Source organism: Nitrospirota bacterium (genome assembly GCA_040755395.1).
Classification (GTDB): Bacteria; Nitrospirota; Nitrospiria; order Nitrospirales; family Nitrospiraceae; genus DATLZU01.
Map to the genome: position 1 here is coordinate 458,173 of JBFMAX010000001.1, position 57,671 is coordinate 515,843.

Genomic DNA, 57,671 nt, shown 5'->3' on the forward strand with positions numbered 1-57,671 from the left:
TCCTCGATGTTCTCGATCTTCTGCCCTTCGATGCGAACGTCTTCCAGGACGACATCGGGTGGGCTCGATTCCTGTTCTTGCGCCCCAACGGCCGGAACCTCCGCCGCAACCATACTCACGATTCCCGCACTCCATGCCCCGATAATAATAATGAGATACGCCCGGCAGACATCCCGCCGGAGACTCGGCAGACGCATGGCCTCCTCCTCCTCGAATCCGCTTTGGTGAAGTGATGGGCAGATGAGCTAGCAGCTGAGTCGAGGCAGGGGCGGGGAACGGGATCGGCCGGCACGTAGATCGGCGGCCGGCGGCAACCAAGAGGTCAGCGAGAGAAACCCGACGAGCAGCAGGAAAATCGGGCCGCCGACGCCCGACGGTGCGAGAGACACCGACGGGTTGGCCTGACAGGCCCAGGCGCAGAGCGGAGAGTGTGCAAGGCCGTTCTGGTTGTGGTGGCTGTGCTGATGATGGTGCGCCTGTCCGATCGGCGGACCGGCATCGGGCAGGCAAGCGACCGCCGCAACGCTCAGAACGGCGTAGAGCATGATCAGCGCGGGAGCGAGAACGACGTCGACGCCGGGTGTCGGCGCAGGACGGCGAGCGCTCTTCGCAGGCACGTTGCCACCCATGTACGCGCTGACCCTACCTCAAGGCATAGTTGATCGGAATCTGCAGCACGACTTCCGGGCGTCCGAGCGGATGCTTCAGGTGAAGGGGACAGGCCTTGCGCACTAATTCCATTGCATCCTGGTCCAAGATGTCGTAGCCGGAGCTTTTTTGGATTTGCAGGTCACCCAGGTGACCGTCTTCACGGATCACCGCTTTCAGGACCACTTTCCCTTCCCATCGGTTCAGCCTGGCCTCGTGAGGATACCGTTTGAGCTCCACGACGCGGCGCCACAGCGATTCCGCCAGCCAACTGTAATCCGCTTTCGTCGCGGGAGCGGAGCGAGGAACTGCGGCGATCTGCGAAGCGGTCTCCTGCGCCGTCGGAGCGGGGGCCTCGGGCTCGCCGTGGTCGGCCACCGCGGACCGGGCCGGCGGTTCAATATTCGCTTGTACGGGCGCTGCATCCGGAATCGGCGCGGGGTTGCGGGTGATAGGCGTCACGGCCGGCTGCTCCACAATCGGCTGCCGCTCGACCACCACCGCCGATTGCGTCGGCACTGCCGCGAGAGACGTTGGCTCCGGCTGTTGAACGACGGACGGCGCTTTTGCTACAAGAGCCAGTTCCGCCGCGACAGGTTTTGTCTCGGTCATCACCGGGGCCGGCTCGCCGACCGGTTCGGTGCCCGCAACTCGTTGAAGAGGAGCACGCTCTCTCGGCACCGTCTCCGGCTGTTGGATCGGCTGGGGCAGAACCGCCCGGGTTTGGACCTCCATGACCGGCTTGACCGGTTGAACGGCCGTGACCACCTGGCGGATTTCCCGCTCGACCGTCTCTTCGATCGGTCTGGTCTCAACCCGGCGCACGACCGGTTGTTGGGTCGGCCGGACCGGCTCGCGTGACGCCGGCTGCACGCGAGGCTGTGACGGCGTGGGCACATCCGCGGCTGGCGCCGATTCGGCGGCGACATCGTGCCGGGGCGCCTCGACCAGCGATACCTCCCATCGAAAGGGTTCTTGTTCCGGCGCCGGGTGCAGGTTCGCCATCACGCCGAGTGACGCCGCGACGACGAGAGCATGGAGCAGCACGGACCATGTCCACCCGGCGGCCCATCGCCGCCGCTCGAATGAAGTGAACGCCACACGTTCCGGTCCGTTCATCGCGGAGACTCGGTCAAGTTTTCAAACAGGGCCACCATGGCCGGACTGTCCCATTCCCGAGGACCGACCGCGCGGCCCACCCAGCGGCCGGTCCGATCAATCACGACCGTCGTCGGCAACCCCCGCACGCCGAAGGCCGCGCTCACCTCTTTGGTCTCATCCACCAGAATGGGGAACTCCAGGTTGAAGGTCTTGGCGAAATTCCGAATGGCCTCCGGCTGCTGGTCGGCCGTCACAGCCAGCACTTCGAACTGCCGATCGCTCAAACTGCGCCGGAGCCGCTGCAGGGCCGGCATCTCATCTTTACAGGGACCGCACCACGTCGCCCAGAAATTGACGAGCACGACTTTGCCGCGCAGGCTCCCGGAATCGACTGCATGCCCATCGATGGTGTGCATGGAAAAGTGCGGCGCCTCCGGGACTCCGCTGATCCGTTGCACCCCCGCAGCCCGATAGGGATCGACGCCGCCCGCCGCATCTGCCGAGGCCGCACCCAGCGAGCCGAGCGCCGCGATCATGACCGCGGCGCCGATTGCCGATGAGGTTTTCATGACGGCTGCTTCGCCTTCTTCACCGGCAGCCGGCCCTGCCGCACGACGATCCGATTGTCGGGGAACGCATGTTCCGTCCAACTCACGGCCAGCCGGCCGTCGTCATGAACGGCCACCGCCGGATGCTCCGCCTTGGCACCTTCACTCAGCGTTACGACCGGTCCGAACGTGCGCCCCCGATCTTCCGAGACGCGCATCACAACGCGCTTCCGCACGCCGGTCACTTCTTCCCACACCGCGATCACCGCGCCATCCGGATGCACCGCCATCCGTAACTGATCGGGCAATGCCGTGGCCGAAGTGTGAAGGGACACTGGCTCGGAAAAAGTCTGGCCACGGTCGTCCGACGTCGCCAAGTAGATTCGCGGTTGCTCATCCATACCCTCGGTGTACCAGCCGACATACATGCGCCCCTGCCGGTCGAACGCAATGGACGGGCCACGATGGGGACAGGCGTCGAAGACCCATCCGTCCTTCCGTACCAGTATCGGCTGTGAAAACGTCGCGCCTTTGTCCGTCGAGCTCGCCACCACGATGTCCCGGACATTCCCGGGAAAGGTTTTGCGCCACGCGACCCACAGGGTGCCGTCCGGCGCCAATGACGCCGTGGGCCGGCAACAGGGACAGGCCATCCCGTCGATGACGATGTTGTTTCCAACCGTCGCGCCCCTATCGTGGGAACAGGCGAAGACGGCGCTTGCCCCGCTTTTGCTTTTCACCCGGCCGTCCAGCCACGCGACATAGACGCGGCCGTCTCCATCCGCCAGCACATCCTCGAAAGTGTGGCTGATTGGTTGGCCGTCGTCATTCACGAGGACCGGTCGTTCGAAGGTGCGGCCCCCGTCCGTCGAGCGCGCCAGGAGTAAGTCCGAGGCGAACAAGGCACCGGGGGTTCTATTGGGCACCGACCAGGTGACGTACAGTTCGGCATCCGGCCCCGTCGCCAGCCCCGGAGCCTGATGCAGCGCCTCAGGGCCTCCGCCCTCGGGATTCACACGAACGACCAGAGAAACTTCGCCTCCATCCGGAGCAACGCGCACCGTTTTCACGTCTCCGGCCGCTCCCTTCTTTTCGAACCAGGCGACATGCAATGTGCCGGTTCGGTCGAAGCGGATCGCAGGCGGGGACAGCGGTCCAGGGCCTTCGCGAACGGTGATCTTTCGCCCCAACACCGGCTCTGTCTGATCCTGGGCCGCATGAACCAAGGCGGCGCACAGGACCACGTTCAGCCCGAACATGAGCGAAGCAACGAGCGAGCGGACGGCCGACGGCCGAGTTCTGACGCATTGCTTCTGGCTGACCATACGCCTACCTCAATGACGCCGCCTTCGGCACTCCAGCCGCCCGAATACGGCTGAGGACTTCGATGATTTTCTGCTCAGTCAACAGGCCCCCCTTGATGTACTCCTGCACCACGCCGGACCCGTCGATGAACACGCTGACCGGCAGGCCGAACACCCCGAACTGGTTCGCTACGCGATTGTCGCGATCCAGCAGCACCGGGAACGTGTGGCCGTAGGTTCGAATATGGTCCCGGACCTTTGCCTCATCTTCCAGTTCGTTGACGGCCAATACGACGAATCCCTTGTCGCGGAGCCGATCGTAGGTCGCCTGCATAGCCGGCATTTCGGTCGTGCAGGGCTTGCACCAGGTCGCCCAAAAATTCACCAGCACGATCTGGCCTCGATACTGGCTCAGGCTGTGGGTGCGGCCGTCCAAGTCGGTCAGACTGAAGTCCGCGGCCGGTGTTCCGACGACCGGCGGCCGTTCGGACATCCCCCAGACCACGTCGGCCGCCTGGTTCGACACAAAGGCCAGTCCTGTCACGACCATGACAACGCTCAGGAGCGCTTTCATAACCCATCCCCCTTTTGAGCGACTTCGCCCTCGCTCCGAACTACGGGTTGACGACCTGAAACGACTTGGTGATCCCGAAGACGAAGCTGGTCCCCTGCGCCAGATTGTTGTTGGCATCCCGCGCGATGGGAATCTGCGAGTAGAAATACAACGACGACATGCTGGCCCAGTCGGCCTCGACCAACGAACCGAGATTGATCTGAAAGCCCGGCGTGTAGGCCAAATAGGTCGAGCCCGTATTGGGGACTCGGCGGTTCTTGATGGTCGGATCAATCGGCACCGGCTCGTCGGGCGCCAGCGTACCCACTGGCAAGGATTGCAGCAGCGACGCGCTGATATTGTCATGCACCAGATACCGATAGTTGAGCTGGTTGGTCAGCACCAGCCACGGCACGGTCACCAGATTGAGCCCTACATTCAGGAGGTATTCGTCGCCGAACTGGTACCCGTCGTTGTTCCGGAACGTGTGCCGGTAACTGACGAAGGCGAACTGATTCAGGCGGTGGGGAATCAACTCATAAGTTTGATAAATGGTGCCGATCAACCCCACATTGCCTCGCCCGAGCTGCGTCGGCGACTCCATAATCCCCCCGCTGCTGTCCCTCGCCCGCGTATCGCCCGTGGGCAGATCCACTCCGAATCCCAGCACCACCATGCTTCTCAGGGTCGGGAGCACGTTGTATTTGGCGGTGACCCTGATGTCTCCGATCCCGTTATCCGCAAAGTGCACGGCCTCGCCTTCGCCGTTCAGCCCCTCTTCGCCGAGACCGTCGAGGTGCCCGTGCGTCCGTTTGAGATATGGAATCGTCAGCTCCAGCCCGAACCGGTCCGTCACACCGTAGTTGAGATCCAGGGTATAGGTCTGCGTGATCGTCCGCGTTTCCCGATGATGGTCCAGAATCAGCCGCCGCCGCTCCTGATCGATAGCGGGAATGACGCCGGAGGTCCCGCCCAGCAACCGCATCGGCGTGTAGTTGTAAATGCCGTTGATCGTGAGCAGTCCGTGCTGAGGCACCTGCTGCTGGGAGCCGATCACAACAAAACAGGTGACCGCTCCGCAAGACGCTTCGAGACGGGATGACCCCGCAAGGCTGTACAACATGATCGTGAGAAAGCCACATACGATGACTGCGCATTTCCTGATCGTCTTGTTCATCTTTCCTCCACCATCTCAACGCACGGGTCTCAGTCGCGACAGCGACACATTGGCGCTGAAGGCCCATGAATGCTGATTGACGACGGGCTGAACGCATTCTTAACGCCGCCATAACACCAGCATGCAGAGCACGTGACCGGAGAGCCTCGGTCGAGGCCCGTCAAACGGCGAGCCACACCGCTCTGTGCTTCGGAGGGTCAGCCCACCCTTGGACCGGTTGTCTCTGTGATGAACTAGGAGATGGAGAGTGCCGGAGGACCGCGGGAACCCGGCGCCCGACAGGCTATCTCTAACGGTTCTTGAAAGGTCGGAAGGCTTCTGAATCTCAGCGGAACGCGATCGATTTGAAAGACGGCCGGAATCTCTCCGAGCGCCTGACCCGCCGCGCACATCCAGGCACAGATCCCGGTGCTGTGCAAGCCGGCCCCGTGGTGTGCGGCGTGCTGGAGGTCATGCGCGACGGCGCTGCCGGTCGTGGCGGCGAGCACGATCACGATCGCGACGACCAACGCCCAGGCTGCGGTTCTCAAAAGGGAACGACTCATGGCCTCGCTGCTCTGAACGGCGATCGGCCTGCATGTTAACAAAACGCCTGCGGTCGCGTCAAAGCGCGCCGGCGTCGAGGCTCTGTCGCTTACCGTCCCCCCTGCCCCACGATCCGTTCGACCCGGTCGTCTTTTCCCCCGAGCTCCCGGTACTTCCGGTATTGGGCGAGGGCCTTGGCCGCATCCTTGCGATGCAACTCGTAGAACACGCCCAGATTGTAATGGGCCTCGACGAAGTCGGGTTTCAACGCGACCGCGGTTTCATAGGCGCGCTCGGCTTCATCCAACTTGTTCAGGCTGGTATAGACGACGCCGAGATTCATGTGGGCCTCGGCGTACCCGGGACGCAGCCGCACGACCTCCTGAAACTCCTTCGCGGCGTCCGCGAGTCGTCCTTGGCTGCGGTAGATGAATCCCAGGTTATAGTGGGCGTCGACCAGATCCGGTTTCACCGCGATCGCCTGCCGGTACGCGTAGGAGGCTTCAGCCAGATCGTTCGTCTTCTCGGCGATCCGTCCCATGAGATACCACCCGTCCGCATACCGAGGATGAGCTTTCACAAGCTTCCGCAGAAGCCCCAGTGCGCGGCGGCTGTCGCCCTGATAGTCGTAGAGGCTCGCCAAACTGAAGAGGGCATCGAGATGGTCCGGATGGAAGCCGAGCAGTGTTTCATAGGCGCGAATCGCCGCCGCGTGGTCGTGGCGTGTCTCATAGAGTTTCGCCAGATCAAAATAGGCCTCTTCGTCGCGCGGTGCAACCGAAATGGCCCGCGTCAGCGCACGCTCGGCCTCGGCCGACTTGCCCTGCGACAGGTACACATCGGCCAGGTCGTTCAGGACCTCTGCGGAATCGGGCTTGAGCGTGAGCGACCGCTGAAGCGCCTCGGCCGCCTCGACCGGCTTTTTTTTTCCTTGGAAATACACAAGCCCGAGCAAATGGTAGGATTCGGCAGAGCGGGGATCGATCTCGATGGACTTTTTCAGCGCTTCGATGGCGCCGTCAAAGTCCCCTTGGCGGAAGAGCCCGAACGCTCGGTCGTAGTGCCGCTGAGCGGCGTCGGGCGTAGCGCTGTGAGCGGCGCCGAGCACCACAAGACTCGCGACCAACGTCCAGATGAGCGGCCGCACGAGTTTCGGCCCCCGTTGTCTCTGATCCGGCATGACGCCCGATGCCTTCTCCGTCGTCCGCTCGCTCCGCACAGCCGCACGCCGCGAGTCCGTCCCGTTCGGACTATAGCCGGAGCCGGAGACGAAAGCAACGGATCGATTTGCCGTAGGATTCACACGGGAATTGCTGTATACTTTTCTTCGCTCGATACGACATACACCTCTAGCGCGGCCGACTGACGCCTATGTTCACCAGAATTCTAAACCTCATTTTCGGCAGCAAGAACGACCGGGAGATCAAGGCGCTGCGGCCCATCGTGGACCGCATCAACCAGCTTGAGCCCTCGCTCACACCGCTCTCCGACCTTGCACTGGCCGACAAGACGCAGGTATTTCGCAAGCGGCTGGAAGCCGGCGAGGCGCTGGATGATCTGCTGCCGGAAGCCTTCGCCGTCTGCCGGGAAGCCTCGCGGCGCCGGCTCAACATGCGGCATTTCGACGTGCAGTTGCTCGGCGGCATGATCCTGCACAAAGGCCGCATCGCCGAAATGAAGACCGGCGAGGGCAAAACGCTCGTCGCGACGCTGCCCCTATACCTCAATGCGCTGGAGGGCAAGGGCTGCCACCTGGTGACCGTCAACGACTACCTGGCGAAACGCGACGCGCAGTGGATGGGTCCGATCTACCATTCGCTCGCCTTATCGGTCGGGGTGATCCAGCACGACGCGTCGTTCCTGTTCGATCCGACCTACGACGCCGCGGACAAACGTCTGCAGCACCTGCGGCCCTGCACCAGGCAGGAAGCCTATCGGGCGGACATCACGTACGGCACCAACAACGAGTTCGGCTTCGATTACCTGCGCGACAACCTGATCGTCAGCGATCTGAGCCAGTGCGTCCAGCGGGAGCTGAACTACGCGATCGTGGACGAGGTGGACAGCATCCTCATCGACGAGGCGAGGACGCCGCTGATCATTTCCGGCCCGACGGAACAGTCCACGGACCTCTACTACCGCATCAACGCCATCATTCCGCAGCTCAAGCTGGACCGCGACTACACCATCGAAGAGAAGACCAAGACCGCCGCGCTCACCGAAGAAGGCAACGCGCGGGTCGAAAAGCTGCTCGGCGTGGACAACCTGTACGACCTCGCTCACATGGATCTCGTCCACCACGTCATCAAGGCGCTGCAAGCCCACGCCCTCTACAAGCGAGACGTGGATTACGTCGTCAAGGACGGCGAAGTCATCATCGTGGACGAGTTTACCGGCCGGCTCATGCCGGGCCGGCGGTGGAGCGACGGGCTGCACCAGGCGGTGGAGGCGAAGGAAGGCGTCAAGATCGCCAACGAGAACCAGACCCTGGCGTCCGTGACCTTCCAGAATTACTTCCGCATGTACAAGAAGCTGGCCGGCATGACCGGCACGGCCGACACGGAAGCGGGCGAGTTCGCCAAGATCTACAACCTCGACGTGAACGTGATTCCGACCAACCGACCGATGATCCGGAAGGATTACCCCGATGTGGTCTACCGGACCGAACGGGAGAAGTTCAACGCGATCGTCGAGGAGATCAAGGACTGCTACGAGCGGGGGCAGCCGGTGCTGGTCGGCACGATCTCCATCGAGAAGTCGGAGCGGCTGTCGTCCTACCTGAGCAAGCACGGCATCAAGCACAGCGTCCTGAACGCCAAGTACCACGAGAAGGAAGCCGAAATCATCGCGCAGGCCGGCCGCAAGGGCGCCGTCACGATCGCCACCAACATGGCCGGCCGCGGGACGGACATTCTGCTGGGCGGCAATCCCGATTTCCTGTTCAAGCGCATCCTCTATCAGGATGAGCACCTGCCCGACGACAAGAAGCTCGAGATCTACGAACAGATCAAAGCCGACTGCGAGAAGAACAAGCAGGAGGTGGTCGCGTTGGGCGGCCTCCACATCCTCGGCACCGAGCGGCACGAGAGCCGCCGCATCGACAATCAGCTCCGCGGCCGGGCCGGCCGCCAGGGGGATCCCGGCTCTTCGCGATTCTACCTCTCGCTCGAAGACGACCTCCTCCGCATCTTCGCGTCGGAGCGTATCTCCAACCTGATGCTCAAGCTCGGCATGGAAGAAGGCGTCCCGATCGAACATCGGATGGTGACCCGCTCCATCGAGAACGCGCAGAAGAAGGTCGAGGCGCATAACTTCGAGATCCGCAAGCAACTGCTCGAATACGACGACGTGATGAACAAGCAGCGCGAGGTCATCTACCAGCACCGCCGCGCCGTGCTCGCCGGCGAGAATCTCAAAGAAGACGTTCTGGAGATGATGGACGAGGTGATCCAGTCGCTGGTCGATGTGTATTGCGCGGAAGACCAGTACCCGGAAGAATGGGATTTCAAGGGCCTGGCCGACGCCATGCAGGCCCAGTTCGCGCTCGACATCGCGCGCGGCTCAGGCGATCCCGCCGCGCACTTCAAAGACCTCGGCCGCGACGCGATCATCGAGGATCTGCGGGATCAGGTCCGGGCCGCGTACGAGCAGAAGGAGCGGGAACTCGGCTCCGACCTCATGCGCTATCTGGAAAAGATGCTGCTCCTGCAGGTGATCGACCACCATTGGAAGGATCACCTGCTCGCGATGGACCAACTGCGGGACGGCATCGGCCTGCGCGGCTACGGGCAGAAGGACCCGCTGATCGAGTACAAGCGCGAAGGCTTCGACATGTTCGCCGCCATGATGTCCCGCATCAAGTCGGACGCGCTGGAACGGCTGTTCCGCGTGCAGGCCGTCCGCGGAGAAGAACCGCCGCCCGTCGCCCGTCCGGCCGGGCCTCCTCGCCTCACCCTCAACCGCGGCGACGCACCGGCCGCGCCCCGCCCCGTCCAGCGCCAGCACGAAAAAGTCGGCCGCAACGATCCATGCCCCTGCGGCAGCGGAAAGAAATACAAAAAATGCCACGGCCAATAAGAAATAAGAACGGCGAGAGGCCTGGGGCCAGAGGCTGGCACGTGCAAATCGTTATCCTTCGAGATCATCTTCGTCCTGACCAATCTCACCCATAGCCTATAGTCCGGGACAGGTCGCTGGACCTACCTCGCGAATCGCGGAGGCTCGGGTTACCGTACTTGCCGAACAGATGCGGTCCGTCGCAGACGGACGACGAGCACTGCTCGAAGTTCCGTTCGAGCGAAGCTCGGGACGGAACACGTTGCGCAGTCGAGCAGATGTGAGGCTTAGTACGGTCGAGCCGCAGCGTTTGAGCAGAGGAGGTCTGGCGATCTGTCCCGGACACCACTTCTTACCTTGACTTGGCTTCGAGCCGGAAGCTAATGTAGACCACTTTGGAGCCTGAAAAACGAGGGGCGAAGCTTGCCCTGAAGGTGGTCGTCGTCGATGAGCGTAAAATCATCGCTCAGCAGCGGACATCCGGGACTGATCGCCGAGATCGCGGCGGAAATTTCACGCTCGGGTCCTATCCCTTTTGCCCGGTTTATGGAGCTTGCGCTCTACCACCCGCGGTTCGGGTACTACGTTCGCCCAGCGGATGGTCCGGCGACCGAGCGTATCGGCTGGTCGGGCGACTTCTACACGAGTTCCGACGTGCATCCGTTGCTTGGTCAGGCGTTGGCCAGACAGGCCCGGCAGATCGACGAACTGCTCGACTGCCCTGATCCCTTCACCGTCGTCGAGATGGGCGCGGGGAAAGGGCTCCTCGCCCGACATTTCCTCGCGAGCTGCGGGAAGGAATCCGCTTCTCTTGCGAATCGCCTCCGATATCTCCTGATCGAGCGCAGCCCGGCCATGCGGGAGCAGCAGCGTCGGAACCTCGCGCCCTATCTCGACCCTCCTGCTCGAGTCTCCTGGGTCTCCGGTCTGTCCGACCTTCCGGATGCGAGCCTGGTCGGGTTGTTGCTTTCGAACGAACTGGTCGATGCGTTCCCGGTGCATCGCATCGAGATCGTCGGCGGCGAACCGAGGGAGATCCACGTCGACTATCGGGACGGGCGGTTCCTAGAATGTCTATATCCTCCGTCCACCCCGGAGATCGAAGCGTATGTGCGCCGCGTGGGCGCGGACCTGTCCGACGGGTATCGGACCGAGATCAATCTCGAAGCGCTCCGATGGATCAAAGACGTCGCTCGTGTCATGGGTCGCGGCATCGTCATCACCATCGACTACGGTCACAGCGCGCAGGACCTGTACGCGCCCGAGCGCCGTCGTGGGACGTTCCTCTGCTACTACCATCAGATGGCGTCGGAGGACCCCTACACCCGCGTCGGGGAACAGGACATGACCGCCCACGTCGATTTCACCAGCTTGGCGACGGCCGGCGAAGAAGCGGGGCTGCGTGTGGCCGGATTCACCAATCAGATGAGCTTCCTGATCAGTCTCGGCGCCGAACACATGATCGACTCACTCGATCCCGAGTCGCCGGAATTTCGGGCCGCACTGCATTTGCTCAAGCCGGAAGGCATGGGGCGCACGTTCAAGATCCTTGTGCAGCGCAAGGGCATGCCCGAGCCGGAGTTGGAGGGATTGAAGTACAAGCCGTTCTTCGGGAACGCACTGGTTGCTTCGGCACCCAGGAGTCATTAGTCAATGGTCAGTGGTCAATGGCGAAGAACACCTCCGTGGGACCGGTACGATTAAGCCCCCATTGCCCAATGACTGATGACCTTTGACCAATCTATGGGTGATGAATCCGTTCCGCTGAACTACGTCCCGATCCTGGCCTTCATCGCAATCGCGCTGGCGTTCGGTGTGGTGTCGCTGCTGATCGGGTGGGTCGTCCGTCCGAATCGGCCGTATCGGGCGAAGCTGGTGCCGTACGAGAGCGGGAGTCCGTTGTTTCAGGACGCCCGCGTACAGTTCCCGATGCGGTACTACATCATCGCGATGCTGTTCGTGATTTTCGACATCGAGATCGTATTCCTCTTTCCTTGGGCAGTGGTGTTTCAGAAACTGGGCGTTGTCGGCCTCGTGGAAATGGGGGTCTTCATCGGCATCCTCGTCGTCGGGTTCTGGTACGCGTGGAAAAAAGGGGCGTTGGAGTGGGAGTGACGCGCGAAGCGCGCGAATGAGAAATTTGGAATGTGGAATTATGAATTCTGAATTTTCAGTTTTCGACCATTCCCCATTTCTCATTCCACATTCCACATTGGAGCGAACGAAGTGAGCTTTCTCGAGCGGCAGCTTGAACCGAACATCTTGACCACCAACCTGGATGCCTTCGTGTGCTGGGCGCGGAAGTCGTCGCTGTGGCCCATGACGTTCGGGCTGGCCTGTTGCGCGATCGAGATGATCGCGACCGTGTCGTCCCGATACGACATCGACCGCTTCGGCGCCGGCGTGTTCCGCGCCTCTCCGAGACAGTCGGATCTCATGATCGTGGCCGGCACGGTCACGCGAAAGATGGCGCCGGTGATCCGCCGCATCTACGACCAGATGGCCGAACCGCGCTACGTGATCTCGATGGGCTCCTGCGCCACCTCCGGCAACCATTACAACAGTTACAGCGTCGTCCAGGGCGTGGATCAGATCGTCCCGGTGGACGTGTATGTCCCCGGCTGCCCGCCCAGGCCGGAAGCGTTGCTGGACGGCCTGCTCAAGCTGCAGGAAAAGATCCAACGGGAGAAAGTGTTCGTCAAATGACGGTAACCGTTAAACGAGAATCGTGAACCGCTGGAAAACAGTCCGTCGGTCGAAAGCTTCGATTCACGTTTAACGGTTAACGAATAACGGGTGACATGCATCCACTGCTCGAAACACTGAGGGCAAAATTCCCCGAGGCCGTGCTATCGGTCCAAGAGGATGAGGCCCGCGGAGAGCTGTCCGCCCGCGTCGCCGCCGACCGCATCGTAGACGTGGCGCGGTTCCTTCACGATGATCCGGCGATGGCGTTCGATCACATCACGGATGTGTGCTCGGCCGACTTTCCGGAAGACCGCGAACGGTTCGAAGTGATCTACCATCTGCTGTCGTTGCCGCATCGCCGGCGCGTTCGGCTCAAGGCCCGCGTCACGGAAGACAACCCTTGCATCGATTCGGTCACCGCCGTTTGGAAAGGCGCGGAGTTCATGGAGCGGGAGGTCTACGACTTGATGGGCATCCGCTTCGACGGGCATCCGGACCTGCGCCGCATCCTCATGCCGGAAGACTACGACGAGGGCTACCCGCTCCGGAAAGATTTCCCGACGGAAGGCAAGGGTTGGCGTAGCTCCTTCGAATTCATCCCCCGGCTTGACGAGCCGCCCGTCGAAGTCGAAGGCGAGATCTCCGAAGACCTGAAGAAACCCTTCATGGCCGGCAACGGAGCCGTGTCATCCATCCGTAAGGAGGAGTTGCTGCTGAACATGGGCCCCCAACACCCGAGCACGCACGGCGTGCTGCGGGTGGTGCTCGAACTCGACGGCGAGCGGATCGTCAAGGCGACGCCGGACCTCGGCTACCTGCACCGCGGGGTGGAAAAGCTGGCCGAGGGGTTGCACTACCTGCAGATCATCCCGCACACCGACCGGCTCGATTACGTCTGCGCCATGGCGAACAACTACGCGTATGTCCGGGCCGTCGAGAAGCTCGTGGGTGTCAAGGTGCCGGAACGCGCCGAGTATATCCGCACGATCGTCGCGGAGATGCAGCGGGTGGTCGGTCACCTGTTCTGGCTGGGCACGCAGGCGCTGGACATCGGCGCGATGACGGTCTTTTTCTGGACGTTTCGCGAGCGCGAAGCACTGTTGGACATGTTCGAGAAGCTCTGCGGCGCGCGGCTTACGTTGAACTATTACCGTATCGGCGGCGTGGACAGCGACTTCACGCCCGACCTCGTCGCGCGCCTGAAAGCGTTCCTCGACACGTTCTACGACAAGATTCACGAGTACGACACGCTCCTCATGACGAACCGGATCTGGCTGTCCCGCACGAAGAACGTGGCCGTCATTTCCGCCGAAGACGCGATCAACTTCGGCCTCACCGGACCGGTGCTGCGCGGCTCGGGAGTCGCATACGACGTGCGCAAGTTCGAACCCTACGGCATGTACGACCGGGTGGAATGGGAAGTGCCGGTCGGCAAGAGCGGCGACACCTACGACCGGTACTGGGTGCGCATGGAAGAGATGCGGCAGAGTTGCCGGATCATCCGCCAATGCTTGGACCAGATGCCGCCCGGCCCGATCATGGCCGATCTCCCGCAGGTGATCCCGCCGCCCAAGCCCAAGGTCATGCGGGACATGGAGAGCCTGATCCACCATTTCATCATCTTCACGCAGGGCTTCAAGCCGCCGAAAGGCGAGACCTATTGCGCGTCGGAAGCGCCGAAAGGAGAACTGGGCTTCTTCATCATCAGCGACGGGAGTCCCCGGCCCTATCGGTTGAAGATCCGGGCTCCGTCGTTCGTTCACATGGGCGCCTTCGACCACATGGCGCGCGGCTATCTGATCTCGGACATCATCACGATCTTCGGCACCTACGACATCGTGATGGGAGAATGCGACCGCTAATAGAGGCGTCACTGGTCAAGCGTCAACCGTCAACCGAGAGACAGGATGGTGGCCTCTCTTCGAGTCGATGGACGAAATGCCGATTGATGAATGACGCGAGCTGACAGGGCATGAGACTGTCGGAGAAATATAAGGATCAGATAGCCGATATCCTGTCCCGCTACCCGGTTCGACGCTCGGCGCTGTTGCCGCTGCTGTGCCTGGCGCAGCAGGAGGAAGGCTACGTGAGCGAGGCGGCGATGAAGGAAATCGCCGGCATCCTGAAACTGACGCCGCCGCAGGTGTACGAGACGGTCACGTTCTACACGATGCTGAACCTGAAGCCAGTGGGAAAGTTCCACATTCAGGTGTGCAAATCGCTGATGTGCGCCTTGGTCGGGTCCGACACGTTGCTCGGCTGGCTCCGCGCCAAGCTGGGGATCAAGCCCGGCGAAACTACTCCGGACCGGATGTTCACCCTCAGTACGGTGGAATGCTTGGCCGCCTGCGGGGCCGGGCCGATGATGCAGATCAACGACGACTATTACGAGAAGCTGACCGAAGAGAAGGTGGATCGGATCCTGGCCGACCTGAAACGCGACGGCACGTCTCCCTTGAAGAGCGGGCCGTTCATGCTGCCTGAACCAGTGAACAGTAAGGGGTAAACGGTGAGGAGTCAGGGGATGCGTCGGCTTTTTGTTCTCAATTTCGCACCCCCTTACCCCTCACTCCTTACCCCTTACCGATGAGATCGCAATGGCCAAACACGAACTCATTTTGCTGAAGAACATGACATCGCCGGGCTACACGGGCTCGCTGGCGGACTACGAGCGGGCGGGCGGATATCAGGCGCTCCGCAAGACGCTCGGCAAGATCGCACCGGCGGACGTGACGGCGATAGTGGTGAAGTCGGGATTGCGGGGGCGCGGGGGCGCGGGATTCCCGACCGGGATCAAATGGGGATTCCTGCCCAAGGATTATCAGGGTCCTCGTTACCTGTGCTGCAACGCGGACGAGAGCGAACCGGGCACGTTCAAGGACCGCCAACTGATCGAACGCGACCCCCACCAGGTCATCGAAGGCATCCTGCTCGCCTGTTACGCCATCGGGGCCGAGACCGCCTACATCTATATTCGAGGGGAATTTGCCTTGGGCGCCGCGATTCTGGAACGGGCCTTGTCGGAAGCCGGAGCCGCCGGCTACATCGGCCGGAACATTCTCGGCACGGGGGTCAACATCGACGTGTGGATTCACCGCGGAGCCGGCGCCTACATTTGCGGGGAAGAGACGGCGCTCCTGGAGTCGCTCGAAGGGAAGCGGGGCTTGCCGCGCGTGAAACCGCCGTTTCCTGCCACCCACGGCCTGTACGGCAAGCCGACCGTGGTCAACAACGTGGAGACGCTCGCGAACCTGCCGCATATCCTCAACCGCGGCGCCGAATGGTTCGCCTCGATCGGTTCGCCGCCGAAGAGCACGGGCACCCGCATCTTCTGCGTGAGCGGCCATGTGCGGCGGCCCGGCAATTACGAAGTGCCGATGGGAATTACGTTCCGCGAGTTGATCTTCGAACACGCCGGCGGCATGCGCTCGGACAAGTCGCTGAAGGCGTTCATCCCGGGAGGGGCGTCGGCGCCGTTTTTGACCCCGGACCACTTGGACGTGAAAATGGACTTCGAGTCGGTGGCCCAGGCCGGGTCGATGCTGGGATCGGGCGGGGTCACGGTCATGGAGGAAGGCACCAGCATGGTCTGGGCCACGCTGCGCCTGATGGAGTTCTTCTACCACGAGTCCTGCGGCAAGTGCACCCCGTGCCGGGAAGGCAGTTCGTGGTTGGTCCAGACCATGCGTCGCATCCTCGCCAAGCGCGGCCGCCGGGAGGACCTTGAAACCCTGACCGATCTGTGCCAGAACATCGCCGGCCGAACGGTCTGCGCGTTCGGCGACGCCGAGGTGGCCCCGGTCATGAGCACCCTGAAGTACTGGCGGCACGAGTATGAGGACCTGATCCGGGAGGCGGAATCGCTGGGCCTGTCAGGCGTCCCCGAACTGGTCCTGCCGGCGGGACGATATTAAAAACGTTAAACGTGAATCGTTATTCGTGAATCGCAAAAGGACAGATCGGCTCTTGCGTTGAACGGTTAACGGTTAACGAATAACGGGGAACATGCCTAGCACGAGCACAGAAACAGTGAAACTTACCATCGACGGCATCCCGGTGACGGTGCCGAAGGGCACGTTGCTCATCGAGGCGGCGCGCCGGGTGGGGGTGATGATCCCGCATTTCTGTTACCACCCGAAGCTCAAGCCGGACGCCAACTGCCGGATGTGTCTGGTGGAGATCGAAAAGATGCCCAAGCTTCAGACGGCCTGCAGCACCCCGGTGACCGAGGGGATGAGCGTCCGCACGGCCACCACCGTCGTCGACGAAGCGCACAAGTCGGTGCTGGAGTTCATTCTGGCCAACCATCCCCTGGACTGCCCGGTCTGCGATCAGGGCGGCCGCTGCGACCTGCAGGACTTCTCTCACGAGTACACGCCGACCACCAGCCGGTTCATCGAGGTCAAGCGCATTTTCCCGAAGGAATATTTCAGCCCGCTGATCGAAACCCAGATGAACCGGTGCGTCCAGTGCCTGCGCTGTGTCCGGTATTGCGACGAGGTCATGGATGTCAAAGCGCTGGCGCCGGCCGGCCGAGGAACGATGACCGAGATCAAGCATTTCGGCCCTCACCCGTTGGAGTGCGAGTTCTGCGGGGGCTGCGTGCAGATTTGTCCCGTCGGAGCCATCACCAGCCGCCTGTCGATGTACGAATACCGGCCCTGGATGCTGAAACGGACCGACACCGTCTGCGCCTACTGCGGGGACGGCTGCCAGATCACGATCCAGACCAAGGACGACGAACTGGTCGAAGTCATGTCGGCCTATGGCGCCGGCCGCAACAACGGCGACCTGTGCGCGCGAGGCTTCTTCGGGTATCACGCCACCAGTCACCCGGAGCGTTTGATGCGCCCACTGATCCGCCGCGACGGCCGGCTGGTGGAGACGACCTGGGAAGACGCGCTGGAATACGCGGCCGGCGCCGCGATCCGACTCAAGCTGAAGCATGGCCCGGACGCGTTCGCCGGGTTGATCGCGTCCCGCTGCACGAACGAAGACCTCTATGTGTTTCAGAAATTCATGCGCCTGACGATCGGCACCAACCGCATCGACGGCAGCGCGCGCTACGGCCACCTTAACGGCGTTCAAGCGATGCGCCGGGTGCAGGGCACCCACCGGTGGACCGTCACGTTCGACGACATCGTCGCCGCCGACGCGCTGTTGCTGGTCGGCACCAACATCACGGAGACCAATCCCGTCACGGGCCTGAGAGTGAAAGAAGCCGTCAAGAAGCGGCAGGCGACGCTGGTGACGGTCGAAGCCCTCGATCCGGCGATCGACACGATCAGCAACATCGCGAATCTCGCGCAACATCACTTCTCCGCCCACCCGGCTCGGTTCGGCCCTGTCGCCGTGGGCTTGATCAAGGCGGTGATCGAGGACGGCCACGTGGATCAGGCCCTCCTCCAGCAGGCGCCGGCCTATGTGAGCGCGATCACGCAGGCGGTGGAACGCTTGTCATGGGAGGAACTTGAAGCCGCCACCGGCTCGACTCGGGCGTCCATGCTCGACGCCGCACGGGTCCTGGCGCGCGCCGGACGCCTGGTCGTCCTCATCGGACCCGGCGTGTTGCGAAATCCCGGCGGGTACAATACGGCCGCCAACCTGCTCGATTTGTTGCTGCTCACCGGGCATCATGGGCGTCCGGGCTGCGGATTCGCGCCTCTGGCCGAGGAGAACAACGACCAGGGCGCCGTGGAGATGGGGGCCGTCGCGGAGTTTCTCCCCGGTCCCGTCGACCGCACGGATCGAACCGCGCGCGAGCGGCTGGCCAACCTGTGGAAGGAGGAGCTTCCCAAGGGACCAGGCGCCACGCTGATGGAGATGATCGAGGACGCGCGCGCCGGCAGGCTGAAAGCCCTGTTCGTGGTCGGCGAGAACCCGGTCGGCAGCCTGCCGGCCGCCGCCGGCGCGAAGGAGGCGTTGGGCAATCTCGAACTGCTGGTCTGTCAGGAACTGTTCCTCACCGAGACGGCATCGCTCGCCCACGTGGTGTTGCCGGCCTGTTCCTATGCCGAGAAGGACGGGACCTTCACGAACAGCGAAGGGCATGTGCAGGCCGTCCGGCAGGCGATCCAACCGATCGGCGAGAGTCGCCCCGACTGGGAAGTGTGTTCGGCTCTGTCGGGGCTGATGGGCTACCCGCTCGAATACGGCGACGCGCGTGAGATCTTGAAGGAGATTCGCGGCCTCATTCCCGGCTACGGTCTGCTGGGGCCGGCGCCGACGCCGCCTCAAGTCGATCGCGCGGCGGTCGAGCGATATCTCAGCCGAGGATACGCCGATGATATCGCGAGCCGGTACCGACTTTCTGGAGCGCGGCGAGAGGCGAGGGGCCAGGGGCCAGGGACGAGAGACCACGGGAAAAACGACATGCTCACGTTGGTATTGGGGCAGTCGCTGTTCCATTCGGGTAAACTGTCGACCCGCGCCAAGGGCCTGCTTCAGGTGGAAAGCGTCGGCTTGTTGAGAATGAACCCCGCCGACGCGGCGCGGCATGATGTGTCGGACGGCGATCGGGTCCGCGTGTTTAACTCGCGCGGCGAGTTCACGACAGCCGTGAAAATCCTGGCACGTATCCCGGAAGGGATGGCGTTCTTCCCCGAGCATTTCGATCAGGACGCCAAGGCGCTGGCCGACGTGGAGATCGACCCCGTGACGAAGGTGCCGTATTGCAAAATGTCGCAGGTGAACGTGGAACGGATATAACCAATCGTCAATGGTCATTGGTCAACGGTCACCGGGAAATAGGCACGGCTCACCATTGACTGTTTTCCATTGACCGTTGACATCGACGATCTTCAGTCCGGAGGAACCGTGGTTGAAACAAGTCTGAAGCTGGTCATCTCGCTGACGCAAATTGCCGCCGTGATGGGCGTGGTTCTGCTCACGGTCATGCTGCTGACCCTGCTCGAGCGAAAGGTGCTCGGTTGGATGCAGGACCGGATGGGCCCGATGGAAGTCGGCCCGTACGGCATCCTCCAGCCGATCGCGGACGGGATCAAACTCTTCTTTAAGGAAGACATCATTCCGGCCGGTGCGAACAAATTTCTCTTCAGCCTGGCGCCGATCCTCGCGCTGGTTCCGGCCTTGATCGGGTTTGCCGTCGTGCCGTTCGGCCCGAACCAGACGGTGGAACTGTTCGGGGTTCAGTTCAAACCGTTCGTCATCAGCGACATCAACATCGGGATCCTCTATATCCTGGCGTTCGCGTCGATCGGCGCCTACGGGATCATCCTCGGCGGCTGGGCGTCCAACAGCAAGTACTCGCTGCTCGGCGGATTGCGGTCGGCCGCGCAGGTCATCAGCTACGAACTGAACGTGGGCTTGGCGATCGTCGGCGTGCTGCTCCTGGCCGGCTCGCTGAGTCTCGTCAAGATCGCGGAAGCCCAGGCCGGCGGCTTCTGGCACTGGTTCGTTTTCGCGCCGCCCTTCCCGCAGATTTTCGCGTTCGTCGTGTACGTCATCTCGGCGGTGGCCGAGACCAACCGTGTGCCGTTCGATCTGCCGGAAGCCGAAAGCGAATTGGTGGCGGGATTCTTCACCGAATACAGCGGGATGCGATTCGCGTTCTACTTTCTCGCCGAATACGCCAACATGATCCTGGTGTCCTGCGTCGCCGCGGCGCTGTTCCTGGGCGGGTGGAACGCCCCCTATCCGGGCACGATCCTGGCCCGGATCGGCTTGGAACACATTTCCTGGATGGAGAACGTGGGCTGGTTCACCGTCAAAGTGTACTTTTTCCTGTTCCTGTTCTTCTGGCTGCGGGCCACGCTGCCACGCCTGCGCTATGACCAACTGATGCGGTTCGGGTGGAAGGTCATGCTGCCGATCGCGCTGGGCAACATCCTGATCACGTCGGTCGCGGCATATCTGTTCCCGAGGAGCTGATGGCTAATAGCTGATAGCTGTAGGCATGAAATTCAAGAACTGGCTCAAGACGATCACCTTTTACGAGATCCTGGTGGGCATGAAGGCCACGTTGACGCATTTGCTGCGCTATCGGCCGATCACGCTCCAGTATCCTCACGAGAAACGCACCCTGCCGGACAGCTACCGCGGCATGCTCGCGTTGCTGCGCTACGATGACGGCACGGAGAAATGCGTCGGATGCGATCTCTGCGAAGCGGCCTGCCCCTCCCGGGTGATCCGGGTGGTCAGCGCGGAAGTGCCGGGCGAACCCACCAAGCGGTACGCGAAAGAATATTACATGGACATGACACGCTGCCTCTTTTGCGGCCTGTGCGTCGATGCCTGCCCGGTGGACGCCCTGGGCATGACCCGCGAATTCGAGTGGGCGGTCTATGACAAACGGCAGCTCCTCCTGAATAAGGAACAACTCCTCGCCATCGGCGACCGGTCATTTCTTGTGCGAGAGAAACGGCTGGAGCTGCAGCACCCGAATGTGGCGTTCTTCAACGTCGCGTTCAAGCACGTGCCACAGAAACCAACGTGAGCCCCTCTCCTTGCCCTCGCTGCGGTTCACCATACAGAGGCGAATGGGGCGGCACCGGCTGTGGGCCTGGAACCTGAACACGACCGGCGGGCCGGCGCTTTGACTTCCGGACTCGGAACGACAGGAGGCTGCGTCCGTTGAATCAGTTCTTCTTTTTGTACTTCGCCGGCGTCATCGCGCTGACCTCGGTCCTCGTCGTCGCGCTGCGCAATCCCGTCTACAGCGCCCTCGCTCTGTTGATCATGTTTTTCCACGTCGCGGGCCTGTATGTGACCCTGCACGCGGAGTTTCTCGCCGCCGTGCAAGTCATCGTGTACGCGGGCGCGATCCTGGTGCTCTACCTATTCGTGGTCATGCTGCTGAACGTCAAGCGCGAAGACCGTTACCACGCGCAACTGCCGGTCGCGGGGTTGCTGGGGTTGACGTTCCTGACGACGGTGCTGCTCGCGGCGGTCCGCTTCCGCGACGCCGGCGCTCCCGCGGGGACGGCCGACGGCGCCGCCGGGGCGTCGGGGAACACGGAAACGATCGGCCAGGTGCTGTATTCGACGTACCTTTTTCCGTTCGAGATCGCCTCGCTCATCCTGCTGGTCGCCATGATCGGCGCGATCGTCCTCGCGAAAAAAGATATCGGGGGACGTGAAACGTGAAGCGTAAGGCATCATGCGCGAGATGGTCTGAAGCGCCTTATTGTTTGTCCCAACGCGTCACGAGGCATACGTCATGATCCCCTTAAGCTATTACATCATCCTGAGCGCCTTCGTGTTCATCACCGGCGTGGTGGGCGTGCTGATCCGGCGGAACATCATCATCATTCTGCTGTCGGTGGAGCTGATGCTGAACGCTACGAACATCAACTTCGTGGCCTTCTCGCATTATCTTCAGAGCGTGGCCGGCCAGGTGTTCGTCTTTTTCGCGCTGACGGTCGCGGCGGCCGAGGTCGCCGTCGGTCTGGCGATCATCATCGCCCTCTACCGATCCAAATCGAGCATTAACGTGGACGAGTTTCAGCTTCTAAAATGGTGAACATGTCATTGGTCAACGGGCATAGGTCAACGGCAAGGAACCGAACACCGGCTTTCAGAGCATTTCTTCACTGTTGATCAATGACTCTTGTCCATTTGACCCATTACATATGCTCTACGCCCTGATCCCCCTCCTTCCCATCGCCGCGTTTCTGATTCTCGGCCTCGCCGGCCACTGGATCAGGGAACGGGCGCACCTTGTGGCCGTGCCGGCCGTCCTCGGCTCGCTCGCGCTCTCCGTCGTCGCGTTCTTTAACGCGGCCGAAGGCGATCGGATCTCGGTTCCGCTGTACACATGGATCGCCTCAGGCGAACTGGAGGTCCGCCTGGGCCTGTTCATCGACCGGCTGACCGCCGCCATGCTGCTGCTCGTGACGATCGTCAGCTCGCTCGTGCACGTGTACACCATCGGCTACATGCACGGCGAGAAGGGGTACGCGCGCTTCTTCGCCTACATCGCCCTCTTCACCTTTTCCATGCTGATGCTGGTCATGTCCGACAACCTCCTCCAGTTGTTCATCTTCTGGGAGGCGGTCGGCCTGTGTTCCTACCTGCTCATCGGCCACTGGTACGAGCGGCCGGTCGCGTGCGCCGCGGCGACCAAGGCCTTCATCGTGAACCGTGTCGGCGACTTCGGGTTCCTGCTGGGGCTGCTGGTGATCGTGTACAACTTCGGGTCATTGGATTATCGGCAGGTGTTCGCTCAGGCTCCGGGCTTCGCCGACGACATGATGAATCTCCTCCGGCTGTTCGGAGGGACATGGGAAGTCTCCACGCTCACCGTGATCTGCCTCCTGCTGTTCGCCGGCGCCGTCGGGAAATCGGCGCAGGTTCCGCTGCACGTCTGGCTCCCCGACGCGATGGAAGGTCCGACGCCGATCTCGGCGCTGATCCACGCGGCCACGATGGTGACCGCCGGCGTGTTCATGGTCGCCAGGCTGGCGCCGCTGTATCACCTCTCGCCGATCGCGATGGACGTGGTGGCGGTGGTCGGGGCCCTGACGATGGTCCTGGGCGCGACCATCGCGCTGACGCAGACCGACATCAAGCGGATCGTCGCCTACTCGACCGTGAGCCAGCTCGGCTACATGATGATGGCCTGCGGCCTGGGCGCCTATGCGGCGGGCATGTATCACCTGCTCACGCACGGCGCGTTCAAGGCGCTCCTGTTCTTGGGCTGCGGCTCGGTGATCATCGCGCTGCATCATGAACAGGATATGCGGCGCATGGGCGGACTCAAAGACAAACTGCCGATCACGTACTGGACCTTTGTCGTCGGCTCGCTGGCGTTGGCCGGCTTTCCTCTCACCGCCGGCTTCTTCAGCAAGGACGCCCTGTTGCTGGAGTCGTGGTCGTCGGGGGCGTTGGGGCGAACGCTCTCGGTCTTCGGGCTGCTCACGGCGCTCCTGACCGCCTTCTACAGTTTCCGCCTCGTCTTCGTCACCTTCTGGGGATCGTCCCGTGTCGATCCCCACCTGGCCGGCCGTATCCAGGAACCGTCCGGAACGATGACGGTTCCCTTGCTCATTCTGGCCGTGCTCAGCGTGGTCACCGGCTACTTGGGCGTCCCCGAATTTTTAGCGCCGGTCTTTCCCGGCGGCGCAGAGGCCGGCCATCACGGCGGAGCCGCCGCGATCGGCGTCATGGCCGCAGCGACGCTGATGGGTCTGGCCGGCATCGCAGCGGCGTACTATGTCTATGTGAAAGAGCCCGGGTTGCCGGACCGCCTGGCCGCGCGCTGGCGGCAGGCGTATCGACTCTCCGCCAACAAATGGTACGTGGACGAACTCTATGACGCCAGCATCGTGCGGCCCACATTCTCGCTCGCCGACGGCCTGTGGAAACGGCTGGACGTCACGATCATCGACGGCGCGGTGAACGGGGTCGCGCGGGCGATCGCCCTGGGCGGATGGCTTCTGCGCCTGATCCAGAGCGGGCAGGCCCAACACTACGCGCTGGGCATGGCGGCCGGCGCGGTGGCGCTGTTGACGGTGTACCTCCTTTTTTAGGCGAGGGGCCCGTGGCTCGCGGCGCAAGGAAGAGCGGAAGATGAATCGTATTGAAAGACACGTCGTTCGCCTCCCGCCCCTAGCCCAGAGCGAAGCGAGATGAGCGAACCGAGCCTACAAAGCGCGTTCCCCTGGCTGACCGCCGTGGTGTTTCTGCCCCTCGTCGGCGCGGCGCTCGTCTGCCTTGTCAGAGATACCATGGTCCGTTGGACGGCGTTGGCGGTGACGGTCGCCGACGTTCTGGTGGCGCTGCCCGTCTGGTTTCAGTTCGATCCCGCCGTTTCGGGAATGCAGTTCACCGAGCACGTGCCCTGGATCGCGTCTCCGCCGATCAGCTATCAGCTGGGCGTGGACGGCATCAGCCTGCCGCTGGTGCTCATGACCGCCCTCTTGATGCCGCTCTGCGTGCTCGCCTCCTGGCGGGCGATCGAGACCCGCATCCGCAGTTTCATGGCCGTCACGTTGATCATGGAAGCGGCGATGCTCGGCGTGTTCGTCGCGCTCGACTTCGTGTTGTTCTATGTCTTCTGGGAAGCGATGCTGATCCCGATGTATCTCCTGATCGGCGTGTGGGGCGGCCCGAACCGGCTATACGCGGCCATCAAGTTCTTTCTCTATACCCTGGCCGGCAGCGTCCTGTTGCTGGTCGCGATCATCGTCCTGTACTTCCAGGGCGGCCACACGTTCGACATCCTCGCGCTCGGCCGGCAGACCTACGACGCCTCGCTCCAGAGCTGGCTGTTCCTCGCCTTCTTCGCCGCCTTCGCGGTCAAGGTGCCGATGTTCCCGTTCCATACCTGGCTGCCCGACGCCCACGTCGAGGCGCCCACCGCCGGCAGCGTGATTCTCGCCAGCATCCTGCTGAAGATGGGCGCGTACGGCTTCCTGCGCTTCACGCTCCCCATGCTGCCGGACGCGACGGTGACGTTCACGCCGCTCATGATCATGCTTTCGATCGTGGCGATCATCTACGGCGCCTACATGGCGCTGGCCCAGGCCGACCTCAAAAAACTCATCGCCTATTCCAGCGTCAGCCACATGGGCTTCGTCACGCTCGGCATCTTCGTCCTGAACCACCAGGGGATCGAGGGCGCGGTGCTGCAGATGGTCAACCACGGCATCACGACCGGCGCGTTGTTTCTGTGCGTCGGCGCCGTCTACGAGCGGACGCACAGCCGGATGATCGCAGACAACGTGGGATTGGCCGGTCCCATGCCGCGGTACGCCACCCTGCTGGTGATCTTCGCGCTCTCGTCGCTGGGGCTGCCCGGCACGAACAGCTTTGTCGGCGAGTTTCTCGTGCTCGTCGGAGCCTTCCTCTGGAACAAGATCGCGGCGAGCCTGTCTGCGCTCGGCGTTATCCTGGCCGCGGTCTACTTGCTGTGGATGGTCCAGCGCGTGGCGTTCGGCGTGCCGGCTGAACGCTACGTCCGCCACCTGGTCGATCTGAACCTGCGCGAGATGGCCACCCTCGCGCCGCTGGTCGCGCTGGTGTTTTGGATCGGCTTCTTCCCGAATCCCGTGCTCACGCGAATGCACGCCAGCGTCAACGAGCTGGTCGAACGAGCCGAGGCTCGGAGCCAGGGGCCAGAGGCGAGGGGCAATCGGACCGACGGCTCGGAGCAGCGTGATGCGTCTTCCCCTCTGGCCTCTCGCCTCGACCCTCGTGCCTGGGAGGATCGCCCATGACGCTGCCGCTGTCCGACCTCGCCGCCGTCCTCCCCGAGTTGATCGTCGTCACGGCGGCCTGTCTCGTGCTCGGGCTCGACCCGATCACGCCTGCGTCGAAGAAAGACGCGCTGGCGTGGTTGAGCCTCGGATCGCTGGTGATCTGCCTGGGATTCACCGCGTCCCAAATGGGCGGCCGGACATCCGCGTTCAGCGACCTGGTGATCATCGACCCCTACGCCTGCTTCTGGAAACTCCTCCTCTATTTGGTGACGGGCCTGACCATCCTGCTGTCGTTCGCCTACCTCAAAGAAGAGCACCTGCACCTCGGCGAGTACTACGGATTCATCCTGTTGGCGCTGTCCGGCATGATGGTCATGGTGTCGGCCGCCGATCTGCTGACGATCTATCTCGGCACCGAACTGATGTCCCTGTCGCTGTACGTCATGGCCGGACTCAAGCGGTCCGAGCCTCGCTCGCTCGAAGCCTCGGCCAAATATTTCGTGCTGGGCGCCTTTTCCTCCGGCCTCCTGCTGTACGGCATCTCGTTGCTCTTCGGCGCGGCGGGCGCCACGAGGCTCTCCGCCATTGCAATCGCCGTAGCTGCGCGGGGACTCGACGACCCGGTCGTGCTCTTGGCGATGATCCTGTTGGCGGTCGGGTTCGGCTTCAAGCTCGCCGTGGTGCCGTTCCACATGTGGACGCCCGACGTCTACGAAGGCGCGCCGACCTCGGTCACCGCCTTCATGGCCGTGGCCTCCAAGGCGGCCAGCTTCGGCGCCTTTCTCCGGGTGTTCGTGGAAGGGCTGGGCGGGCTCAAAGCGAACTGGCAGCCCCTGTTCCTGGCCGTTTGCCTCGCCACGTTGGTGCTCGGCAACGTGGTGGCGATCGTCCAGACCAACATCAAACGCATGCTGGCCTACTCGAGCATCGCGCACGCCGGCTATGCCCTGATCGGCCTGGTCGCGGCCGGGCGGGCGGCCGACGGAACCGGCGCCACCGGCCTGGCCAGCGTCATGCTGTATCTTGCCGTGTACGCCTTCATGACCCTGGGCGCCTTCGCCGTCGTCGCGATGTTGCGCAAGGGCGGGCTCGAAGGCGAGGAGATCGAGGATTTCACGGGCTTGGCCAAGCGGCAGCCGGTGGCGGCGCTGCTCATGCTGGTCTTCATGGTCTCGCTCGCCGGCATCCCCCCGACGGCCGGCTTTATCGGAAAATTTTACCTGTTCATGGCAGCCGTCAACGGCGGGCTGGCTTGGCTGGCCGTCGTCGCGTTGCTCTTCGCCGCCGTGTCGGCTTACTATTATCTGCGCGTGGTCATGGTCATGTACATGCGGGAGCCCGAGCCCGGCTCCGCTCCGGTCCCCTACCTGGCCGCCTCGCCGGCGCTGTCCATTGTCCTGGCCTGCGCGATCGCCGGCGTCGTGCTCTTGGGCCTGTTTCCCAATCCTCTCGTCTCGCTGACCGCCCAAGCCGTGCTCGTGCTGAAGTAACCGCGCCATCGGCGTTTTCCACCAACTCGTGCGTCCGCGGCCCAGTCGTGGTACGCTCGGACGGCGAACCGGGAGGTGTTGGCCACGGCATGGCGAACCCGCTGCGCTTCATGTCCGTCGTGATGACGGAGTTTCGCCGGCTCGGCTGCACCAGTCTGGCCGCATCCCTGGCTTTCTTCTCCTTGTTGTCTCTCTTTCCGATGGTCTTCCTGCTGCTCTACGCCGTGGGGTTCCTCGTCAGCCAGGACGTCATCGGCCACCAGTTTCTGTTGAGCTTTTTGAAAGGCTTTCTCCCCGGTCTCGGTCCGGGCTTGGCGAACGAAATCCGTCGTGTCGCCGAGCTGGAGCCCGTCCGTTGGATCGTCCTGCTGGCCTTCGCCTGGTTCGGCACCCTGGTGTTCTTTGAGATCGACTACACGATCAACGTCGTCTTCGGCTCGTCTCGGCACCGCCACCCGCTCATTTCCACCGCCGTCGCCGTCGCCCTGTTCGGCGTCATCGAGCTGCTCCTGATCGTGACCTATGTCGCGACCCAGACCATCGACGCCCTCGTCGCCCACGCGCCCCGCTTGTGGAGCATCGACCTGGTCGCGGTCGCCGCCCATGATTTCGTCCTCGCCTACACCCTGCCGTTCATCCTGAGCTTGGCCGCGGTGACCTGTCTCTACCGTTACTTGCCGCAACAACGCCCACGCCTGCGCGACGCGGCGGCCGGCGGGTTGCTGTTCAGCCTGCTTTGGGTCCTGGCAAAACTGCTGTTCGTCGCCTACGGTGAACAGGCCACGATTTACGGCCGCCTGTACGGCTCGCTGCTGGACGTCATCATCCTCCTGCTCTGGGTGTACTATTCCGCAAGCCTGTTGCTGTTCGGCGCCGTCATCGTCCGCCACCTCCAGATTCACACGGCTCCGCCCTCCTTTCCCTGATCGTGCCCGCCGACAGGTCGAGTCCTCCCACCCGGCTGCCTACGGGTTTTCCCGGCCCGCCGCCTTCTGGTCTTTTCCTGGCAGGAAATCGGCTTCCTAGATAAAATCGGCGTCGTTCTTGAGGGTCATATGCTGGAAATCGTGAATCGGGAGTTCTTGCTCTTCGCCGGGGCGATCATCGGATTCGTCGCGGCCGTCCTGTCGTTCATGGACAAGTTGCTGACGATCCAGGATCGGCTGCGCACGACCAAAGCGAGCAAACAGACGCCCGTAGAAGGCCGCGCCCAGGGGGAGCCGGTCTCCCGCACGGAAACGGTCAGCTCAAAGATCCTGGAAAAGGCGTCCTATCTCTTCCTCTACGAGACCAGCGTGATCGTGGCCGCCGGGATCCTGCTGAACTATCTCGGCCTCACCCTCAGCCGGCATCTGCACAGCATTCTCTTCCTCGACATGACCGGCACCGCGCTGGCCGCGTTTCTCCTGGGGCCCTGGTGGGGGGCGATCGTCGCGCTGCTGTCGAATTCGGTGGTGAACTGGTTGCTGTTTCCGGAGACCGGAGCCGACGTCATCATCTTCCCCTGGTCGCTGGTGAACATGGCGGGCGGATTCTACTGGGGCTTCATGGCCCGGCGCGCCAGCTTCAGCAAGTATCTGCGCACCGGCCGCAGCTCGGCCTTCTCCCACGTCTTGTTTCTGTTCAGCTTCGGCGCGCTCGGCGCCGTCGTCATGAGCGTGCCCGGCGCGTTGGTGCAGACCGCGCTGGGAGAGAACGCGGTCTTCGCCCTCAATCCCCGGGTGGCGGAGACGCTCAGCCGGATCGTGGTGGAATGGCAGCAGGCGATCGAGGCGCATTTGGACGTGTGGTTCGGGCTGGGCTACGGGCAGAGTCTGGGCTGGACGGTGGTCAATTGGCTGCAGACCTGTATCCGCTATATCCCCGACAAGACCATGAGCGCGGCGATCGCCCTGGTCGTTCTGAAGTACGGGTATCCGCTCTTCGAGCGGGAATTGATCCACGGCGGGCCGAACGGCGGGAGGCCGGGCGATGAGCGGGTCCTTCCGCTCGTGCTCGGATTGCTGTACGCGCCGTCGTTCGCCGTGCTGCTCACATCCGAGCCGTACGGCGGACACCGGTTTTGGCCGCTCTGGTTCTCCCCCTGGGTGATGATCATCGGGGGCTACGTGGCTTTGCGCTACTGGGGACCGGGGGAAGCGGGCCTGCGCGAAGCGCGACTGCAGCGCGCCCAGCGGTATGCCAAGGCGTTGAAACCGATCGACCGCGAACCGTCGTACGAATTCTGCCGGCGTCTGACCTTCGCGACGTTGATCGCCAGCCTGTTGTTCGCGCTCTTCCTCCCCGTCCTGCTGGTGGATTTCTACCGGGTCGCCTTCAACTTCTTCTGCGTCGTCTACGGCCTCATGCTCGCCGTCCATCTCGTGCGCGTGGCGATCGCGCAAAACCTCTCGGTCGCGCGGACGGACGACTGAAAACGTGCAGGGCCAGGGGCTCGAGGCTAGAGGCTATGGGCAGGAGTGCTCTTGCCTCTTGCCTAAGTCCCGAATCCTCGTAATTGCAGATACCGCCCGATCGCGGAGCGTGTGACCAGGCCGACCAGTCGCCCGTCATCGACCACCACCAATCGATCCTCGCCCTCCTGAACCATCCGTTCCAGCGCCTGAATCGCGGAGCAATCCGATGTCACCGCCATCTCCGGCGTCCAGGGCCGCATCACGTGATGCACCTGCCGCCACGCCCACAGCGATGTCGGGACGGCGCGGATCTCGCGAACCGTGACCATACCGACGAGATGCCCGTCCTGCATCACCGGGAACCCGCCGTAGCCATAGTGCAAGAACCGGCGGTTGACGGCATCTTCTATCGTCAGGTCCGGACTGATCGTCGCCACGGTGCGGACCATGAGATCCCGCACGGCAACGGACGAGAGCGCGGCCTTCAGCGCCGCTTGGCGGCGACTGCCGCGCGCGGCCGCGAACAGAAACGCACCGATCAGGACGATCCACCCGCCGTTCGTCACGAGCGCGCCCGGTAACGCGCCGGCCAAGGCGCCAAAGACCAACAGGCCGCCGAGCAGCGACAACACCCCCCCGAACCACAGTCCGGCCAGCGAAGCCTGGCTCGTGGCCCGATAGAAGTCCTTGGTCCACGCCCACAGGCCGGCCCGCAACACCCGCCCCCCATCCAGAGGGAATCCGGGGAGCAAGTTGAACACCCCGAGCAGGATGTTGGTCTGTCCCACCATCACGGCGAGAACCAGAAGACCCTGAAATTGACCGGCGCCGGGCGTCGCTTCGGCCACGGACACCAGTCCGAAGCACAGCCCGCCCAGGATGAAACTCACGAGCGGGCCGGCGATCGCAATGAGAAACTCGGCCCGCGGACCAGGCGGTTCCCGACGCATCTGCGCGACCCCGCCGAAGATGAACAGCGTGATCTGCCCGATGGGAATGCGATAGCGCAGAGCCACATAGGAATGGCCGAGTTCGTGGAGCAAGACCGAGGCGAAGAGCAGCACGGCGGACACGCCGCCCATCGCCCAATAGCGCCCGGCGGAGTGGCCGGGCAAGGCCGCCGGCAGATAGCCGGTCGCCAGCGTCCAGGTGACAAACAGAAAGACGAGAAACCAGGACGCGTGGACTTTAATGGGGATGCCGAGTATCCGACCGATCTGCCAATCCGGGCCGTGCATCTGGAGAATTCCCTCCCTGCGCACCCTAGCAGCCGACCGGATCGGCCGTCAACGGGAACCGCTCCACACTCCCCGCGAAACGCCGGCAACTCTCGTCTTGTATGATGCGATCAGGCCGGCGACCGCGTACTCCAACGAAGACCTCGCGGCAGCCTTACCCCGCGTCCTTCCTTCAGGTATACTCACACCCATGCCGGGCCTCAGAGGACATGGTGCGGGCCGCGCCGCGGCCGGCCTGACGGCGCTGGTGGCACTCGTCTGGGCGGTCGCTCCCGGACAGGCGCAGGTCATCAAATCCGGACCGCCAACCTGTCACGCCGTCGCCTTGACCTTCGACCTCTGTCCGGTGCGAAGCGGGCCCGGCTACGACGCGGACCTGATCGGGTTCCTGGTGTCCAAGCAGATCCCCGCCACCTTCTTTCTGTCCGGCAATTGGATGGCCAAGCACGATACGGAAGTGCAAGCGCTGTTGACAGTGCCGTTCTTCGAAATCGGGACACATGGGGACGTGCACGCGCACTTGCCGATGCACACGGAAGAGGAGCAGCGGCGGGAAATTCTCGGGCCGGTCACGCTGCTCAAGACCAAATACCGCCGCGAGGCGTCGCTATTCAGGCCGCCTTACGGAGAGTTCAACGATCTCACGGTGGAAGTCGTGAGGTCCCTGGGGCTTCGGTTTGTTCTGTGGAACGTCGAGTCCGGCGATCCGGACCCGCAACTGACTCGCGAACAGATCCTGGCGCGGCTCAAGGCCAGGGTGAAGCACGGCAGCGTGATCGTCTTCCATGCCAACGGCAAAGGGAAGCACACACGCGCCGTGATCGAAGAGGTGGTGCAGGTCCTGTTGCCCGAACGCGGGCTGATCCCGGCCACCGTCTCGGAGCTTCTCGCATGCGTGAACCACGCTCCGCAGCCGCACCGATGATCCGGGCATTTCAACCGGAGGACCGGGAACCGGTCGTTCGATTCCTCAGCGATTCCGACCCCTGGAAGCGGCTGAACTACACGGCAGCCGACTGGAACCGCATTTTCACACCGCTGCCGCAGGGCCGCGACGGGTATGTCATCGAACTGGACGGAGCCGTGGCGGGGGTGGCGTTGGTCCGCCAGAAATTTCTCATGGGGGACTATCTGGAGTTGCTCGCCGTCGCCCCGTGGGCGCAAGGTCGGGGCTTGGGAGCCGCGCTGCTGGCTCACCTGGAACGAATCGTCTTCGCCCGCACGAAAAACGTCTTCGTCTGCGTATCCGACTTCAATGAGGGCGCGCGGCGGTTTTATCGGAAACACGGCTATCAGGAGATCGGGCCCATGCCGAATTTCCTGATTCCCGGTTCGGCGGAGATTCTGCTGCGCAAGACCGCGGGGCCGGCGAGAGAGAACAGTTGACCGATACCAACGGTCAACGGTCATCAGTCAACGGTTAAGAGTTAGTTCTGATCCGAAAATATTTCTCTCGGCAAAATGCCTTTCCCCGGTTCCCGAAAGGATCCTCTCCCTCGCGCGGGAGGGAGAGGAGACAGGTGAGGGTGGTATCCGAAAAGCACCCCCTCACCGCAGCCTCTCCCCCAATGGGGGCGAGGAGAATAGAGGGCTCAAGGTCGGAAGGAATTTCGGATCAGGGTTAGATGTGAAAATCGCCATTGGCGGCCGACGACAAGGCGACTGCAAATCACAAGCGCTCATGCAGAACGGAGCCCTTGGTAGTCCCTCTGTGACCCATTGACCAATGACCCTTGACCGTTGACCAGTGACCCTTGACCGTTGACCAGTGATTGAGAGGCCTGCCATGCGCGTCAAAAAACTTCTGCACACCCGCATGCGCGTCAGCGACATGGATGAGACGATTAAGTTCTACACGGACGTGCTGGGTCTTGAAGTCCTGGAGCGGAAGACGTCGCCGCGCGGCTCGCACCTGGCTTTTCTCAAGGCGCCCAACAGCGAAGAACTGATCGAGCTGTGCAGCTTTCCGCCGAGCGGACCGGTCAAGGTCCAGGAGGATTTGGTCCACCTGGCGTTCGAAATCGACAACCTGGATGAGACGATCCGGGCTCTTGAAGCCAAGCGGGTCAAGATCACCGACGGTCCGACCAGGACCTCCTCCGGCAGCCGCTTCATCTTTATCGACGCTCCCGACGGCTACGAGATCGAATTGATCGAACGGCCGCCGGGCACGGCGATTGTATAGACTGCAGGGGCGGCGAGACGCGCGAGAATGGCGCGACACGTGAGACGACCGGCAAGCGACCATATCGGTTTCTTGTTCCGATTTCCTTCAGAACACTTGTTACGCCCTTCTCGCTTTTCATGCGCGTCGCGCAGCTTCATTGGCTCCATCGTAATCAAACCGTGTTGAGGAAAGGACGGACGATGAAGAACGCCTTCTACCGTGGCCACGGCCTCGGTAACGATTATCTCGTGATGGACCCGAAGGAGTTGTCGTTCAAACTCACGCCCGCCAACGTCCGGGCGATCTGCGACCGCCACCGGGGCCTGGGCAGCGACGGCATTCTCGCGCCCGTCCCCTCCAAGAACGCCGACTTCGGCCTGCGCATCTTCAATCCCGACGGCAGCGAAGCGGAAAAATCCGGCAACGGCCTGCGCATCTTCGCCCGCTATCTGCATGCGACCGGCCGCGTCCGCCGGAAAACGTTCAGCGTGGACACGAAGGGCGGACGGGTTGCGGTCGAGCTGCATCTGGATCGGTACGGAGAGGCCAGCGCCGTGACGGTCGAGATGGGGCGGGCCTCTTTCGAGCCCGACGCGCTCCCATGCAAACTGTCCGTGGACGAGCTGATTAACCAGCCGATCACGGTCGCCGGACAAGAACTCCGCTTTACCGGCGTCAGCGTCGGCAATCCCCATTGCGTCGTCTTCAAGCCGAAAGGAGCGGAGTGGACGCGAGACGAACTTCTCCTCCTCGGTCCGGAACTCGAAAATCATCCGCTCTTCCCCAAACGAACCAACGTCCAGCTCGCCGTGCCGACCGGTCCGCGGGACATCTTCATGCTGATCTGGGAACGGGGCGCGGGAGAGACCCAAGCCTCCGGGTCCTCTTCCTGCGCCGCCGCCAGCGCGGCCGTGCGGTTGGGCCTGGTGCGGAGCCCGGTCTCCGTCAGGATGCCGGGCGGCGCCTTGCGCATCGACGTGGACCGGGACTTCAGCCTCACCATGCAGGGGCCCGTCGCGGAAGTGGCGCGCGGCACTTTGAGCCCGGCGTTTGTGCGCACATTACACTGACGAGTCAACGGTCATTGGTCAAGGGTCAATGGGAACGGCCAAACCCAGAGGCAATAGGGTCAAGACATTCCAGGACTTGGAAGTCTGGCAAGTAGGAAGAAGGATTCGCAGCCAGCTTTATGGAGTAGCCAACCGACTCCCTGATTGTGAACGCTATAACCTGTCAGCGCAGATCAGAAGGGCTGCAGTCTCACTGACTTCGAACATTGCGGAAGGATATGGGCGTTATCATTTCAAGGAGAATGTTAAGTGTTGTCGCATCTCCAGGGGCTCGGCCTATGAGTTGATTGACCATCTCATTGCGTGCCAAGATGAGCGTTATCTGAAAAAGAAAGGAGGAAGCCTAAGACTTACACCGTGAACTGTTAACGTTTTTGCGCCTTCTGAACGGATACATTCGCAGCATCGGCAGGCCAACAAGCGGTCAATAGTCAATGGTCATTACTCATTGGGGGCAACGAAGCAAGCCGATTGCCATTGACTGTTGACCATCGACCATCTTAACCGTTGACCAATGACCCCTGAACTCCAATCCAAGCTCGACCGCCTTCCGACCCAGCCGGGCGTGTACCTGTTCAAGAGCGCCAGGGGGGAGATCCTGTATATCGGCAAGGCCGGCGTGCTGGCCGACCGCGTGCGGTCGTACTTCCAGCGTGGGAGCGATCACACGCCGAAAACCACCGTGCTGGTCGGTCAGGTCGCGGACATTGAAACGATCGTCACCCGATCGGAACTCGAAGCCCTCATCCTCGAAAGCAACCTGATCAAACGCCACCGCCCCCGATTCAACGTCGTCCTCCGCGACGACAAGCAGTATCCCTACCTCCGCCTGCCGATTAAGGAGGACTTCCCGCGTCTGTCGATCGTCCGCCGCGTGCAGAAAGACGGCGCGCTCTACTACGGCCCTTACACCCCGGCCGGCGCCCTGCGCGAAACCCTGAAGGTCATCCGCAAGGTGTTCCCCCTCGCCACCTGCGAGATCGACATCGACGGAAAGGCCGAGCGCGCCTGCATTGAGTTCGAGATCAAGCGATGCATGGCACCCTGCATCGGCAACCAGACCCGCGACGAGTATCACCGGATCGTCAAGCAGGTCCGCCAATTCCTGGAAGGGCGCGACACCGAACTGCTGGAAGACTTGCGCGCGCACATGCACGCGGCGGCCGAGCGGGAAGACTTCGAAGAGGCGGCCCGGCTACGCGACCGGATCTTCAAGATCGAGCGGACCTTGGAGAAACAGCGGATCACCCAGACCGCTTCGACGGACCAGGACGTCATCGGGCTGGCGCGGCAGGGAACGGCGGTCGATCTCCAGATGCTGTTCGTGCGCGGCGGCCTGCTGATCGGGCGCAAGGATTTTTTCTGGACCGAGTCGGCGGAGGCGAGCGACGAGGAGCTCGTCCGGTCGGCCGTCGAGCAGTTTTACAACAAGGACGGGCTCCCGCCGAAGGAGTTGCTGGTCCCGACCGCGTTGGGGGACGCGGCGTTGATCGAGCGGTGGCTGTCCGAGAAGAAAGGCGAGACGGTGCGGGTGATCGCGCCGGAGCGAGGGAAGAAACATCAGTTAGTCCAACTCGCGGAGGAAAACGCGGCCGTGGCGCTCGCCGACCATCTCCGCGACGAAGAGACCGATCGCCTGGCGACGGAGGAACTGAAGCGCTTACTCCGCCTCGACAAGGCCCCGCGCCGCATCGAAGGATTCGACATCTCGAACACGATGGGCGACCAGTCGGTCGCCTCGCTTGTCGTGTGGGAGGACGGCCAGGCCAAGAAATCGGACTATCGGAAGTTCCGCATCCGGACCGTCGCGGGAGCGAACGACTTCGCCAGCATGAGAGAAGCGGTGATGCGGCGTTACGGCCAGGCCTGTGGTGAGCAAGGCCGAACCACTGAAGATCTGCCGCTGCCGGACCTCGTCCTGATCGACGGCGGGCTCGGCCAACTTGCCGCCGCGATGGAGGGCTTGAAGCAAGTCGGACGCGCGGAGTTGCCGATCATCGGACTGGCCAAGGCTCGCGGCGAGAAAGAAGAGCGCGTCTTTCTCCCCGGCCGCAAAAACCCCGTCATGCTGAATCCGTCTTCGCCCGCCACGCACCTGCTCCAACGCATCCGCGACGAAGCGCATCGGTTCGCCGTCACCTACCATCGAAAGCTCCGAGGAAACGCCCTGGTCGCGTCACGGCTCGACCAGATCATCGGGATCGGCGAGATCCGGCGGAACACTCTGCTCAAGACCTTCGGGAGCCTGGAAACCATCGCTCAGGCGACCGACGAAGAACTGAAACAGGCGGGCATCGACAGCAAGACGGCTGTCGAGATCCGGAAGGCGCTGTCTAAAACTTAACCGTTCGTTGTAAGCCGATAACTTACGTAGATCTCTCCTCAGACGGAAAGCTTCCGCGTCGAGTGAGGCAACTCTTGCGCCGAGAACGGCGGGCGACTATAATCCGGCTGTCTCTGGAAGAGTCTTACGCAAATCTCCGCTCCCCAGCGTGACGGTGAACAACCACCCCGGCTCGGGTATCCGGTTTACGGGAGGGTGACCGATGGGGCAGTTCAGAACGCCTTTCCCCGCCAGACTCTTCACCGACTTCTCCAAGCGCGAACTTCAGGACTTTCTCGAAATCTTCCACTATTCCGTTGAGGCCGAAACCAACGAAGACGTAGTCGGTGTGCTGCGCCTTCTCCAAAAAATTGTGCCCTGCCCTCACATCATCGGCGGGCTGGTGCGTGTAGACCAGACTGGGCGGGTTAAAGAATTTGCGAACGTGCTCAACATCAGTTACCCCAACGATTGGCTCCACCGATACGCCCAAAATGGATATGCGCAAGTCGATCCTGTTCTGAATTCTCTCATGACCAGCCTGGAGACACAGGTTTGGGAGCATACGTATCAGAACGTGACCTCCACCAAGCAGAAAGAATTCATCGAAGATGCGAAATCGTTCGGGTTGGTCAACGGCGTCACGACCGGCTCGCTGGAAGCCCGGCGCGGTTTGGCGAGCTTTTTCTCCTTCGCCGGCGGCGAATCCAGCGATAACCAGCGCTACGCGGGCATTCTGGAATACGTCATCCACCATCTGCACCAGGCCTTGGTCAAGAACGCGCCGAACCCCGCCTACAACCGCGTGAACGGCCTCTCCTCCCGCGAACTTGCCGTCCTCAACTGGATGAAGGACGGAAAGACCAACTGGGAGATCGCCCGCATCCTAGGTGTCACCGAACGCACCGTCCGCTTCCATATCGAGAGCATTTTCATCAAGCTTGACGTGACTTCAAGAACCCAGGCGGTCGCGATGGCCGTCGAAAGCGGCGTCTTGACGGCCACTTGACCGCCGTTCCTTCGCTCTGCAGTTCGATTCATGTCTCAGGCCTTTACTAATTCTCCGCTGATCGGGGCCGTATGCTCTGCCTTGACCTCGACTGTCTGTAGCGCGACCGCCTCGCCACGAACCTCCGCGTTGTCCAGCGTCGTAATCCACTGCAAGAACTCCGGGTGCTTCCGCGCGCTCTCCTCTCGGAACTGATCCCAGTCCAACATCGCCGCCACGGAAATCGCACCGGCCGGCGGCAGCGTCACGACCGGGCTGATCGGCTCGCAGGGAAAGCCGATCGCGCGGAGCACACGTAGAAACCGCTTCTCGACGACCATATAGAGGTACCGGACATCGTTGAAGATCGACCACTGATACACGCCTTTGAACAATGCCAGCATCATACGGGACGAGAGTCCCTTATCGTGAATGCCCGGATCCACAGTCAGCCGTGTGATTTCCACCGTATCCGGCTCTTTCCGAAGACGATATCCGGGAAGCAAACAGGGTCGGAACTCCGACTCCAACATGAACGGCCCGGGCGGCGCCAGGATACGAAACAAGCCCGCCAGGGTCCCATTGTCCATGAACAGACCGACCGATGTTGCCCAGGCGTCATAAGAATCCACCTCCAATTCGATGGGCGAGGCCGGCACCCATTGCAGCCGGTCGACAAAGACTTTGTGGCGCAACCGATAAGCTTCCACAAGATCTTGTTGCTCCGTGAGCGTTTTGACCAAAAACCGCCCCTCATAGAACGCGATCTTCCTCCAGCCCTCCATGGCCGCCTCCCTTCTTGTGCGCAAGAATGCGCTGTCAGGGAACCCGTCATGGTCGAAATTCCATTTTTTGTCACCTGGCGGAGTCGCCAGGTGTGCCGGCCGGTTTTCTTTGGCATGCTGGAGGGAAGAAACTGCCCGGTTTTACCCCTAGCCGGAGGAACCCATGGACAGGCACAGCGGCAAGTCCATTCACGTGTATATCGTGGACGATCACGAAGTCGTGCGGGCCGGATTACGGACCATCCTGGAATCCGCTCCCGACATCACCGTCGTCGGTGAAGCGGGCGCCAGAACGGAAGCGGTCCAGGAAGTCGTTCGCCTGACACCTGATCTCGTGTTGATGGACGTGCGTTTGAAACAGAGCAGCGGCATCGAAGCCTGCCGGGATATCCGGAGAGTCTGCCGCGAAACCCGTGTCCTGATGCTCACCGCCTTTGCCGAGGAAGACCTTGTCCTCGACGCCGCGTTGGCCGGCGCCCACGGCTATCTTTCCAAGTTCGCGAGCAGCGCGGCCCTGATCAGCGCGGTGCGAGCGATTGCGGCAGGCCGGACGGTGTTCGACAGGACGATCGCGGGGCGGGCGTTCGAGATGAGACCTGTCCTCGCCACGAAACCCAGGACAGGACCGGAGAGCCTGACCGCGCAGGAACAGCGTGTCCTGACGCTGGTCGCGGAGGGTAAGACCAACAAGGAAGTCGCGGCTGAACTCGACCTGAGCGAAAAAACCGTCAAGAACTATCTCGCCAATATCTACGACAAGCTCAACATCTCGCGTCGCGCACAGGCTGCCGCTCTCTATGCCAGAGGGATGAGGGCGGTCGCTCAATATACCGTGCGAACACACTGACATCGGCGCGGAGCCGGCATTTCGGGGGCTCCACGCGCGGCAGTCGTTGCTGCCTTCGCTGTAATCGTCGCCGGACCAGCCGCGCCCGGGGTTCGTTTATTTCATTCCCTCCGCCCGGCTCCCTTGAAGCCTTTTCGGCGGCGGCGGCGCTGTCTCGTTTGCCGGAGCGAATTGACAGATGGCCGTGGTCTCACTAGGATACGGCCCCTGAATGCAGCCGGATACGGTAGACGTCCGAACGTGTAGAGACCCGTTGCTCCTTCCGCCCGTCACCCCGTGCAGCGAACGCGATCTACCGATCAGCGAGGAGACAGCATGTCCAACGTGACGCATTCCACTCACTCACCGGGCACGGCCACGACCTCAACTGCGGCGACCACGGACGTCGCCGGCCGCGTCGAGCGCGGATTCGAGGTTATCGTGTTCGCCAGCCGGTGGATTCAAGCGCCGCTCTATGCCGGCCTGATCGTCGCCGAACTGCTCTACGCGTACAAGTTCCTGGTCGAGCTGTGGGAGATGATCCACAACATCCGCGAACTGACGGAAACGATTTTCATGCTCGGCGTCTTGTCCCTCGTCGATATCACGATGGTCGCCAACCTACTGACGATGGTCGTGATCGGCGGCTACGCGACGTTCGTCAGCAAGCTCGACCTGGAGGGGCATCGAGACCGGCCGGACTGGCTCAGCCACGTGGACCCGGGCACCATCAAGGTCAAGCTCGCGGCCTCGCTGATCGGCATCTCCAGCATTCATCTCCTGAAAGCCTTCGTGAACGTGAGCAACGTGCCGCCCGAACAGATCAAGTGGCAGATCTTCATCCACATGACATTCCTGGGCTCCGCCATCCTGCTGGCCTGGACCGACAAGCTGATGCAGAAGGATCGCAAACACTGAACCGTCGTATTTGGAGTGATCCATCCGTCTGTTCAGGACCTCCCGATCCGGCGGGAAGTGTCGGAACCGATACCGACGCTGTATCTCTTTCGATAACCGCGCCGAACGGCGCAACGATCCATCAGGCTGAACAGTGAGCGCGTTTCGGCTTCCAGCCGCGGTTTGGGAATCGCGCGCCGTCGTTCCCGCTCCGGTACGACGGTTGCTTTCCTTGCGATCGGCAAGCTGTGTAGAAAATAGGCGCGAGGCTAGAGGCCGGAGTGACACCCGGCACCTTTCCCCCTCGCCCCGAGCCCCTCGCCTCTCGCCCAGCCGCGATTTTCATGATGCATGGGTGAGCGATCGCTCATGGAGACAGTTCTGTATGGCGCGTGCGATCAGCTTAAACATGGATCGTCACAGGGAGGTGGTTCATGAGACGCTCACCTGCGCGGCATCTGACGGCGATCCTGGCCACGGTCCTCTTGTCTGGATGCGCGGCGTCGGTGGTGCACCTGCGCGAGACGTCCGCGCTGATCGACAAGATCCGGGCTCGCAGGGACCTCGCCGAGCCGTTCGCGCGCTGCACCGCGCAGGCCTATCGCGGGCAGCCGGCTGGTCCGGCAGCCGGAACCGGCGCGCCGCAACCTGCCGGCGAAGCCGCAGGGACCTTTGCCGACTCCATTGCGCTGACGGCCGCAGTGGAGGACAGTCCCATGCTCAAGAGCGATGAAGATGTCGGGACGCTCCTGGTTCTGGTCCGGGAGATGGCCGATCCGGCCGAGCGCAAGATCGACTTGAATCGGTTGGCGCGGCTGGTTGAACTGGCCAGGCGACTGCATGCTCGGCTGCGGATCGACGAGGACCGGTTGGCCGAGGACACAGCCCTCTTTGCCCGCCTGCTGCTGGCTTACAACAAGGCCTACTTCGGAGACATCCGCTTTCAAGCCGCACCAAGCCCGGCCGGCGACTCGATCCGAGGCGTGAGTAAGGTGACGTCGTCGGGGTTCGTGGATCGCAACGGCAACGCGTTCGTCTTCCCGGGGCTTTCATCCGAAGCGGAATTCTCGCCGAAGGCGGACCGCCCGGTCCGGTTCCGCGCCGGCGAGGTGGAATCACGCCGGGTGGTTTCCGACCTGGTCCGCGTCTTTTTGGAAGCCCTCTTCGACGCCGCCTTTCGCGTGCCGGCCGAACAGAACGCCACCGCGGTCACGGTCACATGGGGCGACCCGCCGCGCGCCTATCCGAAGTTCGACGCCGACCACCCGCCCATCGCCCTGGACCGGTTCGCACGGGTGTCGCGCGACGCGCTGCGCGCGGAGGCCGCCGTGACGTCGGTCGTCGGCAAGGCCGTGCGCGGCGCCGGTGTGTTCGGCACGAATAACGAGACCTTGGCGGCGGCGCTGGAGACGGCCGCCGGCGTGACCGCCAAGAAACTCGCCGAGCACGAACTGTTTTGCTATTTCCTGGTGACAGGCGCATCGGGGCAGCCCTAGAGCTCGAAAGCGCCCCTTCACCGTCACCTTATTTCCCGAGCGGGAAGGGGTGCGAGTGAAGTTATCGGCTGCCCGCCGCCTGTTATTCTCTGCAAAGAAGGAGCGTCTATGACCGAGCACGTCGTCCACACAGCCGGCACCAAAGCAGTCCCGCCGCCGGCGCCGCAGCCGGGTCCCTGGCAGCGGCTCAGGCGTCCTCCGTTCACCGTCAAGAATCTCCTCTCCGATCTGCTCGCCATCACCTCGGTGCTGGGACTCGCCTGGAAGTTCGACCTGATCACTCCCTATCTCTATCTGTTTCTGGCGGTGTATGCGTTGATGACGGGGTACTGGTTTTGGAGGTTCCGCCGGGCGGCGGGCAAGGATCAGGTGCGCCTGGTACGCGCGCTGGCGGGGAACGGTCGAAGACTGGTCGCCGTTTTGTATGCGCTCGTGGGGCTCTACACTCTTCTTCGATTCCACCAGGTGGCCGAACGAGCAGCGATCGCGATCGGCTGGGGCGCGCTGGGTTGGCTGATCGTTTGGCCTCTCATCACGGAGGGGGCGCGCACGGAAAAACTCATGATGCGGTGCTTCACGATCGGAAGTTCCATCCTGGTCGCGTGGACGATCGCGTCGCTGGCCTACGATCCGTTGAGTTTTTGGATCAGCCCGCGTCAGAACCGGGCGCCGAACCCGACCGTCTACGAGGAACGGGAACAACTTCGTCAAGCGGAAGCGCCCGACGTGACGATCGCGGTCGCGCTGTCCGGGGGCGGATACCGGGCGGCGTCGATTCACACGGGAGTGCTCAAGGCGTTGGAAGCGCACCGCATTCCGATTCATTACCTCTCAACGGTGTCCGGCGGCTCGATCATCGGCTCGTACTACGCGATGGGGCACACCCCGCAGGACTTCGCGGAGCTGCTCAGCCGGAAGAAGCCCGGTCTCCCGAACGACCTGTTCCATCTGTGGAACCTGTTCGGCGCGCTCGTGGTGCCGGGGAGAAGCGACAGCGACACCTATGCGCGACACTTCGCCCATCTCTACTTCGACGACACGCGCCTCACCCAGATCAGGACCCCGACCTTGCTGGTCAACGTCACCGATTATGTCTCGGGTGAACGGAAAGTCTTCTCCAGCGATCCCGCGTCGGGGACAGCGGACGTTCGTCTTGCCGAAGCCGTGGCCGCCAGCGGCGCATTTCCCGGAGCCTTCGAACCGAAAAAAGTCGGCGACCGGCACTATATCGACGGAGGCGTCGTGGAGAACTTGGGGTTGGAGGGCCTGCGGCAGTTCCTCTTGTCGGACAGAAAGCCCGCGAAGCCGGACATCCTCATCATTTCGGACGCCAGCAAGGGGGACAAGGACCCGGATCCCGGCGAAAAACGGTTCCGCTTTCAACTCCTCAAAGACGCGAGTTCTGCCTCGTACCAGGCGCTCCATTTACATCTCTATCGGATCTACACCGATACCAGCTATCACCCCGAGGAGGAGCGCAGCCTGGTTCAACCCTATTTCCAGCACCATTCGCACATCTACGGCATCGTCGGAAAGCATGACGACCATCTGTTCGTGTTCGTGCTCAACGGCACCAGCCGGGCAGAGCGACGCCACATGGAGCGGCGAGGGGAAGAGGACGCAGCCAAAGGGCTTCCGCCGGAGGATGGATCGGTGATCAACAAGCACACCGCGGAAACCGTTGCGAACATCGCCACGTTGTCGGAATTGACCAAGGCGCAGGTCGTCCAGGGAGTCTGGGTCGGAGAGACCATCGCGGCCAAGTACGCGGGAGCCATCCGCTGCACTTTGCAGCACCTGCGCCGGGCCAAGTTGGAGAAACAGGCGATCGATCCGGAGAAAGTCCGAACGGATTGCGGCACTGATCCCAATCGGGCATGAGCCGGCAGCGGGAAGGGAATAGCTCAAAGCTATTCGCTGCTCGCTACCGTCTACTCGCCGTTTTCAGAACCGAGTTAATACGCGGGCGTCAGCGCGCCGTGGGCGTCCTGCCAATGCGGCGCCCAGGTGAGCGCGATCAGGCGGACGGTGATGTTGGTCTTGGTGGGCCGGAGCGCGATGGTCTCGAGGGGTTCGGTCAGCGGATCGATCTTGGACATCAGGGTGTCCGTTTCCGCCTGAAACTGCGTCTCCAAATCGGCGAGTTGCTTGCGGATCGCCTCGATGTTTTCCTCCGCGCGGGCGACGTCTTGGGCTTCCTTGATGGACCGGCCGACGCCCCGAGCCGCGGTCGTGGCCTTCCCCAGCGTGGTCGCGCTGATCGTCTTTCTGCCGAGAAACGCGCCCAGCAACGTCGCACCCAATGAGATCGCGGTCTGCAGATGTTGCGCCTTGGCCTGCTCGGCTTCCCGTTCCTTGGCCTGCTCGGCGCGACGAAGACGTTCCTGCAACGCGGCCATCTTGGGTCCGTACTTGCGGCGGAGTTGCTCCGTCACCTGATCCCGCCACTCGTGCGCGAGCTGGTGCAGCCGGATGCGAAAATCCCGTTCGCTCTCGCCGGGCTTGGACACCTCCTTCAACGACGGGCTTCTGAACAACTCGACCTTCTGAGTGCGGTAGAGCCAGTTTGCAAAGTCCTTGCTCCACACGTCGTACCTCTTCTTGTTGCCGGCCGAGGAGGGAAGCGACCCGTACCGCGCCGGGTCCTGCGGAACCCGTTCAAGATCGGCCACGGCCACGTCGGTTTCGGCGGCGTCATCCCAGTCCACCGCCACGGGCGCGTCGGTCACCCGCGCGAGAAACACGCGATCTTGGAAGAGGTCCACACCAGCCTTCGCATCGGCCACCTGAATCTGCGCCGCCCCGAGCAGCTTCGGTTGATAGACCAGTTCACCGTCTTTGGGACGGACGCCGCGGACGGGGATGAAATACTGCGGCACGTCGGGCGGCAGCAACGGACGTGAAACGTGACGCGTGACGCGTGATGCGTCAGGCGTAGACTGAGGCTTCTGACTTCTCTCGCCTAACGTTTCACGCTTCACGCTTAACGCATCACGCCTCACGGGGTCCATCAGCTTCTTGATCTGATCGCGGGTGAGCGGGCCGCGCAGGTAGGAGAGCGTCCAGCGGGTTTCGAACACGACCGGCGCATCTTCATGGACGTTGTTCATCAGGAAGATCCGGCTGCCCAGCCCGGCCAACAGTTGTTCCATCTTTTGCCGGTCGAAGCGCTTGCCGCCGCCGGCCGCCGCGCCTTCGAGCCCTTCCAACACGCGCGCCTTGTCCCGCTCGGTCTGCAAGCGGCCGATGAACCAGGTGCCGGTATTCGCCAGGCCCTTGTAATCGAGATCGACCGGGTTCTGGGTGGCGAGCACCACGCCCAATCCGAACGCACGGGCCTGCTTGAGAAGCGTGAGCAGGGGTTGCTTGGAGGGCGGATTGGCGACCGGCGGGAAATAGCCGAAGATCTCATCCATATACAGGATGGCGCGGAGGCTCGTCGTGCCCGCCTGGGTGCGGACCCACCCCAGCGTCTGGCTCAGCAGCAGCGTGACGAAAAACATACGCTCGGCGTCGCTCAGGTGGGCGATCGAAAAGATGGCGATCCGAGGCTTGCCTTCCGCGGTGTAGAGCAGCCGGCCGATGTCCAACGCGTCGCCTTCCAGCCAAACCGAAAAGCCCGGCGCAGCCAGCAGATTGTTGAGTTGCATGGCGAGCGCGAACCGGTCCTTCGCAGGATAGAACGATTCCAGATCGACCACGCCCACGTGAGAGACCGGCGGGGCTTGAATCTGCCGGATCAGCGTCGCGAGGTCCAGGTCCTGCCCCCGCTTCCACGCCGTCTCCAGGATGGTCGAGATGAGGATGTGCTCGCGGCTCTTGATCGGATCGGTCTCGATGCCCAAGAGGCCCAGCAAGCCGGTGGCGGTGGTGCTGATCCGTTCGCGCAAGCGTTCCGCGTCGTCGAGGTTGTCGCCCGACGGGGCGGCGAACGATTTCACAATCGACACGGGCAGGCCGGCATGGCTCCCCGGCGTGTAGACGACGAACTCGGCGGCATCCCGCAGGCGCTGGATGCGGGTTCCGTCCTGTCCCCACTCGGCCAGGCCTTTCCTCCACAGCTCCGCCTGCTGCCGGGCGTAGTCCGCCGGGGACAGGCCCTTGTTGCGCGCCTCGTCTTCATTGATCCAGGGCGCGAAGTCTTCAGCGCGCAGCTCGGGGAAGGTCAGGAGGAGATTGGCCAAGTCGCCTTTCGGATCGATGACGAGGGCGGGAATACCGTCGAGGGCGGCCTCTTCGAGCAACCCGATGCAGAGGCCGGTCTTGCCGCTCCCGGTCATCCCGACGCAGATTGCATGCGTGACCAGATCCTTCGAGTCGTAGAGCAGCCAACCCAACTTGGGCTTCTTTTTGGCCGGATCATACGGACGGCCGAGATAAAAGGCGCCGAGCTTTTCGAAGTCTTGCATAGACATCCTCGTGATCGGTCAATGGTCATCAGTCACCGGTCAATGGGCCCGGAATCCATTGTGCGCGGCCCTCCCCGCTATTGACCGTTGACCGATGACCGTTGACCGCCTACTCCCGCCTCTCGGAGCACCTGTCCCGTGTACGACCGCCTCGACCGGGCCACCTCCCGCGGCGTTCCTTCGGCCACGATCTCGCCACCGTGATCGCCGCCTTCCGGTCCCAGGTCGATGATCCAGTCGGCGTTCTTGATGACGTCCAGGTTGTGTTCGATGACCACGACCGTGTTGCCGGCTTCGACCAACCGGTTGAGCACGTCCAGCAGGCGCTGGATGTCGGCGAAATGCAGACCGGTGGTCGGTTCGTCCAGAATGTACAGGGTGCGGCCGGTGGCCCGTTTGGACAATTCGCGCGAGAGTTTCACCCGCTGCGCCTCGCCGCCGGAGAGGGTCGTGGCGGACTGGCCGAGCTTGATGTAGTGCAGCCCCACGTCATGCAGCGTCTGCAGTTTCGCCTTGATCAGCGGGATAGGTTCAAAAAATTCCAGCGCCTCGTCCACCGTCATGTTCAGGATGTCCGCGATGCTGCGGCCCTTATAGTGGATGTCCAGCGTCTCTCGGTTGTACCGCTGGCCCTTGCAGACTTCGCAGGTCACATAGATGTCCGGCAGGAAGTGCATCTCGATCTTGATGAGGCCGTCCCCCTGGCAGGCTTCGCAGCGACCGCCCTTCACGTTGAAGCTGTAGCGGCCGGGCTTGTACCCGCGGACGCGCGACTCCGGGAGGTTCGAAAACAAATCGCGGATGAACGTGAACAGGCCCGTGTAGGTCGCCGGGTTGGAGCGCGGCGTCCGGCCGATCGGGGACTGGTCGATGTCGATCACCTTGTCCAACGCCTCGACACCCAGCAGGTCTTTACAGCCATCCAGCCTCACCGCATCTCCACTCCGGACTTTTCGCCACTCTTCGTGACGCGTGACGCGTGACGCGTGACGGGAAGGAGGCTGAGGGCTGATGGCAGATTGCTTGGTTCCCAGGAGCTGCGACAGCGAGTGCCAGAGCACTTCCAGCACCAACGTGCTTTTCCCTGATCCCGAAACGCCGGTGACGCAGGTGAACAGGCCGAGCGGGACGCGGGCCGTGATGCCCTTGAGGTTGTGTTTGCGCGCCCCCACGACGCTGAGGAAGCCTTTAGGCTTGCGCTCTCGATGCGGAAGCGTCACCGAGAGATCGCCGCGCAGGTAGCGGCCGGTGAGGGACTCCGGATTCGTCATCACATCCGCCGGCGTCCCTTGGGCGATGATCCGGCCGCCATGCGCGCCGGCCCCGGGCCCCAGGTCCAAGATGTGGTCCGCCGCCCGCATGGTTTCCGCATCATGTTCGACGACGATGACCGTGTTGCCCATGTCGCGCAGGCGCAGGAGCGTCTGCAGCAGCCGCCGGTTGTCCCGCTGGTGCAATCCGATGGACGGTTCGTCGAGGATGTAGAGGACGCCGACCAGTCCGGAGCCGATCTGCGTCGCCAGTCGAATCCGCTGCCCTTCGCCGCCCGACAGCGTCGCCGCCGGCCGGTCCAGCGTCAGATAATCAAGCCCCACATTGACCAGGAATCCCAGCCGTTCACGAACCTCTTTCAGAATGCGTTGGGCGATCAGCGTCTCGCGCTCCGTCAACTTGAGCGACTGGAAGAAGTCCGCCGCCGCGCGGACGGAGAGTTGCGTCACGTCCGCGATCGACCGGCGGGCGATCTTCACGGACAGGCTTTCCGGTTTCAGCCGCGCGCCCTTGCAGACGGAACACAGGTCGAGCAGGGTGAAATCTTCATCCTCGGGACAGCCCGTCGTCATGGCATAGCCGATGCCGTCGCAGGCCGGACAGGCGCCGTGCGGGCTGTTGAACGAAAAGATGCGGGGCGTGATTTCCGGGTAGCTGACGCCGCAGCGGATGCACGCCAGCTTCTCGCTATACAGGTGGGTCCTGCCGTCTTCGGTCAGCACCCCGACCAGACCGCCGGCCAGCTTGAGCGAGGTCTCGACCGAGTCGGCCAGCCGCCGAGCCAGCGCCTCGCCGGATTTCATGACCAGCCGGTCCACGATGATCTCGATCGTATGCTTTTTCTGTTTGTCGAGCGCGATGTCTTCGCCCAGATCCACAAGGCGATCGTCGATCCGCGCCCGCACGTACCCGGCCCGCCGCATGTCCAGCAGTTCCTTCCTGTACTCGCCCTTCCGCCCGCGGACGATGGGCGCCAGGATCTGGAACTTGGTCCCCTCTGGCAGCTCCCGGATCGCGTCGACCATCTGCTGCACGGTCTGCGCGGTGATCTCCTCGCCGCAGTTGAAACAGAAGGGATGGCCGACCCGGGCGAACAACAACCGGAGATAGTCGTAAATTTCCGTGACGGTGCCGACGGTGGAGCGGGGGTTGTGGCTGGTGCTCTTCTGTTCGATGGAGATGGCCGGCGACAGCCCTTCGATGGCATCCACGTCCGGCTTGCCCATCTGTTCCAGGAACTGGCGGGCGTAGGCGGAGAGCGATTCGACGTAACGGCGCTGGCCCTCGGCGTAGATGGTGTCGAAGGCGAGAGAGGATTTGCCCGACCCGCTCAGGCCCGTGATGACGACGAGCTTGTCCCGCGGAATCTCAAGATCGAGATTCTTGAGGTTGTGCTCCCGGGCGCCGCGGATAATGATGGAGCCGGACATAGGGAGCGGGATTATATCATGGGGGCGAGGGAAGAGGACGTGCGCGGGTCAACGCCGGCGGCCGGGCGGCCGCTTCAACGCTTCGCCCCAGCGCGCCAGGAACGCAGTGACGAAGTCGTGTTCATTCGCCGCCTCGACGGCCAGCGGGGCCAGCGCCAGCGCCACTGTGAGGGCGAGGTGATAACCCTCCGAGCGGGAGGCTTCGGCGCGCCGGTAGGCGGGATGAGCGTCGTTGACGACGACCGTGGACTCGACCAGACGGCCCAGCTCCGGATCATCGGGCGCGGACTCAAACCGGATGGTCAGTCCGTAGCGCCCGGGGCGCGGCTTGCCGCGCGCGCCGGGGAGGACCGTGTCGGTCGCGGGCGGTTCTATCTCACCTTCAGGCTGGGCCTGCGGTTGAGTCGACTCTTCCGCTGGTCCTGGCTCTTCCGCCGGTTCCTTGAGGTCCCGGCTTTCCGGCTGCTCCGCTTGCTGATCACCGATCGTTTGCTCTGCCGATGGAGTGACCGTCGCGGCAAGCGGCCCTGGACCGTCCTGAGCCTCCCCTCCACGGCCAATCGGCAGCCGCTTTTGCCCGCCGGCCCGCCGCTCGACGAGGGAGGCCAGCAGCGGAAAATCTTCCGCCAGATCCACCAGCACCTGCTCGAGATCGCGTTCGACCGGCCGCACTTTCCGGCGGCGCACCTCTTCCGTGGGCTCGCGCCCGTCCCCCCACGCGGAGAGCTGCGCCGACACCGCCTCCTGCAGGGCTTTCCGGTACGCGAGATAGATCGCGCCGCGGGAACCGACGCGGACGAAATCGCCTTTATTGAGCGTGAGACAGGCGGCTAGCGCCGGCGCTTCGACCACGCCGCCGATCCGGTCCGGCGCCGACGGGGTGAGGCCGAGCCATTCCCAGCCTCGTTTGATGACCTTGCCGAACGTGCAGATCGCGACGCCGCGGCGATCCTCGGGCAACGGCGTCGGCTCCCGGACCAGATACCCGACCGCGGCTGGCTTGCGTTTGCGGGCCAGGCGCACCGCGATCGGCGCGGTGTCCGCCCCGCGCCAGGTCTCGGGCGGGAGCCGCCGGCCGTTCACTTCGAAGACGACTCCCTTGGGATAGTGGGATATCAGGATGTCGGTGAATGTCGGATCGAGCAGCGACTGAAAGTGATGGCGGACGGTCGTCTCGACATACCCGTCATCGAGCAGGGGCGAGAGCGCGTTCTGGAGCTTGAGCCGGACGCCCGTCCCGCGTTCGACGACGAGGCCCGGAGGCGGGATCCATTTCCACGGCGCCCGATGCCGCGACGCCAACGCCCACCGCGTCGCCACATGGGTCTTGCCCCGGCGCGTTTCGGTCACGACTTCTTCGCAGACCAACAACCCGAGCTTGATGCCGACGCCGGCGAAGCCGATCCCCTCGCCGCGCGTCTTGGTGCTCGCCGCGAGGTCGTGATATCGGACCAGATCCCGCCGCTGCATGCCGGACCCGTTATCCACCACGGTCAGCGTCGCTTGCGCGGGATCGGTCAGCAGGGCGATGCGCGTGGCGCCGGAATCCAGAGAGTTGGCCACAATCTCGGTCAAGATGGTTTCCTCGATCGCGCCGGGATAGGCGTCGCGCAAGTCTTCCAGGAGGTGCAGCAGATCAACGCGGGTTTCGCCCATAAAGCCCGCCCCTTACGGCTCCTATTTTCCCCCTAACCCCACCTGAATCAGGAAATCCGCCAAACGCTGATAGCTGCTACGGGATCTGCAGACACCGGCCGCGTCAAGGCTTTTTGTTCCTTCCCCACCAGCCTTGCTCCGAAGCGGAGACTCGGGGTGCACGTTCAGGATGCGCTCAAAAACCGAGACAAAGGCCACAATGGCCCAATCATCCAGATCTGCCTTGGCCAACGTGAGTCGACGTTTCGCCCCTTCCGGCGGTAAGCCCAGGAAGGTAGTCCGGTGAAAGAATGCGCGCTTGGTGGACTTGCCAACAAGTTCGCTGGTGACTGTGAAGCAGTCGCGGAGCGTGAGATAGCTGTCCCGAACCGCGTCGAGTTCCGTCACACAAGAGCGCGCTTGAGGAGATCGGTGAAGAGGTCTTCAGTAAGTTCGGGGAACTCAGCAGGCTGCCTACCCATGCCGTAAACCCACTTCTCCTGATCCGCAAAGTACAGGAACATGTAGGTGCCGTTGACAGATTCCATATCCACTCGGCCGTCCGCGCCGATGATGGTGCTACCGATCGGTCTGAGTTTCACGGTCTTGCCGGCAGCCGTCAGTCTGAGGCATGGGGCTGTGTACGCGCCAAGAGCTTCCTCAGTAATCTTGATTTTGTCCTCGTGGACCTTGACCAACTTCTCGCGCTGCGCCTCCGCAAGCCACGAACGGACCTGCTCGAAGAAGGCGTCAACCGCATCAAGATATTTCTTGCGCCGTCGAGCCTGGCGTTCCGGTGACCTGGCCTTTTGTTTCTCTCGAAGGAAATCCGTCAGCGTACCCACGCGAACACCTCGTGCCGCGTCATCAAAAGAGGCGGAAATGTCGTCAATGTATATCAGGATTGCACGGGTTAGCCAAGGGGCGGTGTCTACGCACTCAAGCGTCTACGCCGACACAGCGGTCCGGGGAAACTAACCCTAATCGGGCTCGCCTTGACAACGCCCGGAGGCGGGTGTTACGAGCAAGGCCCATGCTGCAGCTCGATGAACGGCCCGTGCGCGCGGAGGCGCCGAGCGAATCCTCGGCGACGACCGTGTCTTCCTGGTCCGGCAAGGCCCGCGAGGATGCGGTGCAGCGGATGTTCACCGCGATCGCGCGGTTCTACGACCTCAACAATTCCCTGTTGAGTTTCGGCCTCCATCACCGGTGGAAGCACATCGCCGCCTCGTACGTGCCGGCCGTCGAGAACGGTCGCGCGGTCGACATCGGCGCCGGCACCGCCGACTTGGCGCTGTTGATCGAACGCCGCGTGGGACCGAAGGGCTACGTCGTGGCCACGGACCTGAACGACGCCATGCTTCGGGAAGGCGCGCGGAAGGTCGCCCGCCGGGGCTTGAGCCGTCGCATCCCCTGCCTGCGCGCGAACGCGGAGGACTTGGGCTTCAAGGACGAGAGCGTCGACGCCGTCACGGCCGGTTTCTGCGTGAGGAACGTCGGCAACCTGCCGCGGGCGCTCGGCGAGATCCATCGCGTGCTCAAGCCGGGCGGCCGGTTCGTGTGTTTGGAATTTTCCCAGCCGGTGCGGCCGTGGCTGCTGCGGCTCTATGATTGGTATTCGTTCCGGCTCCTGCCGCGCATCGGGACGCTGGTCGCGCACGACAAGACCGGGGTGTATCACTATTTGCCGGCGTCGATTCGGACCTTTCCGGATCAGGAACGGTTCAGCGCGCTGCTGCGGGAAGCTGGCTTCCGGCAGGTGGAGTACCGCAACCTCAGCGGCGGTATCGTGGCGATCCACGTCGCGGTCAAATAGCTAACAGCCGGCAGCGAATAGCTGAGAGCTTCAACCAAAGGCGCTGTTCGCCACTCGCCATTAGCTACCAGCTATGGGTATGAACTCCATCCTTTATATCTTTTTGCCCTGCAAGAAGGTCTATCCCATCGGGGTGACCTACCTGGCGGATTTTATCCATCGGCGGAAGCCGGAGGTGCGGCAGCGCATCCTGGACCTGTCGCTGTATCCGGAGAAAGAGCGGTCGCGCATGCTGCGCGACGCGGCGTCGGCGTTTCGGCCGGACCTCGTCTGCTTTTCCTGGCGCGACATTCAGATTTTCTCTCCCCACGAAGGCGACGCCTCGCTGGAACATGCCTTCAATTTTTATTTCGCGAGCAATCCGTTCAAGCGGATCGTGGCGTCGGTCGCGGGGCTGAAGCAGCTCTACCGGTATTACAGCCACATCCGCGCGAACCTGTCCTATCCCTGGCTGATCCGGCGGGAATTCCCGACAGCGCAGATCATGATCGGCGGCGGCGCCTTCACCGCGTTCGCCGATCAACTTATCGAAAAGCTGCCGGAAGGAACCATCGGCATTCTCGGCGAAGGCGAAGACGCGATTCTCAAGGTGGTCGAAGGGCAGCCGCTCGACGGCGAGCGCTATATCATCCGCGACGGCAAGCAGATCCTGAAGGGCGAGCAGCGCGCCCCGGCTCTGTTGGATGCGCTGACGGTCGATCTCCCCTACCTGACCTCGATCTTCCCCCAGTACGCCGAATACCTCGGCGAGGCGATCGGCGTGCAGACCAAGCGGGGCTGCCCCTACGACTGCGCCTTTTGCCTCTATCCCTATATCGAGGGCAAGCGGGTCCGCTATCGACCGCCGGAGATGGTCGTCCGGGATCTCTCCCAGCACTATCACCAGTGGGGCGCGCGCCGGTTCTGGTTCACGGACGCCCAGTTCATCACGGGCAAAGAAGCCTACCCCCAGTGCACGGAGATCCTGGAGCGGATCATCAAGGAGCAATTGGAGATCGAATGGTCCGGCTACATCCGAACGTCGCTGATCACCCCGGACCTCGCCAAGCTCATGGTCCGTTCGGGGGTCGGGGACCTGGAAGTCGCCATCACCTCCGGGTCCCAGGAGGTCCTCAACAATCTCCACATGGGCTTCAAGCTGGAACGCCTCTATGACGGCTGCCGGTACCTGGCCGAAGCCGGGTTCAAGGGCAAGGTCATCCTGAATTACTCGCTGAATTCTCCGAAAGAAACCGAGAAAACTCTGCTCCAGAGCGTCGAGTCATACAAGGTGGTGGCCTCGATCCTGGGCGAAGACCGGGTCTTCCCGCTGATGTTCTTCCTGGGAATCCAACCGAACACCGACCTGGAGCACCGGCTCTTGGAGGAGGGCTATTTGTCCGCCGGCTACAATCCCCTCATGCTCACCCCGACCAGTATCCGGAAGCTGCTGTATAACCCGGCGCCGCTCAACAAGATCATCGCCAAGGCCTGCCTGGCCGCGTGGGAAAGAAAACATGGGAGTCGCGACCCTCGAGCGTGGACCGGCTCCCTCTCCCAGACCCGGTCCCAGGCCAAGTATGCCGACGACAATCTGATCCGCGGCATCGAAGGCAACTCCGGCCGCGACGCGCTCCTGACCCTGGAAGAAATCCTCCGCTCCCGCCAATCATCTCGCTCTTCGACGCCTTCCCCTGAAAAAACGACAGCGACCTTGGCCGGTTAACTTGGTTAAATCCTCCCATCCTTCAACACACTTCTGAGCGGGTGACACTGGGCTGGGGCCCGGGCACGCGCAGCGGGGCCCCACACCGGGCGGGGTGCGAGCATGCCCGGGCTGCCCGGTGGCAGGACCCGCTCATTCGCTCAAACCTCCCTTGCAATCCCCGCAATTCCGGTGCTATCATGCCTGCTCATTTCGGCCCGGGACCATTTTTGTCTGGATTTTCTTGGGATTAGCTCCTGTCGGCCGATGGGTTCCTGAAGGAGGCGCCTCGATGTACAAGACGATCTATATCCCGGTCGACAATTCGGACCATTCCAACATGGCTGTTGACCTCGGGATTCAGCTCGCCAAAACCTTCGGCTCCAAGATCGTGGGCAGCCACGTCTATGCGGCCAAGATGCATGACAAACGGTTCAAGCAGATGGAGGCCGGCCTTCCCGAGGAATACCACGACGAAAAGGAGCTGGACCGGCAGCGGCAGATCCACGACTCCCTGATCACCCGCGGGCTCCAGATCATCACCGACTCCTACCTGGATTACGTGGACAAGAAATGCTCCGAAGCCAACCTGCCCCTGGAGCGGCGCTCACTGGAGGGACGGAACTGGAAGGTCTTGGCCGAAGATATCAATACCAACGGCTATGACCTGGTCGTCATGGGGGCGCTGGGGGTCGGAGCCGTCAAGGACAGCGTCATCGGGAGCAACACCGAACGGGTCGCCCGCCGCGTCCGTAATTCCGACATGCTCATCGTCAAGCAGACGCAGCCCATGACGGGCGGGAAGATCGTCGTGGCAGTGGACGGCAGTCCCTATTCCTTCGGCGGGCTCATGACCGGCATCGCCTTGGGCAAGGCGCTGAACAAACCGGTCGAAGCCATCTCGGCGTTCGATCCCTACTTCCACTACGCGGCCTTCCACAGCATCTCCGGGGTGCTGAACGAAGAAGCCGGCAAGGTCTTTCGCTTCAAGGAGCAGGAAAAGCTGCACGAGGAAATCATCGACAGCGGACTGGCCAAGATTTACCAGTCCCATCTGGATATCTCGCGCGAACTGGCCCAGGCCGAGCAGACCGACATCAAGACCACCCTGCTGGACGGCAAGGCTTTCGAAAAGATCATTCAATACGTCCGCAAGGAGATTCCGTGGCTCCTCATCGTCGGCCGGATCGGCGTCCACAGCGACGACGACATGGACATCGGAAGCAACACCGAGAACCTCCTGCGCAGCTCCCCCTGCAACATTCTGATCTCCAACCGCAAGCATGTGCCGCCGATCGACACCCAGGCCGAGTACACCATCGCCTGGACCGAGGAAGCCCTGCGTCGCATGGAGAAGATTCCGGTCTTCGCCCGCGGCGTGGCCAAAACGGCCATCCACCGCTATGCGATCGAGAAGGGTCACACCATTATCAGCAACACGGTCGTGGACGCCGCCGTCGGCCACATCCTGCCGAAGGGCGCCATGGAAGCGATGAAGGCGCTCGGGGCGGGGCTCGATGCGTCCGGGATCGATCGCAACAAAATGCAGGCGGACGACGAAGTGGCGAAGGACCTCATGGGCTCCACCCTGAGCGGGATGATGACCGAGATCGTGCAGGAGAAGCCGAAAGTCAGCGCGGGCACGCAGGCGTATCTGGACCGGATGAGCCAGAACTATTTCGTCTGCGACGGCTGCGGCTACATCGGCAAGGGTGACACGCCGGTCAAGTGCCCGGTCTGCGGCGCGACGGGGGATCGGTTCAAGCAGGTGGACAAGAGCATTTTCGAGGCGGCGGCCAGAGCCGAGGGCGGGCTGGAAACCGATGTGGCTTACGACGACGTGCCGATGCAATGGACCAAAGACGCGAAGGAAGCCATCCGGGCGGTACCGGCCGGGTTCCAACGTCGCCGGGCGAAGGCGAAGATCGAGAAGAGCGCGAGAAAGCTCGGCATGACCACGATCACGCTGGAGTTCGCCGCCCCCATGATCAAGGAAGCCGCGGCGGAGGACTATACCCCCATCTTCGCCAACAAAGGCACCGGCACGGCGCCGGCCGCGGAAGCCAAACTGGCGGCGGCGGAAACCCGGGAGCCCGGCCCGGCCAAGAGCGACAACGGCAATGGAAACGGCCGGACGGAGCCGGCCTCGCCGTACACCTGGACGCCCGAGGCTCAGGCCAGGCTGGAGCGGGCGCCCGAAGGCTTCATGCGCGACTGCACCCGCGCGCTGATCCAAAAACACGCCGATAAGATCGGGACGACCGTGATCACGCTTGAAGTCGCCAACGAGGGAATCGAACAGGCCAAGGGCGTCATGCAAGAAGCGATGAAGACCGGCAACCTGAAAGACATCATCGCCAACCTCACAGGCAAAACTACCTCAAGCTGAAATGAGAAATGTGGAATTGTCCGAAGAAACGTTTCAAATTTTCCATTTCGCATTCCTAATTTCTAATTGCTAATTCCTAATTCCACATTGTCCCTAACCCATGGGTAAGTCGCTGCCGATCATCAATGTCCCGCAACAGCTCGCGGGGATGCTTGGCTCGCTCGGAGAGCAGATCTCGCGGTTCGTGCCCGCTCAGGGTACATCCGACGTCCCCCGCGACGGCCGGACCGTGGACGACTTCAAGCCCTACCTCGTCGCGCTCAATCTCACCAAGCGCTGCAACCTCAAATGCGCGCACTGTTATCTCGACGCCACCACCAAAGCCGGCGGCGGCTCCGATGAGCTGACCACCGAGGAATGTTTCCGGCTCATCGACCAGATCGCCGAGGTCAACAACGGCTGCCTGCTGGTCATCACGGGAGGGGAACCGCTCACCCGTCCCGACATCCTGGACATCGCCCGGCACGCGGTGAAGCTCGGCTTCATGGTCGTCTTCGGCACCAATGGGATGCTGATCAACGACCGGATGGCCAAAGAGCTGGTCGAGATCGGCGTCATGGGCGTGGGGATCAGCATCGATTCGCTCGATCCGCTGAAACACGACAAATTCCGCGGCCTGCCCGGCGCGTGGAAAGGCGCGGTGGCGGGGATCGAAGCTTGCAAGCGGAACGGGCTCCAGTTTCAGATCCATTTCAGCACCCAGCCCATGAATTACAAAGAACTGCCGGACGTGATCGAATGGGCGCACACCCTCGGCGCCAGGGTGTTGAACGTCTTCTTCATGGTGTGCACCGGCCGCGGCGAAGAACTGACGGACATCACCCCGGCCCAGTACGAGGAAGTGCTGGGGTATCTCGTCGAATGCCAGGACAGGTACAAGGACATGCTCGTGCGGGCCCGCTGCGCGCCGCATTTCAAGCGGCTGGCGTACGAGAAGGACCCCAACTCCCCCATCACCAAGGCGACCGGCTATATGGGCGGCGGATGCCTGGCCGGCACCAACTACGCCCGCGTGACGCCGAACGGCGAGCTGACGCCTTGCCCCTACATGCCGCTCTCGGCTGGCAACGTCCGCGAGAAGAGCTTCGTCGAGCTGTGGGAGAAGTCGGACATTTTCGATTCGTTCCGGTACCCGCACCTCAAAGGCAAATGCGGCGACTGCGAATACAGCGAGATTTGCGGCGGCTGCCGCGCGCGGCCCTACGTGGACCACGGCGACTGGCTCGACGAAGACCAGTGGTGCCTCTATACGCCGAAGGGGGGCGCGAAGGTGCGCGTCGCCTTCAACACGCCGGAGGAGACGGCCGTCGAATGGGACGAAGCGGCGCAGACCAGGCTCAACCGCATTCCCTACTTCCTCCGCGCCATGGTGAAAAAGGGCGTCGAGCGCCACGCCCGGGAACAGGGCATCCCGGTCGTCACCGTCGAGCTGATGGAAGAGCTGCGCAAGAAACGGTTCGGGAACGACGCGCCCGTCTTCAAAATCTAAATGTGGAATGAGGAATTAGAAATGAGGAATAGCCGTCCGCGAGAATTTCGCGATCATTCCACATTCCTAATTCCACATTCCTAATTCTTCCACCAGAATGGACGCACTTCA

49 protein-coding genes (2 of these 49 only partly in view) are annotated in these 57,671 nt (G+C 62.7%); 33 read left to right on the forward strand and 16 right to left on the reverse strand.

Annotation, left to right across the window (positions count from 1 at the left end):
- The 9 genes from AB1555_02365 to AB1555_02405 all read right to left on the reverse strand — a co-directional run.
- Positions 1-197, reverse strand: the start of a protein-coding gene (locus AB1555_02365) for a TonB-dependent receptor (protein MEW6245534.1). Its footprint begins 2,089 nt before the window's first position; only the first 197 of its 2,286 coding nucleotides appear in the window; it begins with the start codon at positions 195-197; its stop codon lies off the left edge, out of view.
- A gap of 48 nt (positions 198-245) precedes the next feature.
- Positions 246-629 (reverse strand): hypothetical protein, encoded by a 384-nt coding sequence (locus tag AB1555_02370; GenBank protein MEW6245535.1) that lies wholly within the window; start codon positions 627-629, stop codon positions 246-248.
- A 13-nt stretch (positions 630-642) separates the two neighbouring features.
- Entirely contained in the window at positions 643-1,767 is a 1,125-nt protein-coding gene (locus AB1555_02375) for a TonB family protein (protein MEW6245536.1), read from the reverse strand.
- Positions 1,764-2,318: a TlpA disulfide reductase family protein gene (locus tag AB1555_02380; protein ID MEW6245537.1), complete on the reverse strand. Its 555-nt coding sequence runs from the start codon at positions 2,316-2,318 to the stop codon at positions 1,764-1,766. The genes AB1555_02375 and AB1555_02380 overlap by 4 nt, the downstream gene beginning before the upstream one ends.
- Complete coding sequence (locus AB1555_02385; GenBank protein ID MEW6245538.1) at positions 2,315-3,622, reverse strand: sialidase family protein; 1,308 nt, start codon at positions 3,620-3,622, stop codon at positions 2,315-2,317. Before AB1555_02385 ends, AB1555_02380 begins: the two co-directional genes overlap by 4 nt.
- Before the next feature lie 4 nt (positions 3,623-3,626).
- Positions 3,627-4,175, reverse strand: coding sequence for a redoxin domain-containing protein (locus tag AB1555_02390; GenBank protein ID MEW6245539.1), 549 nt, complete (start codon positions 4,173-4,175; stop codon positions 3,627-3,629).
- A 40-nt stretch (positions 4,176-4,215) separates the two neighbouring features.
- Positions 4,216-5,331, reverse strand: coding sequence for a hypothetical protein (locus AB1555_02395; protein ID MEW6245540.1), 1,116 nt, complete (start codon positions 5,329-5,331; stop codon positions 4,216-4,218).
- A gap of 233 nt (positions 5,332-5,564) precedes the next feature.
- Complete coding sequence (locus tag AB1555_02400; GenBank protein ID MEW6245541.1) at positions 5,565-5,876, reverse strand: hypothetical protein; 312 nt, start codon at positions 5,874-5,876, stop codon at positions 5,565-5,567.
- Positions 5,877-5,965: 89 nt separating this feature from the next.
- Entirely contained in the window at positions 5,966-7,036 is a 1,071-nt protein-coding gene (locus AB1555_02405) for a tetratricopeptide repeat protein (GenBank protein ID MEW6245542.1), read from the reverse strand.
- Between the two features lie 191 nt (positions 7,037-7,227).
- Here AB1555_02405 and secA point away from each other — a divergent pair, with 191 nt between their 5' ends.
- The 17 genes from secA (at position 7,228) to AB1555_02490 (ending at position 29,664) form a co-directional block, all read left to right on the forward strand.
- Complete coding sequence (gene secA, locus AB1555_02410) at positions 7,228-9,933, forward strand: preprotein translocase subunit SecA (protein ID MEW6245543.1); 2,706 nt, start codon at positions 7,228-7,230, stop codon at positions 9,931-9,933.
- A gap of 426 nt (positions 9,934-10,359) precedes the next feature.
- The gene (locus AB1555_02415) at positions 10,360-11,562 is read left to right on the forward strand and encodes an SAM-dependent methyltransferase (GenBank protein ID MEW6245544.1); all 1,203 of its coding nucleotides are present in this window, start codon (positions 10,360-10,362) and stop codon (positions 11,560-11,562) included.
- Between the two features lie 93 nt (positions 11,563-11,655).
- On the forward strand, positions 11,656-12,027 hold the full coding sequence (ndhC, locus tag AB1555_02420) for an NADH-quinone oxidoreductase subunit A (protein ID MEW6245545.1): 372 nt from the start codon (positions 11,656-11,658) through the stop codon (positions 12,025-12,027).
- Positions 12,028-12,138: 111 nt separating this feature from the next.
- On the forward strand, positions 12,139-12,618 hold the full coding sequence (locus AB1555_02425) for an NADH-quinone oxidoreductase subunit B family protein (protein ID MEW6245546.1): 480 nt from the start codon (positions 12,139-12,141) through the stop codon (positions 12,616-12,618).
- Positions 12,619-12,713: 95 nt separating this feature from the next.
- Positions 12,714-14,462, forward strand: coding sequence for an NADH dehydrogenase (quinone) subunit D (gene nuoD, locus AB1555_02430; GenBank protein ID MEW6245547.1), 1,749 nt, complete (start codon positions 12,714-12,716; stop codon positions 14,460-14,462).
- 110 nt (positions 14,463-14,572) lie between these two features.
- The gene (gene nuoE, locus AB1555_02435) at positions 14,573-15,106 is read left to right on the forward strand and encodes an NADH-quinone oxidoreductase subunit NuoE (GenBank protein MEW6245548.1); all 534 of its coding nucleotides are present in this window, start codon (positions 14,573-14,575) and stop codon (positions 15,104-15,106) included.
- Between the two features lie 91 nt (positions 15,107-15,197).
- Complete coding sequence (gene nuoF, locus AB1555_02440) at positions 15,198-16,514, forward strand: NADH-quinone oxidoreductase subunit NuoF (GenBank protein ID MEW6245549.1); 1,317 nt, start codon at positions 15,198-15,200, stop codon at positions 16,512-16,514.
- Positions 16,515-16,629: 115 nt separating this feature from the next.
- Positions 16,630-19,308 (forward strand): NADH-quinone oxidoreductase subunit NuoG, encoded by a 2,679-nt coding sequence (nuoG, locus tag AB1555_02445; GenBank protein MEW6245550.1) that lies wholly within the window; start codon positions 16,630-16,632, stop codon positions 19,306-19,308.
- Positions 19,309-19,416: 108 nt separating this feature from the next.
- A complete protein-coding gene (gene nuoH, locus AB1555_02450; protein MEW6245551.1) occupies positions 19,417-20,490 on the forward strand; it encodes an NADH-quinone oxidoreductase subunit NuoH in 1,074 nt (357 codons plus the stop codon).
- A gap of 25 nt (positions 20,491-20,515) precedes the next feature.
- Positions 20,516-21,055 (forward strand): NADH-quinone oxidoreductase subunit NuoI, encoded by a 540-nt coding sequence (nuoI, locus tag AB1555_02455; GenBank protein ID MEW6245552.1) that lies wholly within the window; start codon positions 20,516-20,518, stop codon positions 21,053-21,055.
- A 137-nt stretch (positions 21,056-21,192) separates the two neighbouring features.
- Complete coding sequence (locus tag AB1555_02460) at positions 21,193-21,705, forward strand: NADH-quinone oxidoreductase subunit J (protein ID MEW6245553.1); 513 nt, start codon at positions 21,193-21,195, stop codon at positions 21,703-21,705.
- 73 nt (positions 21,706-21,778) lie between these two features.
- Entirely contained in the window at positions 21,779-22,081 is a 303-nt protein-coding gene (gene nuoK, locus AB1555_02465; protein ID MEW6245554.1) for an NADH-quinone oxidoreductase subunit NuoK, read from the forward strand.
- Positions 22,082-22,190: 109 nt separating this feature from the next.
- Positions 22,191-24,089 (forward strand): NADH-quinone oxidoreductase subunit L, encoded by a 1,899-nt coding sequence (nuoL, locus tag AB1555_02470; GenBank protein ID MEW6245555.1) that lies wholly within the window; start codon positions 22,191-22,193, stop codon positions 24,087-24,089.
- A 99-nt stretch (positions 24,090-24,188) separates the two neighbouring features.
- Positions 24,189-25,778 carry an NADH-quinone oxidoreductase subunit M gene (locus AB1555_02475; GenBank protein ID MEW6245556.1) on the forward strand — a complete coding sequence of 530 codons (1,590 nt, stop codon included), beginning with the start codon at positions 24,189-24,191 and terminating at the stop codon, positions 25,776-25,778.
- Complete coding sequence (locus tag AB1555_02480; protein MEW6245557.1) at positions 25,775-27,250, forward strand: NADH-quinone oxidoreductase subunit N; 1,476 nt, start codon at positions 25,775-25,777, stop codon at positions 27,248-27,250. Before AB1555_02475 ends, AB1555_02480 begins: the two co-directional genes overlap by 4 nt.
- 89 nt (positions 27,251-27,339) lie before the next feature.
- The gene (locus AB1555_02485) at positions 27,340-28,176 is read left to right on the forward strand and encodes a YihY/virulence factor BrkB family protein (protein ID MEW6245558.1); all 837 of its coding nucleotides are present in this window, start codon (positions 27,340-27,342) and stop codon (positions 28,174-28,176) included.
- A gap of 129 nt (positions 28,177-28,305) precedes the next feature.
- Positions 28,306-29,664 (forward strand): hypothetical protein, encoded by a 1,359-nt coding sequence (locus AB1555_02490; GenBank protein ID MEW6245559.1) that lies wholly within the window; start codon positions 28,306-28,308, stop codon positions 29,662-29,664.
- Between the two features lie 62 nt (positions 29,665-29,726).
- Here the strand turns inward: AB1555_02490 and AB1555_02495 are convergent, their stop codons facing one another.
- Positions 29,727-30,884 carry a site-2 protease family protein gene (locus tag AB1555_02495; GenBank protein ID MEW6245560.1) on the reverse strand — a complete coding sequence of 386 codons (1,158 nt, stop codon included), beginning with the start codon at positions 30,882-30,884 and terminating at the stop codon, positions 29,727-29,729.
- A 190-nt stretch (positions 30,885-31,074) separates the two neighbouring features.
- Here AB1555_02495 and AB1555_02500 point away from each other — a divergent pair, with 190 nt between their 5' ends.
- The 7 genes from AB1555_02500 (at position 31,075) to AB1555_02530 (ending at position 37,453) form a co-directional block, all read left to right on the forward strand.
- Entirely contained in the window at positions 31,075-31,809 is a 735-nt protein-coding gene (locus tag AB1555_02500) for a polysaccharide deacetylase family protein (protein MEW6245561.1), read from the forward strand.
- Entirely contained in the window at positions 31,806-32,270 is a 465-nt protein-coding gene (locus AB1555_02505) for a GNAT family N-acetyltransferase (protein ID MEW6245562.1), read from the forward strand. The genes AB1555_02500 and AB1555_02505 overlap by 4 nt, the downstream gene beginning before the upstream one ends.
- A gap of 400 nt (positions 32,271-32,670) precedes the next feature.
- Complete coding sequence (locus AB1555_02510; GenBank protein MEW6245563.1) at positions 32,671-33,069, forward strand: VOC family protein; 399 nt, start codon at positions 32,671-32,673, stop codon at positions 33,067-33,069.
- Between the two features lie 182 nt (positions 33,070-33,251).
- A complete protein-coding gene (gene dapF / locus AB1555_02515; protein ID MEW6245564.1) occupies positions 33,252-34,121 on the forward strand; it encodes a diaminopimelate epimerase in 870 nt (289 codons plus the stop codon).
- A gap of 28 nt (positions 34,122-34,149) precedes the next feature.
- On the forward strand, positions 34,150-34,482 hold the full coding sequence (locus AB1555_02520) for a four helix bundle protein (protein ID MEW6245565.1): 333 nt from the start codon (positions 34,150-34,152) through the stop codon (positions 34,480-34,482).
- 153 nt (positions 34,483-34,635) lie between these two features.
- A complete protein-coding gene (uvrC, locus tag AB1555_02525; protein MEW6245566.1) occupies positions 34,636-36,465 on the forward strand; it encodes an excinuclease ABC subunit UvrC in 1,830 nt (609 codons plus the stop codon).
- A 202-nt stretch (positions 36,466-36,667) separates the two neighbouring features.
- Positions 36,668-37,453, forward strand: coding sequence for a LuxR family transcriptional regulator (locus AB1555_02530; protein MEW6245567.1), 786 nt, complete (start codon positions 36,668-36,670; stop codon positions 37,451-37,453).
- Positions 37,454-37,488: 35 nt separating this feature from the next.
- Here AB1555_02530 and AB1555_02535 read toward each other — a convergent pair whose 3' ends face one another.
- Positions 37,489-38,217 (reverse strand): acyl-homoserine-lactone synthase, encoded by a 729-nt coding sequence (locus AB1555_02535; GenBank protein ID MEW6245568.1) that lies wholly within the window; start codon positions 38,215-38,217, stop codon positions 37,489-37,491.
- A 163-nt stretch (positions 38,218-38,380) separates the two neighbouring features.
- Between AB1555_02535 and AB1555_02540 the strand changes: the two genes are divergently transcribed.
- The 4 genes from AB1555_02540 to AB1555_02555 all read left to right on the forward strand — a co-directional run bounded on the left by AB1555_02540 (position 38,381) and on the right by AB1555_02555 (position 43,317).
- Entirely contained in the window at positions 38,381-39,064 is a 684-nt protein-coding gene (locus AB1555_02540) for a response regulator transcription factor (GenBank protein ID MEW6245569.1), read from the forward strand.
- A gap of 315 nt (positions 39,065-39,379) precedes the next feature.
- Positions 39,380-39,961, forward strand: coding sequence for a TIGR00645 family protein (locus AB1555_02545; GenBank protein MEW6245570.1), 582 nt, complete (start codon positions 39,380-39,382; stop codon positions 39,959-39,961).
- A gap of 413 nt (positions 39,962-40,374) precedes the next feature.
- Positions 40,375-41,436, forward strand: a complete 1,062-nt coding sequence (locus AB1555_02550; protein ID MEW6245571.1) for a hypothetical protein — start codon at positions 40,375-40,377, stop codon at positions 41,434-41,436.
- A 108-nt stretch (positions 41,437-41,544) separates the two neighbouring features.
- Entirely contained in the window at positions 41,545-43,317 is a 1,773-nt protein-coding gene (locus AB1555_02555; protein ID MEW6245572.1) for a patatin-like phospholipase family protein, read from the forward strand.
- A gap of 74 nt (positions 43,318-43,391) precedes the next feature.
- Here the strand turns inward: AB1555_02555 and AB1555_02560 are convergent, their stop codons facing one another.
- The 5 genes from AB1555_02560 to AB1555_02580 form a co-directional block, all read right to left on the reverse strand.
- Positions 43,392-45,845 carry an ATP-binding protein gene (locus AB1555_02560; protein ID MEW6245573.1) on the reverse strand — a complete coding sequence of 818 codons (2,454 nt, stop codon included), beginning with the start codon at positions 45,843-45,845 and terminating at the stop codon, positions 43,392-43,394.
- Positions 45,846-45,922: 77 nt separating this feature from the next.
- Positions 45,923-48,547, reverse strand: coding sequence for an excinuclease ABC subunit UvrA (locus AB1555_02565; protein ID MEW6245574.1), 2,625 nt, complete (start codon positions 48,545-48,547; stop codon positions 45,923-45,925).
- A gap of 48 nt (positions 48,548-48,595) precedes the next feature.
- Positions 48,596-50,203 carry an ATP-binding protein gene (locus tag AB1555_02570; protein MEW6245575.1) on the reverse strand — a complete coding sequence of 536 codons (1,608 nt, stop codon included), beginning with the start codon at positions 50,201-50,203 and terminating at the stop codon, positions 48,596-48,598.
- 21 nt (positions 50,204-50,224) lie between these two features.
- Positions 50,225-50,590 (reverse strand): hypothetical protein, encoded by a 366-nt coding sequence (locus tag AB1555_02575; protein MEW6245576.1) that lies wholly within the window; start codon positions 50,588-50,590, stop codon positions 50,225-50,227.
- The gene (locus tag AB1555_02580) at positions 50,587-51,027 is read right to left on the reverse strand and encodes a hypothetical protein (protein ID MEW6245577.1); all 441 of its coding nucleotides are present in this window, start codon (positions 51,025-51,027) and stop codon (positions 50,587-50,589) included. Before AB1555_02580 ends, AB1555_02575 begins: the two co-directional genes overlap by 4 nt.
- A 188-nt stretch (positions 51,028-51,215) precedes the next feature.
- Between AB1555_02580 and AB1555_02585 the strand changes: the two genes are divergently transcribed.
- From AB1555_02585 to AB1555_02605, 5 genes are all read left to right on the forward strand, one after another.
- A complete protein-coding gene (locus AB1555_02585; GenBank protein ID MEW6245578.1) occupies positions 51,216-51,998 on the forward strand; it encodes a class I SAM-dependent methyltransferase in 783 nt (260 codons plus the stop codon).
- A 79-nt stretch (positions 51,999-52,077) separates the two neighbouring features.
- The gene (locus tag AB1555_02590; protein MEW6245579.1) at positions 52,078-53,703 is read left to right on the forward strand and encodes a radical SAM protein; all 1,626 of its coding nucleotides are present in this window, start codon (positions 52,078-52,080) and stop codon (positions 53,701-53,703) included.
- A 271-nt stretch (positions 53,704-53,974) separates the two neighbouring features.
- Positions 53,975-56,071: a universal stress protein gene (locus tag AB1555_02595; protein MEW6245580.1), complete on the forward strand. Its 2,097-nt coding sequence runs from the start codon at positions 53,975-53,977 to the stop codon at positions 56,069-56,071.
- 100 nt (positions 56,072-56,171) lie between these two features.
- Entirely contained in the window at positions 56,172-57,560 is a 1,389-nt protein-coding gene (locus tag AB1555_02600) for a radical SAM protein (GenBank protein ID MEW6245581.1), read from the forward strand.
- Positions 57,561-57,657: 97 nt separating this feature from the next.
- Positions 57,658-57,671: the beginning of a hypothetical protein gene (locus AB1555_02605; GenBank protein MEW6245582.1), read on the forward strand. The gene runs 511 nt beyond the window's last position; 14 of the gene's 525 nt are visible here — the first part of the coding sequence; its start codon is at positions 57,658-57,660; the stop codon falls past the right edge of the window.

Coding starts and splice junctions, on each gene's coding strand:
- AB1555_02570 (MEW6245575.1), bottom strand. CDS start 50,203: ATGGGCGAAACCCGCGTTGATCTGCTGCACCTCCTGGAAGACTTGCGC.
- nuoF (MEW6245549.1), top strand. CDS start 15,198: ATGGCCAAACACGAACTCATTTTGCTGAAGAACATGACATCGCCGGGC.
- AB1555_02505 (MEW6245562.1), top strand. CDS start 31,806: ATGATCCGGGCATTTCAACCGGAGGACCGGGAACCGGTCGTTCGATTC.
- secA (MEW6245543.1), top strand. CDS start 7,228: ATGTTCACCAGAATTCTAAACCTCATTTTCGGCAGCAAGAACGACCGG.
- AB1555_02475 (MEW6245556.1), top strand. CDS start 24,189: ATGAGCGAACCGAGCCTACAAAGCGCGTTCCCCTGGCTGACCGCCGTG.
- AB1555_02490 (MEW6245559.1), top strand. CDS start 28,306: ATGCTGGAAATCGTGAATCGGGAGTTCTTGCTCTTCGCCGGGGCGATC.
- AB1555_02415 (MEW6245544.1), top strand. CDS start 10,360: ATGAGCGTAAAATCATCGCTCAGCAGCGGACATCCGGGACTGATCGCC.
- AB1555_02560 (MEW6245573.1), bottom strand. CDS start 45,845: ATGCAAGACTTCGAAAAGCTCGGCGCCTTTTATCTCGGCCGTCCGTAT.
- AB1555_02485 (MEW6245558.1), top strand. CDS start 27,340: ATGGCGAACCCGCTGCGCTTCATGTCCGTCGTGATGACGGAGTTTCGC.
- AB1555_02380 (MEW6245537.1), bottom strand. CDS start 2,318: ATGAAAACCTCATCGGCAATCGGCGCCGCGGTCATGATCGCGGCGCTC.
- AB1555_02590 (MEW6245579.1), top strand. CDS start 52,078: ATGAACTCCATCCTTTATATCTTTTTGCCCTGCAAGAAGGTCTATCCC.
- AB1555_02375 (MEW6245536.1), bottom strand. CDS start 1,767: ATGAACGGACCGGAACGTGTGGCGTTCACTTCATTCGAGCGGCGGCGA.
- AB1555_02550 (MEW6245571.1), top strand. CDS start 40,375: ATGAGACGCTCACCTGCGCGGCATCTGACGGCGATCCTGGCCACGGTC.
- ndhC (MEW6245545.1), top strand. CDS start 11,656: ATGGGTGATGAATCCGTTCCGCTGAACTACGTCCCGATCCTGGCCTTC.
- AB1555_02565 (MEW6245574.1), bottom strand. CDS start 48,547: ATGTCCGGCTCCATCATTATCCGCGGCGCCCGGGAGCACAACCTCAAG.
- AB1555_02385 (MEW6245538.1), bottom strand. CDS start 3,622: ATGGTCAGCCAGAAGCAATGCGTCAGAACTCGGCCGTCGGCCGTCCGC.
- AB1555_02555 (MEW6245572.1), top strand. CDS start 41,545: ATGACCGAGCACGTCGTCCACACAGCCGGCACCAAAGCAGTCCCGCCG.
- dapF (MEW6245564.1), top strand. CDS start 33,252: ATGAAGAACGCCTTCTACCGTGGCCACGGCCTCGGTAACGATTATCTC.
- AB1555_02500 (MEW6245561.1), top strand. CDS start 31,075: ATGCCGGGCCTCAGAGGACATGGTGCGGGCCGCGCCGCGGCCGGCCTG.
- AB1555_02530 (MEW6245567.1), top strand. CDS start 36,668: ATGGGGCAGTTCAGAACGCCTTTCCCCGCCAGACTCTTCACCGACTTC.
- AB1555_02405 (MEW6245542.1), bottom strand. CDS start 7,036: ATGCCGGATCAGAGACAACGGGGGCCGAAACTCGTGCGGCCGCTCATC.
- AB1555_02370 (MEW6245535.1), bottom strand. CDS start 629: ATGGGTGGCAACGTGCCTGCGAAGAGCGCTCGCCGTCCTGCGCCGACA.
- AB1555_02510 (MEW6245563.1), top strand. CDS start 32,671: ATGCGCGTCAAAAAACTTCTGCACACCCGCATGCGCGTCAGCGACATG.
- nuoI (MEW6245552.1), top strand. CDS start 20,516: ATGAAATTCAAGAACTGGCTCAAGACGATCACCTTTTACGAGATCCTG.
- uvrC (MEW6245566.1), top strand. CDS start 34,636: ATGACCCCTGAACTCCAATCCAAGCTCGACCGCCTTCCGACCCAGCCG.
- AB1555_02540 (MEW6245569.1), top strand. CDS start 38,381: ATGGACAGGCACAGCGGCAAGTCCATTCACGTGTATATCGTGGACGAT.
- AB1555_02535 (MEW6245568.1), bottom strand. CDS start 38,217: ATGGAGGGCTGGAGGAAGATCGCGTTCTATGAGGGGCGGTTTTTGGTC.
- AB1555_02395 (MEW6245540.1), bottom strand. CDS start 5,331: ATGAACAAGACGATCAGGAAATGCGCAGTCATCGTATGTGGCTTTCTC.
- AB1555_02600 (MEW6245581.1), top strand. CDS start 56,172: ATGGGTAAGTCGCTGCCGATCATCAATGTCCCGCAACAGCTCGCGGGG.
- AB1555_02545 (MEW6245570.1), top strand. CDS start 39,380: ATGTCCAACGTGACGCATTCCACTCACTCACCGGGCACGGCCACGACC.
- AB1555_02520 (MEW6245565.1), top strand. CDS start 34,150: ATGGGAACGGCCAAACCCAGAGGCAATAGGGTCAAGACATTCCAGGAC.
- AB1555_02480 (MEW6245557.1), top strand. CDS start 25,775: ATGACGCTGCCGCTGTCCGACCTCGCCGCCGTCCTCCCCGAGTTGATC.
- nuoL (MEW6245555.1), top strand. CDS start 22,191: ATGCTCTACGCCCTGATCCCCCTCCTTCCCATCGCCGCGTTTCTGATT.
- AB1555_02585 (MEW6245578.1), top strand. CDS start 51,216: ATGCTGCAGCTCGATGAACGGCCCGTGCGCGCGGAGGCGCCGAGCGAA.
- nuoK (MEW6245554.1), top strand. CDS start 21,779: ATGATCCCCTTAAGCTATTACATCATCCTGAGCGCCTTCGTGTTCATC.
- AB1555_02390 (MEW6245539.1), bottom strand. CDS start 4,175: ATGAAAGCGCTCCTGAGCGTTGTCATGGTCGTGACAGGACTGGCCTTT.
- AB1555_02400 (MEW6245541.1), bottom strand. CDS start 5,876: ATGAGTCGTTCCCTTTTGAGAACCGCAGCCTGGGCGTTGGTCGTCGCG.
- nuoE (MEW6245548.1), top strand. CDS start 14,573: ATGAGACTGTCGGAGAAATATAAGGATCAGATAGCCGATATCCTGTCC.
- AB1555_02495 (MEW6245560.1), bottom strand. CDS start 30,884: ATGCACGGCCCGGATTGGCAGATCGGTCGGATACTCGGCATCCCCATT.
- nuoD (MEW6245547.1), top strand. CDS start 12,714: ATGCATCCACTGCTCGAAACACTGAGGGCAAAATTCCCCGAGGCCGTG.
- AB1555_02595 (MEW6245580.1), top strand. CDS start 53,975: ATGTACAAGACGATCTATATCCCGGTCGACAATTCGGACCATTCCAAC.